Source organism: Actinosynnema sp. NPDC050436, from assembly GCF_040655415.1.
Taxonomy (GTDB): Bacteria; Actinomycetota; Actinomycetes; order Mycobacteriales; family Pseudonocardiaceae; genus Actinosynnema.
Genome location: NZ_JBFAJV010000026.1, coordinates 1 through 56,335, shown reverse-complemented (window position 1 = coordinate 56,335; position 56,335 = coordinate 1). Strand labels below are relative to the sequence as shown.

Below are 56,335 nucleotides of genomic sequence, written 5' to 3'. Positions count from 1 at the left end.
GGTGCGCCACAACGCCTGTGCGGCGTCGCGCAGGTCGTCGAACGTCCGGTTGCGCGCCTCCACCAGGTTCTTCGCCGCGCCGGCGGGGTCGACGTGGGAGATCGCGGTGGCGGCGGTGACCGGGCCGTCGGCGAAGGTGAGCCACTGGCCGCGCAGTCCGGCACCGCCCTCCGCGCCGCCCCAGTTGCCGGTCCTGGTGAACGGGCGGTCGAACGTGGTGGTGAAGTACGTCGTGTAGGGCTTGCCGCCGCAGAACGCCTGCGCGGTCACGGTGCCGGCCAGGGTGCGGTCGTCCACCACGCGGACGCTGCTGGCCGAGACCGGCTCCTTGTCGTTGGCCTGCCCCACGTTGACCAGGACGTGCGGCGTGGCGCCGGGCGGGAAGGTGAAGCGCTCGACGCCGGTCCGGGTGGTCGCGGTGGACTCGGCGGTGATCCCGGACGCCAGCCGCACCCGGTAGTAGCCCGCCTCGCCGACCTCGCCCTCGTGCGCGTAGCCGACGCCGTAGCGGCGGTGGTCGAAGGTCGCGGGGAGCGCGGTCGTCGGCAGGATCGACACCAGGCCGCCCTGTTCCCAGCAGCCCGCGCCGGAGAGGAAGAAGTGGCCGAAACCCCGGATCACCGGGTCGTCGTAGCGCCAGCCCGCGTAATGCGACCCGATGGGGCTCGAATGGGCCTTTCCGAACGGCGCGGAAGCGCCCGGGAACGTGTTTCCCTCGTCTTTTGTGCCGATGAACGTGTTCACCGACCGGACCGGGTCTGTCTGCGCGTTCGCGGTCACGGGTACCACCATAGCGGCCATGGCGAGGAATACCAGGGTTGCCCGTAGCACGGATTTACCGTACCCAATCCGACGGTTCATCTCACACATCTCCGACCATTCGGGTGAACGCACGGGCGGAAGTCGGCAATCGTTCACGAATGCCGTCCGGGAGTCAGCCGATGCCCGTGGCGAAGACGTGGAAGGAACCGCCGGTGACCGCCGACGGGAGGGTGACCGACCGGACCTGCTTGGGTTGCAAGCTGATCGGCTCGGTGGCGAAGACGAAAACCTTGAGCTGCTGGGGCGTCCCGCTGGAGTTGTTGCGGTACGGCGTGACCGCGACGACCCGGTTGCCGAACGACGGCGGCGTGGTCGCGTTGCCGCCCAGCGCCCAGTCGGAGAACCCGACGTCCTCCACCTGGGTCGTCCCGTCGGCGTAGGTGATGGTGAGCTTGCCGGACGCCTTGCCGCCGCCGGCGCTGCCGAGCAGGCCGAGCTTCGTGCCGGTGGCGTCGAGGGTGACGGTCTGGCCGGTGGTGTTGACGTTGTCCGGCTCGCCCACCGGCGAGGCCGGCCAGGTGTAGGTGATGCCGTCCTGGGTCACCTTCGCCCCGGGGGTCAAGCCCTTCTCCCCCAGCGCCTTGCGGGAGAAGCTCCAGCCGCCGCCGTCGAAGTTGCCGATGGCCTGGTTGTCGTCGGGGGACGTGCCGACGTTGTTGAACGCGGCCCGCAGGCTGCCCGGGTCGGCCACCAGCACGGAGATCGTGCTGCGCTGGCCGTTGGAGAACGTGACCGGGACGCGGTGGGTCTGCTCGGCCGCGTCCGGGGCGACGGCGACCGTCACGGTCTGGCCGGCCTTGTCGCCCGGTGGCGCGGTGATCTCGCCCTGGCTCGGCGTGACGGTGATGCCGCTGGGCGGCTGGGCGCTCCACGCGACCTTGCCGCCCTTGCCGGAGAAGTCCTGCGCGCCGACGGTGACCGTGCCGGTGCCGCCGGCGGGCAGCACGAGGCGGCCGGGTGAGACGTAGGACTGCTGACCGGTCTCCCCGTCGCGGAACGACGGGGGCGCGTCGGACGGCCCGGTGCCCCAGGTGGTCGGCTCCGCGGCGAGGTCGAACTCGACCGTGCCGCCCCGGGCCACCAGGGACTCCGGCAGCCAGGTCCGGGTCTGCGCGCGGCCGTCGACCTTGAGGTTCGCCACGTGCTCGCCGGTGCCGGACGCCTTCACGACGATCGGTGCGCCGTTCGGGCGGGTGATGGTGACCTCGGGGAACAGCGGGCTGTTGACGACGAGTTCGGCGCGGCCGGGGATGGCCGGGTACATGCCGAGGGCGGCCCACACGTACCAGGAGGACATCTGGCCGAGGTCGTCGTTGCCCATCAGCCCGTTGGGGCCGGGGCCGAACAGCTCGTCGACCGCGCGGCGCACCACGGACTGGGTCTTGGCCGGCGCTCCCGCCCAGTTGTAGAGCCACGGGCTGTGCATGATCGGCTCGTTGCCGAGGAACGCGTGCGGCTCGTCGGGCCCGGCGTTGAGCTTGGTGAAGAAGAAGTCCAGCCGGTCTCGGACCTTCGCGTCACCGCCCATCGCGGTGAACAGGCCGCGCGCGTTGTAGGGGACCATCCACGTGTACTGGGCGGCGTTGCCCTCGACCCAGTTGTCCGGGTTGCCGGGGTCGAACGGCTCCACGAACGACCCGTCGCGGTTGCGCGCCTGGGTGTAGGAGGTGGCCGGGTTGAAGATGTTCTGCCAGTGCTGGGCGCGCTTCATGAACGTCTGCCAGGTCGCGCCGTCGCCCAGCCGCCGGGCCAGTTGGGCGATGGAGAAGTCGGCGCTGGTGTACTCCAGGGTGGTGGCGGGCGCTCCCCAGACGCCTTGCGCGCCGATCGGGACGTACCCGAGTTCCTGGTACTCCTCGAGCCCCGGGCGTTCCTCGTAGCCCTGGGTGGGTTGGGTCGCGCCGCGCAGCATGAGCAGCAGGGCCTTGGAGGCGTCGAAGTCCTTGACGCCGAACGCGTACGCGCTCGACACCATCACGTGGTAGGGGTCGCCGACCATGACCCCGGTGTAGCCGTTGGCGACCGTCCAGCGGTCCCACGACCCGCCCTGCTCGGCGAAGGCGACCATGGAGCGGACCATGTCGGCGGTTTCCTCCGGTGCCAACAGGGAGAGCAACTGCATCTCCGAGCGGTAGACGTCCCAGCCGGAGAAGTTGGTGTAGATCGCACGGCCCTTGTCGGCGGTGTGGATGCGCCCGTCGAAGCCCGGGTAGCGCCCATCGACGTCGGAGAACACGTTGGGCTGCAACAGGGAGTGGTAGAGCGCGGTGTAGAACGTGGTGCGCTGGGCGTCCGTGCCGCCGGTGACCTCGACCTGGCCGAGCCGGTCGTTCCACGCCTCGCGGGCGGCGGCGTGGACGGCGTCGAACGACTTGGCGGCGTTCTCCGCCTGGAGGTTCTTCTTCGCGCCGTCGACCGAGACGAACGACAAGCCGATCCGCATGGTCACGTCCGGGTCGGCGAACGTGACGTAGCCGCCGCTGCCCGGTCCGGAGACGGTGGTGTCCAGTGCGCCGACCGAGCGCTCCTCGCCCTGCGCGGCGAGCGTCTTGCGGGCGTCACCGAGGTCCCCCTTGCGCGGTGAGCCGCCGCGCTCGGTGGGCTTGCCGGGCGTGACCGCGCCGTTCTTCCACGTGCCGACGGACTCGAACGGCTGGTCGAACCGGGCGTGGAAGTAGACCCGGTAGCGGTGGTCGGCACCGCAGAACCGGCCGCTGGTGGCCCACCCGCTGATCGAGTCCGCGCCGATGGTCACCTCGGCGTCGTCGGTGCCCGCGATCGAGCCGGAGGTGTCGACCAGCAGGGTGGACGTGCTGCCGCCGGGGTAGGCGAGCCGGCCGACGCCGGTCCGCTGGGTGACGGTCAGCTCGACCTCCGCGCCGTTGTCGAGGGTCACGCCGTAGTAGCCGGGGGTGGCGGTCTCCGCCGCGTGCGAGAAGGTCGAGACGTACCGGCCCGGGTCGGCGGCGGGCGACGTCGTCACCTCGCCGACGAACGGCATGATCGGGACGTCCTGGTAGGTCGAGCACCCGGCACCGGACAGGTGGGTCAGGCTGAAGCCCTTGATCCGGTTGTCGTCGTAGGAGTAGCCGCCGTGCTGGCGGGTCACCGTGTCGGGGCTCCACTGCACCATCCCGAACGGCACGTCCGCGCCGGGGAAGGTGTTGCCGGCGCCGCCGCCGGTCCCGTGGTCGGGGCCACCCGGCCGGGTGCCGACGAACGGGTTCACCCAGCGCGCGAGATCGTCCGGTTGGGCGTGCGCCACGACCGGTTGGACCACCGAGGTTGCCACCAATGCCGCTGCCGCCAGTGCCGTCCTCACGAGCCCTCCTCGGTTGACAACGCTGTCCACGAACTCGGGGTGATCGCATACTCGCGGAGGGTGTCGGGGGTGCGTCAAGGCCGTGGCCGAGTGTTGTCCGGTTCGAGACAGCGCGGATCATTGACATCGGGCAGGCTCGGGTGTGTGATTCGCGGACTATGACAACGTTGTCCGCGAACGGCACCGCCCGAAAGGTCCGGCGCGCGACCATGAACGACGTGGCGCGGTTGGCGGGCGTGAGCATCAAGACGGTCTCGCGCGTGGTGAACGACGAGGCGGGTGTGCACCCGGCGACGGCGGAGCGGGTGCTCGCGGCGATCGACCAGCTCGGCTTCCGGCGCAACCTCAGCGCGCGCAACCTGCGCCGGGGCTCGTCCACCGGCACGGTCGGCCTGGTGCTGGAGGACGTGGGCAACCCGTTCTACTCGGGCGTGACCCGGGCCGTGGAGGAGATCTCCCGGCTGCGCGGGCGGCAGGTCATCACCGGCTCGTCGGACGAGGACCCGGCGCGGGAGCGGGAGCTGGCGCTGGAGTTCTGCTCGCGGCGGGTCGACGGCCTGCTCATCGTGCCCGCCGGCGTCCAGCACGGGTACCTGGTGCCGGAGATGCGCGCGGGCACTCCCGTGGTGTTCCTGGACCGCCCGGCGGGTGACGTCGTCGCGGACACCGTGCTGGTGGACAACGTCGGCGGGACGGCGGAGGCGGTGCTGCACCTGGCGTCCTTCGGGCACCGCAGGATCGCGTTCCTCGGCGACGCGCCGGACATCTTCACCGCCAACGAGCGCCTGCGCGGCTTCCGCGAGGGGTGCGCGCGGGCGGGCGTCGGGTTCCGCGAGTCGCTGGTGGTGATGGGGCCGCACGACGAGGAGTCGGTGCGCCGGGCGCTGCACCGCCTGCGGGACGGGGCGGACCCGGCGACGGCCGTGGTCACCGGCAACAACCGGATCACCGTGCACGCGCTGCGCGCGCTGGCCGGGTCGGCGTCCAGGCCGGCGCTGCTCGGCTTCGACGACTTCGAGCTGGCGGACCTGCTCTCGCCGCCGGTGAGCGTGATCGCGCACGACGCGAGCGCGCTGGGCAAGGCGGCGGCCGACCTGCTCTACGCCCGCCTGGACGGCGACACGGCACCGCCGCGCCGCGTGGTGCTGCCGGTCCGGCTGGTGGCCCGGGGCTCCGGGGAGGTGCGCGCGTGAGCGGCCGGCCGATCGCGCTGCCGGCCAACCAGCCGGAGCAGTTCTACCGGGGTGGGGCGGCGATCGCCGCGCTGCGCGGCGACGCGGCGGCGGGCCTCGGCCCGGAGGACTGGGTGGCCTCGACCACCACGCTGTTCGGGCGGGACGAGGCGGGCCTGACCCGGCTGCCGGACGGGCGGTGGCTGCGCGACGCGGTGGTCTCGGACCCGGTGGGGTGGCTGGGCGCCGAGCACGTGGCGGCGTTCGGCGCGGACACCGCGCTGCTGGTCAAGCTGCTCGACGCGGGCCAGCGGCTGCCGGTGCACTGCCACCCGTCCGACGCCTTCGCGGCGGAGCACCTGGGGTGCCGGCACGGCAAGACCGAGGCGTGGATCGTCATCGGCACCACCGGCCCGGACCCGGTGGCGTACCTCGGGTTCCGCGCGGACGTCACGCCGGAGGCCGTCTCCGGGTGGGTGGCGGCGCAGGACTCGGCGGCCCTGCTCGACGCGCTGAACCCGGTGTCGGTCAAGGCGGGCGACGCGCTGTTCGTCCCCGCCGGCGTGCCGCACGCCATCGGCGAGGGGGTGTTCATCGCGGAGTTGCAGCAGCCCACGGACTTCTCCGTCACGTTGGAGTGGCGCGGTTTCCTCGACGCCCCCGACGCGTGGCACCTCGGCCTGGGCGGGGACACCGCGCTGGGCTGCGTGGACCGGCGGGCGCAGCACCTGGAGGACCTGCTCACGCACACCGCGTCCCGGGTCGCCCCCTCGGTGAACCTGTTGCGCGCCAAGGCCGACCCGTTCTTCCGCGCGGACCGCCTGCACGTGTCGGGCCGCGCGCGGCTGGACCCGTCCTTCGCGGTGCTGGTGGTGCTGGACGGCGAGGGCGTGCTGGGAGGGGTGCCGGTGCGCAGGGGGAGCACGGTCGTCGTACCGCACGGGGCGGGCGAGGTGGAGGTGACCGGCGACCTGGTCGCCGTCCGCTGCCGCCCGCCGCTGCCGTCGAGCCCGGGGAGGTGACGTGGTGGAACCCCTGTTGGACGCCCGCGACCTGGTGAAGCGCTACGGCGGCGTGGAAGCGCTGCGCGGGGCGTCGTTCACCGCGCACGCGGGCGAGGTGGTGTCCCTGATCGGGGACAACGGGGCGGGCAAGTCGACCCTGGTGAAGTGCCTGTCCGGCGCGGAGCAGCCCGACGGCGGCACCATCGTCTTCGACGGCCGCCCGGTCGCGCTGCCCGGCCCCGCCGCCGCGCGCGAGCTGGGCATCGAGACCGTCTACCAGGACCTGGCCGTCGCGCCGGACCTCGACCCGGCGGCGAACCTGTTCCTGGGCCGCGAGCTGCTCAAGCCCGGCCTGCTCGGCCGGTTGGGCGTGCTGGACAAGAAGGAGATGCGGCGCCGGGCGACCGGGTCGTTCGAGGAGCTCGGGGTGTCGCTGCAGGACGTGGACGTGCCGATCGGGGCGCTGTCGGGCGGGCAGCGGCAGAGCGTCGCGGTCGCCCGCAGCGTGGTCTGGGCGGGCAGGCTGGTGTTCATGGACGAGCCGACCGCCGCGCTCGGCGTGGTGCAGCGGCAGCGCGTGCTCGACGTCGTCAAGCGGGTCCGCGACCGGGGCCTGGCGGTCGTGCTGATCAGCCACAACATGCCCGAGGTGCTGGCCGTGTCGGACCGCGTCGAGGTGTTGCGCCTGGGCCGCCGGGTCGCCCGGTTCACCGCCGCCGACACGACCGTGGAGGAGCTGGTCGGCGCGATGACCGGTGCCCTCTCCCAGGAGGACGCATGAGCGGGCGGACCTTGCGGCAGCGGCTGCTCGGCGCGAACACGCTGTGGATCGCGCTGGTGCTCCTGGTGCTCATCGCGGTGTTCGGCGCGATCCGCCCGGACGCGGTGCTGACCACCTTCACCCTGCAGACGACGCTGGTCGAGACGTCGGTGCTGCTGGTGCTCTCGGTCGGCATGACGTTCGTGATCATCACCTCCGGCATCGACCTCTCGGTGGGCTCGGTGCTGGTGTTCTCCGGCGTCACCTCGGCGATGACCATGAACGCGCTCAACGGCGGCAACGCCACCGCCGCCGGCTGGGGCACCGTCCTGGTCGGCCTGGTCACGGCGCTGGTCAGCGGCGCGGCCTGGGGCCTGCTCAACGGCCTGCTGGTCGCCCGGACCGGCATCCCGCCGCTGATCGTGACGCTCGGGTCGTTCGGCGCGGCCCTGGGCGCGGGGCAGCTGCTGTCCAACGGCTCGAACGTCAGCGGCGTGCCGGACGTGCTGGGCAACGGCCTCGGCACCGGGACCTGGTTCGGCGTGCCCAACCTGGTGCTGCTCGCCGCCGTGGTGACCGCGATCGGCGCGCTCGTCCTGTCCACCACCAGGTTCGGCCGCCACACCTACGCCATCGGCTCCAACGAGGAGGCCGCCCGCCGGGTCGGCATCGGCGTCCGCCGCCACCTCGTCGCGGTCTACCTGCTGGCCGGCGCGCTGGCCGGGCTGGCGGGCTTCATGGCGCTGGCGTACTTCCGGGTCGCGTCCGTCACCGGGCACGACACGGACAACCTCAACGCGATCGCGGGCGTGGTGCTCGGCGGCACCAGCCTGTTCGGCGGCGCGGGGTCGGTCGTCGGCACGGTGCTCGGCGTGTTCATCCCCGCCGTGCTGCGCAAGGGGTTCGTGATCGTCGGCGTGAACGTGTACTGGCAGCCGATCGCGGTGGCCGTCGTGCTGGTGGCCGCCGTGTGGTTCGACCAGTCGCGACGGAGGGCGCGCAACCAACGCTAGGCGAAAGGTGCGGGAGACCATGTCAACGAGGACAGTTGCCCTGCTCGGCGCGGCCCTGCTGCTGACCGCGTGCGGCGGCGGGGGCCAGATCGGCGACACCGGGGGTTCCGGCGACGGCAAGAAGGTGGTGCTGATACCCGGCGTCGCCGCCGAACCGTTCTACATCTCCATGGAGTGCGGCTTCCGCGAGGCGGCGAAGGCGCGGGGCTACGAGGTCGACGTCCAGGCCCCCGCGAAGTTCGACTCCACCCTCCAGACGCCGATCGTGACCGGCGTGCTGGCCAACAAGCCCGGCGCGGTGCTCATCGCGCCGACCGACGACAAGGCCATGGCCGGCCCCCTCAAGCAGCTCAAGGACGCCGGGATCAAGGTGGTCGAGGTCGACACCAAGCTGGAGGACACCTCGATCGCGTCCTCCACGATCTCCTCCGACAACGAGCAGGGCGGCCAACTGGCCGCGCAGACCCTCGCCCGGCTCACCGGCGACAAGCCGGGTTCGGTCCTGGTGCTCAACACCAAGGCCGGCACGTCCACCACCGACGCCCGCGCCCGGGGTTTCGAGGAGGAGATCACGAAGTACCCGAACCTGAAGTACGTCGGCCAGCAGTACACGGACAACGAGCCCGACCAGGCCGCGTCGAAGGTGACCGCCACGCTGGCCGCGAACCCCGACCTGATCGGGGTGTTCGCCACCAACCTCAACACCGGCGAGGGCGCGGCCACCGGCCTGCGCAACGCGGGCAAGACCGGCGTCGTGAACCTGATCGGCTTCGACGCCAGCCCCAAGCAGGTGCAGGACCTGCGCGGCGGCGCGGTGCAGGCGCTGATCGCCCAGGACCCCGCCGCCATCGGCCGGATCGGGGTCGAGCAGGCGATCGCGGCCATCGAGGGCGGCGCGGTCAAGCGCGACATCGAGACCACGCTGCTCGCGCTCACCAAGGCCGACATGGACGCCAACGAGAAGTACTTCTACAAGCAGCAGTGCTGACGCCGGTCGCCTGGGCCGGGTCCCGGCTCAGGCGTCCAGGTACTTGTTGGCCAGCTCCGAGTACTCCTTCTCCAGGTCGTCGGCCAGGTACGCGACGTAGGCCCACGGCACGTCGTGCACGTGGTCGCGCATCCCGATCAGGTGGCGGCGGGCGCGGGGCGCGTCGTCGGCCAGCGCGAACGCCGCCGCGAACAGGTTGTGCGCCTGCAACGACCTCGGGTGCGCGCGGGCCGGCGCGGCCTCCCACCGGTCCGCCGCCTGCGCGATCTCGTCGCGCACCCGGCTGAAGTACCGCAGCTTCAGCGTGGCGACCTTCAGCGCGCTGCGCGCCTGCACCGCCTCCTCGAACTGCTCCAGGAAGACCTCGAAGTGCGCCAGGGGCAGCATCGCCACCACCGGGTCGCCCGGCGGCGAGGCGTCGACGCTGCCGTGCGCGAACGCCATCATCTCCTCGGCCGAGCCGCCCCACTTGGCGGCCAGGATCTGCAACCGGGTCCAGTGCGCGGGGTAGAGCGAGGGGCACCGGGCGACGACCTCCCGCCACACCTCGTCCTTCTGGTCGCGGTCCACCTGGAGGCCGAGCCCGGCGGTCTGGAGCTGGGACCACGGCACGGCGTCGCGCGGCAGCAGCTTGGCGGCCTCGTGCAGCGGCCCGACGGCCTTGCGCAGCGTGCCGAAGAAGACCTTGAACCGGTCCTTGCCGACGCTGTCCGCGCGCCCGGACCCCCGGATCGCCCAGGCCTCCCGGATGAACGCGGTGCCCGCGAGCAGCCACAGGTCCGGGTCGGTGTTGGCCTTGGCGAGTTCGAGCAGCTCGTCCGCGTGCCCGATGGCGTGCTCGCCCAGCACCTCGACCCGCAGCGCCCGCAGCTCGGGCTCGTCCCGGCACTCGGCCAGCACGGTGGTGGCCGCCCGGAGGTGCCCGGCGTCCATCTCCTCGGCCGCGATGTCCAGGATCGCGTCGTCGTAGGTGTGGTCCCGCACCACCTCGCGGGCGACTGCGGCAGGCCGCTTCCTCCGGAATATCCCCACCAGAACGACCTTACTTTCCCGCAGCGGCGACTGGCCTAGTTCTTTCGTAGACCCGAACGCCGCCTTTGTGAGGTTGCCGCCCACCCCGCCGCACCGATGAGGATGGGGGCACTACAGGAGGGGGAAACCTTGCGAACCGCAGCATTAGCCGTGTCCACCATCACGCTGGTGGCGACACTCCCGGCCGTGGCACAGGCCCAGGAGCAGGACCGGATCACACCCCTGCACGCCCAGACCATCACGTGGGGCGCGTGCACCGACATCCCCGCACCGGCCCTGGAGTGCGGCACCTACACCGCGCCGCAGGACTGGCGCACCCCGGGCGACGGCAAAACGATCACCATCGCGGTCAGCCGCCTCAAGCCGAAGTCCGGCACCAGCCGGGGCAGCGTGCTGACCAACCCGGGCGGGCCCGGTGCGCCGGGCCGGACGCTGCCGCTGCTCTACCAGAGCCGCGCGAAGCTCGTCGACAACTTCGAGATCATCGGCATCGACCCCCGGGGCACCGGGGCGAGCACCAACGTGACGTGCGCGAACTTCGACTTCCAGCTCCTGGCCGACCCGCGCGACCGCAGCCGGGCCAACGTCGGGCTCATCTACGACTCGGCGGAGTTGCAGGCCGACCTGTGCCAGCAGCGCTCCGGCGAGCTGGGCAAGGTCGTCAACACCGAGCAGACGGTCCGGGACCTCGACCTGCTGCGCCACCTGCTCGGCCGGGACAAGATCAACTGGATCGGCTACTCCGGCGGCACGTGGATGGGCGCGTACTACGCGACCTACTTCCCGAAGCGGGTGGACAAGTTCGTGCTCGACTCGAACGCCGAGTTCACCACCACGTTCCAGGACGTCTTCGACGAGTTCGGCCGGGGCTTCGAGCGCCGGTTCCGGGTCGACTTCCTGCCCTGGGTGGCGAAGTACGACAGCCTCTACCACCTGGGCACGACGGCGGAGCAGGTGCGCCTGGAGTACGAGGACACCCGCGCGAAGCTGGCCGCGAAGCCGATCCAGCTGCCCGACGGCACCGTCGTCAACGGCGTGCTGCTGGACCTGTTCCTGGTCAGCGCCCAGTACAGCAAGACCCGGTTCCCGGGCGCGGCGGAGACCTTCGCCGAGCTGAGCCGGATGGCGGACGGCGTGGCGGCGCTCACCTCGGACATCCGCTACCCGGACGCGGCCACCGCGACCCTGTACGGGGTCACCTGCAACGACACCCGGTTCCGCGGCGGTCGGGAGTTCCTGGCCCGCGACGCCGAGCGCCTGGGCCGGCAGTACCCGCTGGTCGGCTGGTACCAGATGCTCGCGCCGTGCGCGTTCTGGGACCGCCCGGACCTGCGCCTGAAGACCCCGACCGGCAAGGGCGTGCCGCCGGTCCTGATGGTGCAGTCGGTCCGCGACCCGGCCACCCCGGTCGAGGGGGCGAAGCGGGCGCACGAGAAGTTCGCCAACTCGCGCCTGCTCACCGTCACCGACGAGGGCGACCACGGCGTCTACGGGTTCGGCAACCCCTGCGTCGACGACCTGGTCGAGTCCTTCATCGTGGACGGCGTGGTCCCGGCGCGGGACGTGACCTGCCGGGGGATGCCGCTGCCCGACCCGACGCAGCCCACCCCGTCCGGCCGCTCGCTGACCGGCTGGCTGTGAGCCCGGCGCGGCCCGGGACGGTGGTCCCGGGCCGCGCCCTCAGGTCCCCGTGACCCCGGACTGCCGCCGCCGGGCCGCGTAGACGCCGGCCTCGGTGCGCCGGTCGAACCCCAGCTTGTGCAGCAGCGAGGACACGTAGTTCTTGACCGTCTTCTCCGCCAGGTACAGCCGCGCGGCGATCTGCCGGTTGGTCAGCCCCTCGGCGATCAGGTCCAGGATGCGCCGCTCCTGCGGGCTCAGCGAGGCGTAGCGCGGGTCCTCCACCGGACCGCCGCGCAGCCGCTGGAGCACCGTGGCGGTGACCCCGGAGTGCAGCAGCGACCCGCCCGAGGCCAGCGTCCGGATGGCCGACACGAGGTCGTTGCCGGACACCTGCTTGAGCATGTACCCGGCCGCGCCGGCCATGATCGCCCCGAACAACGCCTCGTCGTCGGAGTACGAGGTCAGCATCAGGCACGCCGGCGGCGGCTGGACGGTCGAGCGGATCTCCCGGCACACGGTGACGCCGTCGCCGTCGGGCAGCCGGACGTCGATCACCGCCACGTCGGGCCGGTGCAGGGCGGCGGCCTCGACCGCCGCCGCGGCGCTCTCCGCCTCCCCCACGACCTCGATGTCGGGCTCCACGGTGAGCAGTTGCTGCAAGCCGCGCCGCACGATCTCGTGATCGTCGACGAGCAGCACCGAGATGGACATGAGACCTCCCCTACCCCGATACCAACGGCACGGACCACGTGACCGTCACACCCCGGCCCGGTTGCGAGCGCACCTCGCAGCCGCCGTCCCACCGGGCCGCCCGCGCCGCCATGTTGGCCAGGCCGCCGGTGTGCCGGGCCTCCCCCTCGGGCAGCCCGTCCCCGTCGTCCACGACCACCAGCCGCAGCTCGGTGGCCTCGCGGTCGACCTGGACGCGCACCTCGACCTTCCGCGCCGACGCGTGCCGGGCGGCGTTGGCCAGCGCCTCGCGCAGCGTCGCCAGCAGGTCGGGCCGCACGTGGTCGGGCACCAGCGAGTCGATCGGGCCGTCCGCCGCCAGCACGGGTTCGAAGCCGAGCAGCCGGCTGGAGTCCTGCACCACCCGCAGCAACTGGGCGCGCAGCGACGCCGAACCCGCCATCGGCTCCTGGAGGGAGAAGATCGTGCGCCGGATCTCCCGGATCGTCTGGTCGACCTCGCTGACGAAGGCGGCCAGCCGCTGGGCCACGAGCGGCTGCTCGACCAGCCCGTCGAGCCCCTGGAGCCCCAGACCCAGCCCGAACAGCCGCTGCACCACCAGGTCGTGCAGGTCGCGGGCGATCCGGTCGCGGTCCTCCAGCACGGCCAGCCGCCGCCCCGCCCCGGTGGCGCGGGTGAACTCCAGGATCAGCGCCGCCTGCCGGGCGAACGACTCGACCAGCGCGACGTCGGATTCGTCGAACGCGCGGTGGTCCCGCGAGCGCGCCACCATCAGCACGCCGAGGACGCGCTCGCCGGCCGCCAGCGGCACGACCACCACCGGGCCGATCCGGTCGAAGTGGCCGGGCAGCCCGTCGAGCACCTTCGTCCGCCCGGTCGCGTAGACCTCGCGGCTCGCGCTGCCCTCGCGGGACACGGTGAACCCGCGCAGCTCGCCGTCCATCACCCGGACGGCCAGCTCGCCCTGCGCGTCGGGCAGCGCGAGGACCGCGTTGACGCCGTCCGCCGCGAGCCGCGCGCGGACCGCGACCAGCCGCAGCGCGTCCCGGTCGGGCGTGCCGGTGAGCAGCGCGTTCGTCACCTCGTTGGACGCGCGCAGCCACACCTCGCGCTGCCGGGACTGCTCGTAGAGCCGGGCGTTCTCGATGGCGATGCCCGCCGCCGCCGCGACCGCGACCACGACCTCCTGGTCGGCGCGGGTGAAGTCCGCGCCGCCCTCCTTGTCGGTCAGGTACAGGTTGCCGAAGACCTCGCCGCGCACGTGCACCGGGACGCCCAGGAACCCCGGTGCGGCCGGGTCGAACGCCAGGCCCTCGAACTGCGCGTGCCGGGTGTCGTCGCCGTAGGTGAACTCCAGGAGCTGCCGGTTCGGCCCGACCACGGCCAGCGCGCCGTACCGCGCGCCGACCAGGCTGCACGAGGACTCCACGATCCGGCGCAGCACGTCGGGCAGCGACAAGTCGCTGGCCAGCGACACGACCGCGCCGAGCAGGCGGTGCATCCGGTCCTGCGAGACGAGCACCTCGGCGGTCCGGTCGGTCAGCTCGCGCAGCAACCCGTCCAGGCGCGCGTTCACGTCCGGGGTACCTGGCAACCGACCCACCCCTCCAGCAGGGAGGTGCCGAGGTTATCCCCTCGGCGGGAGGGGGCGCGACGCGCGTCGCGCCGGCACCGCCGCGCCGGGCGTCACGGGATGCGGCGGCCGGACAGCAGCTCCAGCGCCACCACCAGGTAGCGGTCCTGCCTGCCGACGCCCCGCGAGGCCAGCGGCAGCGCGCGCAGCCGGACCAGCGCGGTCTCGTCATCCACCTCGGTCACGTGCCCGACCGCCATCACCGACCAGCCCCGGGACAGGTCGGCCGCCACCTCGTCGATCTGGAACGCCACGATGGTGTCCCGGGCGACCAGCGTGGAACTGCCCTCGGGCACCCGCAGCACCACCGACTCCCCGTCGACCACGTACACGACGGGGTGCACGACCGGCAGCGCCTGGTCGGTGTAGACGAGTCTCCCGACGGCCGTCGCGCGCAGCAGTCTCAGGCACTCCTCGCGGGAGAGCACCTGGAGCCCCACGGAGTCGTACATCGCACCTCTTCATCCCCAGTTGCCGGACTAGAACATTCTGCGTTTCGCCCGTGCTTGCCTAGAGTCGGAAGTCCCGGCTTCGACTTCCCACTCCGACGGGGGATTTTCGGTGCGCGCCGGTAACCGGCGCGGCGCTGCGCGGGAGTCGGCGGCCCGCCGTTGACCAGCGCGGACGCGGCAGCGCGAAAAGGCGGACCGGGTGCACCGGAGGGCGCGGAACGCACGCCATACGAGACGTGGGAGATCCGGCTGAAACGCGCCGGCGGAAGCGGGCCCCGGGCGATTCCCCGGCCCGTGCGCCGACCGGGATCGCTTTTCACCCCGACGGGGTGCAAATGATCCCCGATTCATCCGCCGGTCACCGGTACCGCGTCGTGCCGGCACCTCGCGGCGTCACGCGCCCACGCCCTCCACCAGCTCGTCGGCCGCCGCGTAGGGGTCCAGCTCGCCCGCCACGACCCGTTCGGCCAGGCTGTCCACGGCCGCGCCGCCGCGCAGGTCCCCGAACCGGGAGCGCAGCCGTTCCAGCGCGATGGCCTCGATCTCGCCCGCCGCCCGGCGCGCGCGGCGGCGGGCCAGCTCGCCGCGCTCGTGCAGCCACGCCCGGTGCGCGTCGATCGCGTCCAGCACGTCCGCCACCCCCTCCCCGCGCGCCGCGACGGTCTTCACAACGGGGGGCCGCCACCGCGCCTCGGCGCGCTCCCGCCGGCCCAGCGAGATGACGTGCTTGAGGTCGCGCGCGGTGGCGTCCGCGCCGTCCCGGTCGGCCTTGTTCACCACGAACACGTCGGCGATCTCCAGGATGCCCGCCTTGGCGGCCTGGATGCCGTCGCCCATGCCCGGCGCGAGCAGCACCACGGTGGTGTCGGCCAGCGACACGACCTCCACCTCGGACTGCCCGACGCCCACGGTCTCCACCAGCACCACGTCGCAACCGGCCGCGTCGAGCACCCGCAGGGCCTGCGGCGTGGCCCACGACAGCCCGCCCAGGTGGCCGCGCGTGGCCATGGACCGGATGAACACGCCGGGGTCCGTGGCGTGCTCGCCCATCCGCACCCGGTCGCCGAGCAGGGCACCGCCGGAGAACGGCGAGGACGGGTCGACCGCCAGCACCCCGACCCGCTCGCCGCGCGCGCGGTAGGCGCTGACCAGCGCCGACGTCGAGGTGGACTTGCCGACGCCAGGTGCCCCGGTCAGGCCGATCACCCGCGCGTTCCCGGTGAACGGCGCGAGCGCGCGGGCGACCTCGCGCAACTGCGGGCTGGCGTCCTCCACCAGGGAGATCAGCCTGGCGACCGCGCGCGGCTGACCTTCGCGCGCGCGGCCGACCAGCTCTACGACGTCGACGGTGCGGACCACACCGCTAGACCTTAGGGACGCGCACGATCAGGGCATCGCCCTGACCACCCCCGCCGCACAGGGCCGCCGCGCCCACGCCGCCGCCGCGGCGCTTGAGCTCCAGGGCCAGGTGCAGGGCGAGCCGGGCACCCGACATGCCGATCGGGTGGCCCAGCGCGATCGCGCCGCCGTTGACGTTGACCTTCTCCTCGGGCACGCCGAGCGCGCGGGCGGCGACCACGCCGACCGCCGCGAACGCCTCGTTGATCTCGACCAGGTCGAGGTCGGCGGGCTCGATGCCCTCCTTGGCGCACGCGGCCCTGATCGCGTTCGAGGGCTGCTCGTGCAGGCTCGCGTCGGGGCCGGCGACGACGCCGTGCGCGCCGATCTCGGCCAGCCAGGTCAGGCCCAGCTCCTCGGCCTTGGCCTTGCTCATCACGACCACGGCCGCCGCGCCGTCGGAGATCTGCGAGGCGGAGCCGGCGGTGATCGTGCCGTCCGGGGCGAACGCCGGGCGCAGCCGGGCCAGTGCCTCCACGGTCGTGTCGCCGCGCACGCCCTCGTCGGTGCTGAACAGCACCGGGTCGCCCTTGCGCTGCGGGATCGACACCGGGGCGATCTCCTCGGCGAACACGCCGTCCTCGATCGCCTTGGCGGCGCGCTGGTGGGAGCGGGCGGAGAACGCGTCCTGCTCCTCGCGGGTCACGCCGTGGCGGGCGTTGTGCTTCTCGGTCGACGCACCCATCGCCACCTGGTCGAACGCGCAGAACAGCCCGTCCAGGGACGTGTGGTCCTGGAGGGTGACGTCGCCGAACTTGTAGCCGCCGCGCGACTTGGGCAGCAGGTGCGGGGCCTGGGTCATCGACTCCTGGCCGCCCGCCACCACCACGTCGAACTCGCCGGCGCGGATGAGCTGGTCGGCCAGCGCGATGGCGTCGATGCCGGACAGGCACACCTTGTTGACGGTGAGCGCGGGCACGGTCATCGGGATGCCGGCGGCGACGGCGGCCTGGCGGGCCGGGATCTGGCCCGCGCCGGCGGTCAGCACCTGGCCCATGATCACGTACTGGACCTGCTCGGGCGCGACACCGGCCCGCTCCAGCGCCGCCTTGATGGCGACACCGCCGAGCTGGGCACCGGAGAAGTCCTTCAACGATCCGAGCAGTCGCCCCATCGGGGTACGGGCCCCGGCGACGATGACGGAACCGGACACATCGGCCTCCACGAGCAGGTGTAAGCGGTTGTTAACCAACCACGATACCCAGGGCTACTCGGGGGTAGACCTGTGAGGCGCCGCACAGCACCCCGGGCACCGGTCCCGTCGCTACTGTGCGTGCCATGCACCCAGAACTCGCCGGATCGGTGACCGCCATCGACCACGTCGGCATCGCCGTCCCGGACCTCGACGCGGCGATCGCGTTCCACCGCGAGAACTTCGGCCTGGAGGTCGCGCACGAGGAGGTCAACGAGGAGCAGGGCGTCCGCGAGGCGATGCTGCGCGCCCCCGGTGACGACGGCACGGGCACGGCCGTCCAGCTCCTGGCCCCGCTGACGCCCGAGTCGACCATCGCCAAGTTCATCGGCCGGTCCGGTCCGGGATTGCAGCAACTGGCCTACCGGGTGTCCGATGTGGACGCCGTCGCGGCGGCGCTGCGGGCCAGGGGCCTGCGCCTGCTGTACGAGGGGGCCAGGCGCGGCACGTCCGGCAGCCGGGTCAACTTCGTGCACCCCAAGGACGCGGGCGGCGTGCTGGTCGAACTGGTCGAACCGGCCGCCGAGCACTGACGGACGGCGGCGACGGATCCCGGCGGCCACGCACCTCGGCGGAGTGCCGCCGGGACCTGGTCCGGACATTCGGCGGGGTCGGCGGTCGGCGTCGGGGCGGTCCGCCACCTCGGCCCCACGGCCGGAACGACCGAACGGGCGAAACGCCAGTGCCCTGGCTCACAGCCCTGGTACTGAATCGGTTACCCGTGGGTAACCTCCGGCAACCCCGCGTGGACCTGCGTCCGACGCCGAAAATCCCGAACCCCCGAATGGGAGGGACCGCCGTGCAGGAGATCCTCGAAGCGATCCTCGCCGACCAGCCGGCCGCCATCGGATCGTTGGACGTGCCCGCGACCTACCGGGGCGTGACGGTGCACGCCGACGAGGTCGAGATGTTCCAGGGCCTGGAGACCAGGGACAAGGACCCGCGCAAGTCCCTGCACCTGGACGAGGTGCCCACGCCCGAGGTCGGCCCCGGCGAGGCGCTGGTCGCCGTGATGGCCTCCGCGATCAACTACAACACCGTGTGGACCTCGATCTTCGAGCCGATGTCCACGTTCGGGTTCCTCAAGCGGCTGGGCAAGAGCTCGCCCGAGGCCGCCAAGCACGACCTGCCCTACCAGGTGATCGGCTCCGACCTGGCCGGCGTCGTGCTGCGCACCGGGCCGGGCGTCAACGCGTGGAAGCCCGGTGACCGGGTCGTGGCGCACTGCCTCGACGTCCAGTTGGAGCACCCGGACGGGCACAGCGACACCATGCTCGACCCGCAGCAGCGGATCTGGGGCTTCGAGACCAACTTCGGCGGGCTCGCCGAGCTGGCGCTGGTGAAGGCCAACCAGCTGATGCCGATGCCCGCGCACCTCACGTGGGAGGAGGCGGCGTCACCCGGTCTGGTGAACTCCACCGCCTACCGCCAGCTCGTGTCGACCAACGGCGCGAACCTGAAGCAGGGCGACACGGTGCTGATCTGGGGCGCGTCCGGCGGCCTCGGCTCGTACGCCACGCAGTTCGCGCTCAACGGCGGCGCGACCCCGGTCTGCGTGGTGTCGTCGCCGGAGAAGGCCGAGATCTGCCGGCGGATGGGCGCGGAGCTGATCATCGACCGGTCTGCGGAGGGTTACCGGTTCTGGAAGGACGAGCACGAGCAGGACCCGAAGGAGTGGAAGCGGCTCGGTGCGCGCATCCGCGAGCTGACCGGCGGTGACGACCCGGACATCGTGTTCGAGCACCCCGGCCGGGAGACCTTCGGCGCGTCGGTGTTCGTGGCCAAGCGCGGCGGCACGATCGTCACCTGCGCCTCCACCAGCGGCTTCCTGCACCAGTACGACAACCGGTACCTCTGGATGAACCTCAAGCGGATCATCGGCTCGCACTTCGCCAACTACCGCGAGGCGTGGGAGGCCAACCGGTTGGTCGCCAAGGGGAAGGTTCACCCGACACTGTCCAAGGTGTACTCGTTGGGGGACACCGGTCAGGCCGCGCACGACGTGCACCGCAACGCGCACCAGGGCAAGGTCGGCGTGCTGTGCCTGGCCCCGGAGGAGGGCCTGGGTGTGCTCGATCACGAGCTGCGCTCGGCTCACCTGACCGAAATCAACCGTTTCCGGGACGTGTAAAGCGAAAACCTCTGGTGGTGCGGGTGGCGGGGTGCCCCCCGCGCCGCCGGAACGGGTAGCGTGACCCCCATGGGCCTCGCCGACGACCGTGACCTCGTCCCCCTGGGATCCGGCTTCGACATCGTCAAACGCGGCTACGACCGCGCGCAGGTCGAGGACCACCTGGAGCGCCTCGACTCGGACCTGCGGCTGCTCGCGGCCGACCGGGACGCGGCGGTGTCGCAGACCAACGACCTGAGCCGCCAGTTGGAGGCGGCCCGGTCGGAGATCGCCGAGCTGCGCGGCCAGGTGGAGCGGCTGTCGCTGCCGCCCACCACGTTGGAGGGCCTGAGCGAGCGGCTCCAGCGGATGCTGCGCCTGGCCCAGGACGAGGCCAACGAGATCAAGGCCCGCGCCGAGGCCGAGGGCGGCCACATCCGCGCGAAGGCCGAGTCCGACGCGGCCGTGCTGCGCACCCGGTACGAGAAGCTGATCGCCGAGCTCGACCAGCGGCGCACCGACATGGAGGCCGAGCACCGGGGCGTGCTGGAGAAGGCGCGCGCCGAGGCGGACCGGATCGTCGGCGAGTCGCGGGAGACCGCCGCCCGGCTGGACGAGGAGTCCCTCCAGCGCCGGACCACGGTCGAGGAGGACTTCGAGATCGCCATGGCGGCCCGCCGGGTCGAGTCGATGAAGATGCTCGCGGAGCAGGAGGCGTCCAGCAAGGGCGAGGCCGACCGCCGCGTCCGCGAGGCCGCCGAGGAGGCCGCGCGGGTGCGCGCCCAGGTCGCGCAGGAGCAGGCGGCGTCGAACGCCGAGGCGCAGCGCCTGGTCCGCGAGGCCACCGAGGAGGCCAACCGCCGCCGCCACGACTCGATCAGCGAGGCGACCGCGCGCGTCCAGGAGGCCACCGACGAGGCGAACCGCCGCGTCCGCGAGGCGACCGAGGAGTCCAACCGCCGGGTCACCCAGGCCGCGCAGAAGGTCGACGCGCTCAAGCAGTTGCGCAACCGCCTGTCCCAGCAGTTGCACGCCGTCCGCACCGCGCTGCACGAGGTCACCCCGCTGCTCGACCCGCTGGAGGAGGAGCGCCCCCAGCAGGCCACCCCGCCGGCCGCCCAGCAGCCGGCCCCGCAGACAGCTCCGCCGGCCGCCCAGCAGGCCGCCCCGCCGGCGGTCCCGGTCGCGGAGCAGGCCACCGCCGTCCACGCGGCGCCGCAGGTCCCGGTCCCGGCTGCGGTCCCGGCGGGGGCGACCCCGGCCGCGCCGCCGGCGGCGAGCCAGGCGACCGAGCCGGCCCAGCCCGCTCCGGCCCAACCCGCTCCGGCCCAGCCGGCTGCCGGTCAGCCGGCCGGCGGGCCGGGGAAGCCGGCCAAGCCGCAGGGCGGTCCCGACGGCCCGACCCAGAAGATCAGCCGCCCGAACCCGTCGAAGGCCCGCTCCGGCAAGCGCTGACCGCCGACAGCACCGCTCGGTACCGCCGGACCGGCGAGCGTGTGCGCTGCCCGCGCGCCGACGGGCCTGCCGCAAACGCTTTCCCCGGCGTTGACCGGCGATGTTCGGTCGGCACCGGAACCTCCCCGCGACGGTGACGCGCGACGGTGGTCGACCGGCGAGATCGACATCACCCGACGGACCCCCGGCTGTGTCGGTCGTTCGACCGACAGTGGGTGGACGCGCCTGCGGAAGGCTTGCGGCGACCCCCACGACACCTGGAGGAGCACCACCATGACGACCACCCGGCGCGTTCTCACCGGTCTGGCCACCGCAGGTCTGGTCATCTCGGTCCTCGGCACGGGTACCGCCGCCGCCGCGACCAAGGGCAAGATCTACATCTCCAACAACTGCGGCAAGGCGGTCGCCACCACGGTCCACCGCACCGACGGCACGATGATCGCCGGCACCGCAGCCGCCCCGGCGGGCAGCTACTTCGCCTACCCGGTCAACCCGGGCACCTACCAGGTGCGCGTGCCCGCCGGCACCCGGAACGTGCGCGTCCTCGACGCCAGCCCGAAGGCGTACTCGGTCATCGTCCGGGCCTGCTGACCCCACCGGCCGCGTCGGGCGGGTCGCGGTGCCGGACACCGCCGCGCCCGCTCGCTACCGTCGTGCCATGACTCCGAACCCGGCCGAGATCCGCACCGAACGGCTCCTGCTCAGGAGGGTCGGGCCGGGTGACCTCGGTGCCGCGACCGCCATCCTCACCGATCCGCACACCCACCACTTCAACCCCGCCGGGCCGCCGACGCCCGACGAGGTGGCCGGGCTGCTGGCGGACTGGCAGACCGACTGGGAGCGCGACGGCATCGGGTACTGGGCGGTGCTGCCGGCCGGGGCGGACGAGGTGATCGGCTTCGGCGGCCTGCGCCACCACCGGCTGGACGGCGAGCCGACGCTCAACCTGTTCTACCGGTTCGGCCCCGCGCACTGGGGTCGCGGCTACGCGCCGGAGATGGCGCGCGCGGCCGTCGACTGGGCCGACCGCGTGCGCCCGGTGGTGATCATCACCGACCTGGACAACACGCCCTCGCAGCGCGTCGCGGAGAAGCTGGGCTTCGCGCACGTGGGCGACAGCATCACCGTCGACGGCCCGGTGCTGGTCTACCGCCGGCGGGAGGCGGCCCTGGCCACCTGACCGCGCGGCTACCGCTGCCCGGCGGCGACGATGGTCACCCGGCGCTTCTCGCACGGGCCGGACCAGGTGCGCGGCAGCGGCGTCGGCACGTCCGGCCGGACCTCGGAGACGATCGCGTCGAGCACCGCCTCGGAGTGCCCGACCATGAGGTGGCGGGCACCGGGGAAGGTGACCACGTCGGCGGTCGGCAGGTGCGCGCCGAACCGCCGCCCCGCCTCGGCCGGCGGGAGGTGGTCGTCGAACTCGGGCACCAGGCAGACCACCCGCTTGTCCGCCCACCGCGCCACCTGCTCGGGTCGGCTCCACCGCAGCGGCGGCGAGATCAGGACCGCGCCCACGACGCCCGGGTCGTGCCCGTGCATGAGGGCGAGGTCCGTGCCGAAGGACCAGCCGACCAGCCACACGTCGGGCAGCCCGCGCCCGCCGGCGAACGCGAGGGCCGCCGCCACGTCGAACCGCTCGCCCACGGCGTGGTCGAAACCGCCCTCGCTGCGCCCGGCCTCGCTGACCGTGCCCCGGGTGTTGAACCGCAGCACGGCGAGGTCCGCCAGCGCCGGCAGCCGCCACGCCGCCTTGCGGTAGAGGTGGGAGTCCATCATGCCGCCGTGCGTCGGCAGCGGGTGCAGCAGCACCAGGGTGGCCCTCGGCGGCCGGTCGGCGGGCAGGGACAGTTCACCCACCAGCCGCAGGCCGTCGTCGGTGACCAGCGTGACGGCCTCGCGCCGCGCGGGCAGCACCGTGTTGGCCGTGATCCGGACCCCGTCACCCATGCCGCGATCCTGCCACGGGCCGGAGTGGACCCCGGAGGCCGCCGCCGCGCTCCCGTGGAGGGGGCCGGCAGGGGCACGCCGGCTACCGGCGGCGCGGGGTGGGGCCTCGGCGGGTCCGGGCGTTCCAGCAGCCCTGGTGCCAGTGGCGGCGGTCCTCGACCGAGCCGTGGTCGGCGGCGGGCCAGGCGACGACGTGCGGGGTGCCCGGTCTGATCTCGTGGTCGCACCCCGGGCACCGGTAGGTCTTGGTGGTCGCGGCACCGGAGACGGCGCGGACGAGCCAGTCGCCGTCCGGCCCGGACTCGGACCGCGCCCAGCCGTGCCCGCCGACCGGGGACGGGTCGTCGGGGCGCTGGGGGCGGTTGCGGCGCGGCACGGGGTAGCAGGGTAGCTCCGCCCTCCGAGCCCGATCCCCTACGGTCCACGGAGTGAACAGGTGGCAGCGGGCTGTGGTCGGGGTGCTGTTGTTACTGGAGATGGGGGTGGTGGCCCAACCCGCGTTGCGGGCGGGCCTGGCGGAGGTGCAGCCGCGCCCGGTGGGGCCGGCGCAGGGGATGCTGCTGGCGGCGACCACGATCCTGCTGGTGACGGCGGGGACGGCGCTGGTGACGATGCTGGTCCGCCCGTTCTCGCGGACGTGGGTGGCGACGTACGCGGGCGCGCACGCCGCAGCGGCGGGCCTGGGGTGGGCGCACGGGATGCCGCTGCTGACGCTGGTGGCGGCGGTGGCGGCGGTCGCGGTGCCCGCGCTGGTGCTGCTGCCGGGCAAGCCGCCACAATAGGCGCGTGCCCACCTACGAGTTCCGCTGCAAGGCTTGCGGGTCGACGTTCGACGTCAAGCGCCCGATGAGCGAGTCCTCCGCGCCCGCGCCGTGCCCGCACGGGCACGACGACACGGTGAAGCTGCTGTCGATGGTCGGCGTGTCCGGCCTGGCCGGCAACGCCCAGCCCGCCGGTGGCGGCGGGTGCTGCGGCGGCGGCTGCTGCGGCTGACGACCCCGGGCAGCGGTGCGGCTCAGCCGGTGGGTTCCTTGGACAGGAGCACCTCGGCGACCTTCTTGCCCTGGTCGCAGATCGCGCCGAACCGCGCCGAACCGTCGATCACGATGATGCCGACGCCGCCGCCCGCGTAGTCCATGACCAGCACGCACGACGGCTGCACCGACGTGTCCGTGGTGCGGTCGAAGTAGGTGACCTTGCGGTCCGCGAGCTGGAACTCGCCGTTGTTCTGCTCCAGCGTGATGGACCGCCCGGCGCGGAACCGCAGCGTCACGCCGACGTCGAGCGAGTCGACCGCCGTCTGCCACTTGCACGACTGGTCGAACTGCTGGTCGTACCCGGTGTCGGTCGGCGCGGCGGACTTGTCCCGGACGTCGTAGGGCAGGTCCTTCCAGGACAGCAGCTTGCACAGGTCGTCGACCGGCTCGTCGTCGGGTGACCCGGATTCCGCCGTGGGGTCCGGCGTGCCGGAGGTGAACGGCGGCTCGATGTCGAGCACCCCGGCCGAGACCGGCGTGCCGTTCACCGAGTACGCGCAGCCCGACGTGAGGCCGAGCGCTGCTGCCAGGAGCGAGAGGACGACGCGCCGCATGGGGTCCACCATGCCAAACGCCCACCGCCCGGCGGAACCCAGGTGCGCCGAAGCCGGGCGCCGGACGGCCCGGGGAACGCGGCCGTCCGGGCCGGGTCGCGTGCGGGTTCAGGTGTAGTCGCGGAAGCCCTTGCCGGTCTTGCGTCCCAGCCGGCCGGCCGTCACGAGGTGCTCCAGCAGCGGCGCGGGGGCGAAGCCCGCTTCCCGGAACTCCAGGTACAGCGTGCGCTCGATGGCCAGGGACACGTCCAGCCCCACCACGTCCAGCAGTTCGAACGGCCCCATGGGCAGCGAGCAGCCGACCTTCATGGCGTTGTCGATGTCGTCGGCGGACGCGTAGTGCGCCTCCAGCATCTTGACCGCGTCGTTCAGGTACGGGAACAGCAGCGCGTTGACGATGAACCCGGCGCGGTCGCCGCAGTGCACCGGCTGCTTGCCCAGGTCGAGGCAGACCGCGCGGGCGGTGGCGACGACGTCGGCGGAGGTGGCGATGGTCCCCACCACCTCCACGAGCTTCATCACCTGCGCCGGGTTGAAGAAGTGCAGGCCCACCACGTCACCGGGGCGCGAGGTGGCCGCCGCGCACTCGATCACCGGCAGCGACGACGTCGTGGTGGCGAGCACCGCGCCCGGCTTGCACACCTCGTCCAGCGCCTGGAACACGGACCTCTTGACCGCCAGGTCCTCGGCCACCGCCTCCACCACCAGGTCGCAATCGGCGAGGTGCTCGAACTCGACGGCGGGCGTGACGCGGGCCAGCGCGGCGTCGCGGTCGGCTTCGGCGAGCCTGCCCCGGGACACGGCGCGGTCGAGCGAGGTCCGCACCGCGCCGAGCGCCGCCTCGGCCTTGTCCAGCGAGCGCGCCCGCAGCACGACGTCGTAGCCGCGCTTGGCGAACACCTCGGCGATGCCGGTCGCCATGGTGCCGGTGCCGACCACGCCGACCCGCCGCACCTCGCGGGTCCCCGCGCCGGGGCCGGCCGTCCCGGGCGTGTGCGCGTCGGGCACGACGACCGGCGAGTCGGGACCGTCGTAGGTGTAGAAGCCGCGCCCGCTCTTGCGGCCCAGCAGCCCGGCGGTGACCATCTGCTTGAGCAGCGGCGCCGGGGCGTGCAGGCGGTTGCGGGACTGGTGGTACATCGTGTCGAGGATCTCGTAGGCGGTGTCCAGGCCGATCAGGTCGAGCAGCGCGAGCGGGCCCATCGGGTAGCCGCAGCCGTGGCGCATCGCCGCGTCGAGGTCTTCCCTGGTGGCGTAGCGGGACTCGTACATGCGCACGGCGTGGTTGAGGTAGCCGAACAGCAGGGCGTTGGCGATGAACCCGGCGCGGTCGCCGATGACGACGGGCGTCTTGCCCAGCGACTGCGCGAAGGCCACCACGTCGGTCACGACGTCGGGTTCGGTGACGACGGTCCGGACCACCTCGACCAGCTTGAGCACGGGGGTGGGGTTGAAGAAGTGCATCCCGACGACCTTGCCGGGCCGCCCGGTGTGCACGCCGATCTCGGTGATGGACAGCGACGACGTGTTGGACGCGAACACGGTGTCCGGTCCGCAGATCCGGTCCAGCTCGGCGAACAGCCGGGCCTTGAGCCCGATGCGCTCGGGCACGGCCTCGATCACCAGGTCGACGTCGGCGAGCGCGTCCAGGGAGGTGGTGCAGCGGATTCGGCCGAGCAGCGCGGCGCGGTCGGCCTCGGCGAGCTTGCCGCCGGCGACCGCGCGGTCCGTGGAGTGGTCGAGGTGGCCGCGCCCCCGGGCCAGTCCCTCGTCGTCCACGTCCACCGCGATGACGGTGCGGCCGGCCCGGGCGAGCACCTCGGCGATGCCCGCGCCCATGGTGCCGAGCCCGAGGACCCCGACCGTGCTGAACTGGCGCGTCACTGGACTACCTCCCACGTCGCGGAGGGCTACCGGGCGGTAACTTGCGCCCGACTATCCCACGCGCGCCGCGTGCCGCCCGCGTGAGCTTCACCATCGGGATCGAGCAAGACACCGCCTCGCGGCGCGCGCGCCGGTCACTCGTCGAAGTCGCGCGCCGCCAGGTCCCGCACCCGCCGGACGGCCTCGGCGGCGTCCGGACCGGTGGCCGACACCTCGACCGTCGCGCCGCCCGGGGCACCCAGCCCCATCAGCGCCAGCACGCTCGCGGCGTCCGCGCGCTCCTCGCCGAACCGCACCACGACGTGCGCGTCCAGCCCGGCCAGCGACCGCGCGACCAGCGCCGCCGGCCGTGCGTGCAGACCGACCTCGTTGGTCAGCACGACCTCCGCCCGCTCACCGTCCACAGAGGACTCAGGAGCGTCGGGCGGTGCTGCGGAGCCGCCGGCCGCACCGCGCGCGGCGTCGGCGACCCCGCCCAGGTCCGCGCCGCCCTGCGCGGCGACCGCCGCCGCGACGGCACCCTCGACCAGGGGCGCGTCCACCACGAGCACGTCGCCGGCCGCCTCCTCGGCGGCCATGTCCGCCACCATCTTCGCGCTGCCCAGGTCGTAGAGCACGACCACGCCGCCGCTCGCGCCGGCCGCCGTGATCGCCTCCGCGACGGCCGCGTAGTCCGTGCCCAGCCCGCCGGACCCGTCACCGCCCGCCGGCGCGATCCGCACGTCCGGGGCCATCTGCCCGGCCAGTTCCGCCACGCCGCCGGCGAGCGCCCGGCTGTGCGACACCACCACCAGCCCGATCACCGCGCACCCCCGACGAGCGCGCGCAGCAGCAACGCCGTGGAGCGGGCGCCCGGGTCGAGGTGGCCGGCGCTGCGCTCGCCCAGGTAGGACGCACGGCCCTTGCGCGCCACGAGCGGCACGGTCGACTCCGCGCCCTGCCCGGCGGCCTCGGCGGCGGCGGTCAGCACCCCGGCCGCGTCACCGCCCGCCGACGCCACGGACTGCGCGGCGGCCACGGCGGGCGTCAGCGCGTCCACCATGGTCTTGTCGCCCACCGCCGCCTTGCCGCGCGCCACCACGCCCTCCAGCGCCGCCTGCAACGCCGTGGCCACCAACTGGCCGTCCAGCTCCGCCGCGTCGCCCACCGAGGTCGCGGCCCGCAGGAACGCCGTCCCGTACAGCGGTCCGGCCGCGCCGCCGACCTTGGAGATCAGGGTGGTGGCCACGAGCTTGAGCACCGCGCCGGGCGTCGCGGGCACCTGCTCGTCCAGCGCGGACACCAGCGCGCCGAACCCCCTGGTCAGGTTCTCACCGTGGTCGCCGTCGCCGATCTCCCGGTCCAGCCGCACCAGCTCGTCGCGGTGCTGCGCGACCACCCCGGCCGCCGCCCGCAGCGCGTCCGCGACGTCCGCCGCCGCGCAGCCCATCAGGCACCCCACCGCAGCGCGGCGGTGCGCACGGGGGCGTCCCACAGCTCGACCAGCTCGTCGTCCAGCTTCAGCACCGTCAGGCTCATCCCCTGCATCTCCAGACTGGTGGTGTACGAGCCGACCAGCCGGCGCTCCACGGTGATCCCGCGTTCGGCGAGCAGCCGCTCGGCGATGCCGTGCGCCAGGTACAGCTCGATCTGCGGCGTGCCTCCCATGCCGTTGGTGAACAGCAGCACCCGGTCGCCCTCGGCGAACGGCAGGTCCTGGAGGACCGGGTCGAGCAGCGCGCGCACCAGCTCGCCGGCCGGGCCGACCGGCACCCGCCGCCGGCCCGGCTCGCCGTGGATGCCGACGCCCAGCTCCATCTCGTCGTCGGCCAGCACGAAGCTCGGCTCGCCGGCGTGCGGCACGGTGCACGGCGTGAGCGCCAGGCCCATCGAGCGGACCCGGCCGACGACTTCGCGCGCCAACGCCTCGCAGCCGTCGAGGTCCACCCCGCGCTCCGCCGCCGCGCCGACCAGCTTCTCCAGCAGCACGGTCCCGGCGACGCCGCGCCTGCCCGCCGTGTGCAGCGAGTCCTCCACGGCCACGTCGTCGTCGATCACCACCGTCCGCACGTCGGTGCCCTCGGCGGTGGCCAGCTCGGCGGCGGTCTCGAAGTTCAGCACGTCACCGGTGTAGTTCTTGACGATCAGCAGCGCCCCCGCGCCGCCGTCGGTGCGCGCCACGGCCGCCTGGACCTGGTCGGGGGTCGGGGAGGTGAACACCGGGCCCGGACAGGCCGCGTCGAGCATCCCGGGGCCGACGAACCCGCCGTGCAGCGGCTCGTGCCCGGACCCTCCGCCGGAGACGACCGCGACCTTGCCGCGCACGGGCGCGTCCGCGCGCACGACGACGGCGGGGTCGTACTGGACGTCCAGCAGGTCGGGGTGCGCCGCCGCCATGCCCCGCAACGCGTCCGCCACCACGGTCGCCGGATCGTTGATGATCTTCTTCACGGTGACCTCCATCGCCGATGGTCACCACCTTCCTACCCCAACCGGGGAGGACACGCTCAGCGCCCGTAGAGCACCTTCACCAGGCGCACGACGTGCCTGATGGTGCGCGAACCGCGCTCGTAGGTCATCGGGTCCAGCGCCGCCGCGAAGCGCTTGCGGGTGACCGCGTGCGCGTAGGCGAACTCGCGCAGCCCGTCCTCGCCGTGGATGCGCCCGAAGCCCGAGTCGCCCACGCCGCCGAACGGCAGGCCGGGCACCGAGGCGTAGGCGAGCACCGAGTTGACCGACACCATGCCGCAGCGCAGCCGGTCGGCCAGCTCCTCGCCCCGGTTGCGGGAGAACACCGTCGCGCCCAGCCCGTAGGGCAGCGAGTTGGCCCGCCGCACGGCCTCGTCCGCGTCGGCCACCCGGGTCACCACCAGGGTCGGGCCGAACGTCTCGTCGGTGACCGCCGTCGAGTCGTCCGGCACGTCCACCAGGACCACCGGCTCGACGTAGGGCGGCCGGATCGACTCCAGCCCGCCGACCACCGCCCGCCCGCCGCGCTCCAGCGCGTCGGCCACGTGCGACTGGATGACCTCCACCTGCTTGGGCATGGTGATCGGGCCGAAGTCCGCGTCCGGCTCGCCGCCGGGCCGCAGCTTGCCCGCCTTGGCCACCACGAGGTCGACGAACTCGTCGTACACCGCGTCGGCGACGTACACCCGCTCCACGCCCGCGCACGTCTGGCCCGCGTTGAAGATGCCGCCCCACACGGCCCCCTCGGCGGCGGCGCGCACGTCCGCGTCCTCGGCGACGATCAGCGGGTCCTTGCCGCCGCACTCGACCAGCACCGGGGTCAGCGTCGCGGCGCAGGCCGCCATCACCTTCCGGCCGGTCGGCGTCGACCCGGTGAAGGCGAGCTTGTCCACCCCGGCCGCGCACAGCGCCGCGCCGGTCTCGCCGAACCCCGTCACCACCTGGAGCACCGGGTGCTCGGGCACGACCTCGGCGAACGCGTCACCGAGGAAGACCCCGACGCCGGGGGTGAACTCGCTGGGCTTGAACACCACGGCGTTGCCGGCGGCCAGCGCGTACGCGATCGACCCCATCGGCGTGAACGCCGGGTAGTTCCACGGCCCGATGACGCCCACCACGCCCAGCGGCCGGTACTCCAGCGTCGCCGCGTGGTTGTACATCAGCAGGCCGGGCTTGACCTTCCGCTTGCCCAGCGTCTTGGGCGCCTGCCGGGCGGCCCAGTGCAGGTGGTCGATCACCAGGGCCAGTTCGGTGCGCGCGTCGTCGGCGGACTTGCCGGTCTCGGCGCTGATCAGCGCCTGGAACTCGTCGAGCCGTCTGACCAGCAGCTTGCGCCAGGCGTCCAGCCGGGCCCGGCGGCCGTCGAACCCGAGGCCGGCCCAGAACGCCGCAGCGGCCCGCGCGGACTCGACCGCCGCGCGCACGTCGGCCTCGCCGTGCACCGGGTGGTGGGCGACGACCTCGCCGGTGCGCGGGTCGAGCGAGGCGAAGCGCTTCTGCTCGTCGCCGGCCCGCGCGGGCTTGGCGGAGGCGGTCTGCGTCATGGGGCCCTCCAGAGGTGCACGAAGGTGTTACCGGACAGTAACGGCCGGCTGAACGAGATGTCAGCCCCCGTTCAGCCCTTGGGGATCTTGGGCACGACGCCCTTGGCGAAGGCCACGGCCACCGCGCACCGGTCGAACTCGGACTTCTTCGGACCGGCCGCCTTGACCTCGACGATCTCGCCCTCCTCACCGGTGTTGAGCCGCTGGACCCACTTCACCGAGCACGACGGGTACGCTCCCGTGCTCTCCAACTGGTAGCCCGGCACGCCGCCCAGGTCGGCGTCGACCTGCTTGGCGTCGAACTTGCGGTCCGCCGGGACGAACGTGGACCGCATGTCGAGGGTGACCTCCTTGCCGTCGGCCACCCACGAGCAGTTGTGCAGCCCGTACGGGTAGGTGCGGCTGGTCGCGCCGACCGCCGCCTCCACCACGCCCTTGTCGACCAGCGCGCACGGGTCCAGCGTGACCAGGGAGTCCTTCGGCGGGGACTTCAGCGCGACCCGCTCCTTGAGCAGCTTGACCACCGACTCGGCCACCTTGCGGCCGGGCGCGCACGCGTCGCCCTCCTTGTAGCCGATCTGGACGGTGAGCCCGAGCGCCGGCTTCTCCTGGGTGATCACCGAGACGAAGCACGCGCTGGTGTCGAGCGTCTGCTCGTAGCTCTTGAGCCCGGCGAGCTGCTTGTCGGCGTTCTTCAGCTCGGTGGTCATGGTCTGGCCGATCTCGACGGTGACCGCCAGGTCCTTGCCGTTCTTGTCCTTCATGAAGTCCGAGCACCGGCTGAACCCGGTCGGGGTCACCTCGGCGGGCGTGCCCAGCGTCTTGAGGACCTCGCGGTCGAGCAACTTGCACGGGTCGGTCAGCCGCAGCTTGTCGGCGGCGAACGCCGGGTCGGCCGGCTGGCCGTCGGGCACGTTGGTCGGCTGCGCCCCGGTCGTCTCGGTGGTGTTCTCCGCGTTCGCCTGGACGGTGTGGCGCGGGTAGGGCTTGTGCTTGGCGAGGTCCGTGCCGGCACAGGCGGACACGAGCAGGAGCGAGCACAGGGCGGCGACGAGGCGGGGCACGGTTGCACGGTAGCGACCGACTCGCCCATTCGGGTCGGGAACCCTGTGTTCGGGCTCACCAAGCCCATCGGGAACGATTCAGAAGATCGACGCGCTGTACCGGGTGACCCCCTACGAGAGGAGCACCGAGTTGCGCGTCCGCATCCGCCGCGCCATCCGCCGTTTCGACAGCTGGACCGTCGAGGCGTTCAACCCCGTCTACCCGCGCCGCTAGGCGTTCCCGGCGGCCTTCTCCGCCTCGTCCGGCACCACGATCGGCCGCAGGAGCCCCCAGGCGGCGAACAGCGCCGCCAGCACCACCATGCCGACGCCGGACCACAGGTTGATGTTGAGCCCGTCGGACTTGGCGAGGTCGGCCTCGTCGGTGAAGCCGAGCCCGACCACCGCCAGCACCACGCCGTAGATCCCGAACAGCACCGCGATCACCAGTCGCAGGTCGAACAGACCGGCCTTGTGCGCCACGACGACCTCCCTCAGCCGAAGATGATGTTGAGCACGGCGGTGATCGCCAGGATGCCGATGCCGAGCAGCAGCGGCGAGCGGTACCAGCCCGCGTCGTCGCCGGTCGCCGAGTGCCGGCGGGACTCCTTCGGCGTGAGGCTGTAGACCAGGCCGACCAGCCGCTCCTCCGGCACCGGCCGGGTGACCAGGGTGACCGCGACGCTGACCACGATGTCGACCGCGAACGCCGCGCCCGCGCCCACGAAGCTCGCGCCCTGGCCGGGCAGGTCGAGCACGCCGGTCTCGGCGAGCACGAACACCAGCACGGCCGCGAGCGTGCCCGCGACCAGGCCGATCCAGCCCGCCGCCGCCGACATCCGCTTCCAGAACATCGCCAGGATGAACGTGGCGAACAGCGGCGCGTTGAAGAACGAGAACAACGCCTGGATGTAGTCCATGATGTTGCCGTAGCCGGCCGCGAGGAACGCCGTGCCGATGGCGACCAGCGTGCCGCCGATCGTGGCCAGCCGGCCGATCCGCAGGTAGTACTCGTCCGGGCGGTCCTTGCGGATGTAGTCCTGCCACAGGTCGTAGGTGAAGACGGTGTTGAACGACGACACGTTCGCCGCGACGCCCGCCATGAACGACGCCAGCAGGCCGGTGATGGCGATGCCGAGCATCCCGTTGGGCAGCAGCTCGCCGATCAGCGCGGGCAGCGCGTTGTTGTAGACGATGCCGGAGCTGTCGTCACCCGCCTTGAGCGCCTGCATCTCGGGCACGACCAGCGCGGCGATGATGCCCGGGATGATCACCACGAACGGGATGAACGCCTTCGGGTACGCGCCGATGATCGGCGTGCGCCGGGCGGCGGACATGCTCTTGGCCGACAGCGCGCGCTGCACCTCGGCGAAGTTCGTCGTCCAGTAGCCGAACGAGAGCACGAACCCGAGCCCGAACACGATGCCGATCACGCTGAGCACCGGGTTCTGGATGCCGGTCAGCTCGGTCGCGGGCCACGCGGAGAGCTGCTCGGCCCCGCCCGGCCCGGCGGTGACCTTGTCCACCAGGCCCTGCCAGCCGCCGACCTTGTGCAGGCCGACCAAGGTCAGCGGGAGCAGCGCGGCGACGATCACGAAGAACTGGAGCACCTCGTTGTAGATCGCCGCCGACAGGCCGCCGAGGGTGGTGTAGGTGAGCACGATCAGGGCGGCGATGACCACCGACAGCGGGATCGGCCAGCCCAGCATCAGGTTGAGCAGGAACGCCAGCGCGTACAGGTTCACGCCCGCGATCAGCACCTGGGCGACGGCGAAGCTGATCGCGTTCACCAGGTGCGCGCCCTTGCCGAACCGGCGGCGCAGGAACTCGGGGACGCTGCGCACCTTGGAGCCGTAGTAGAACGGCATCATCACCAGGCCGAGGAACACCATGGCCGGGATCGCGCCGATCCAGTAGTAGTGCACGGTCGCCATGCCGTACTGCGCGCCGTTCGCGGCCATGCCCAGCAGCTCGATCGCGCCGAGGTTCGCGGAGATGAACGCCAGGCCGGTCACCCAGGCGGGCAGGGAGCGCCCGGAGAGCAGGAAGTCCAGGCTCGACGACACCGAGCGCCGCGCCAGGAAGCCGATACCGAGGACGAACGCGAAGTAGAGGGCCAGCAGCGCGTAGTCGAGCGGACCGGCGTCCAGCCGGAGATCCGCCTCGGCGAGCACGGGCACCGTCGCCCACCTCCCTGTTCAAACAAGGTCGAACAACACCGGACACCAACCCACAGGCGATCATGCTGACCGTAGTGCAACCGGGGCGTCTTCGCCGATCTGAACTACCCGGGCTCAAACCACCCGGTGCGGCCGGTGCCCCGGGGCCTCGGAGCAGGTCCGCGCGCCACCGGGAGGCGATCACGTCGGCGGCGCGGGAGGCGGGCAACTCCACGCGATCGTGGCACCGGCCGACGTGCGCGGGGACCGGTCCGGGAGGGCCGGGAGGAGAGGTGCGCGGATCAGCGGGTGAGCACGAACGGGGTCTCGGCGTAGAACGGTCCCGAAGTCGCGCCGATCACGAATTGGGTGCCGGGTGCGGAAGTGCGGAACGAATCGGGCACCTTCACCAACACCCCGGCGAACCGACCTGCTCCGTCGGTGGTGGCGTCACCGACCCGCTGCCCGTGGAAGGTGAACACGACTCGACTGTTGGCGGGATATCCCTCACCGCTGAGCCGCACCTCGTCACCCGCCTTGGCGGATTTCGGCTGGGCCACGAGTTGGGCGGCGGCGGGTGCGGAGGTGGAACTGCCGGCGGCCACCGGCACCGGGCTCGTCGGCGGCTCGGACTCGCAGGCCGCACCCACCACGAGCAGCACCGCGAGCGGCGCGAGGAGGAACCGGGGTCTTCGGCCAGGCACGTTGCCTCCCCACGTCGATTCACCGGGCAGCCAGCGTATATCGCCGATTCCGCGCCGCGACGCGGCCGAACGGCGTACTCGGTCCGGTCACCCGCCGGGGTGCCGCGCGCCGACTGCGGGAAAGAGTTGTGAGACCATCTCGAATAACCTCGGGCGTGCCGTGCGGACCCGCCCGGCGGGCCGTTTCGACAGGTCGACCCGGAGGCTTCGTGGACAGTCGGCGACCGGTGCGCCTCTCCCGCTCCCCGCACGGCGATTCCGTTTCGTGGGCGGTGCTGGAACCGCCGAAACAGTCGGTCGGGTTGCGAATCGCCCGAATGGACCCGCTATTGCTGGTCCCGGCGGGACTGGTGTGCCTGGTCGTCTTCTGGCCGTTGGCCGTGCTGTTCGGGGCGCCGGGTGCCGTGGCGATGGTGCTGCTGGCGGCGGCCACGCCGGTGGCAGGCCACCGCAGCGCGAAGCGGCGGGCGCGCAAGGCCCTCGGCCCGAACTGGCGGCTCGGCGAGATCACCGCCGCGCACTTCCGCACCCTGCCCGCCGAGAGCCGCGAGGTGGTGCGCGAGCTGGCCGAGCACCTGGACGCGCTGTGGTCCAGCCAGGCCGCCCGCACCGGCTGGCTGACCGCCGACAAGCTGCACGACGCCCACTCGGCGGTGTGGCAGGCGGCGCTCCTGCTGCTGGGCACCGCCGACCAGCACCTGCTGCTCCGCGAGTCCGCGCCCTACGCCGAGCTGGACCACCTGGTCACCGCGAGGGCCGACGAGCTGGCCGGGGTGCGGGCCGTGGTCCGGGACGTCGCCGGGCAGCTCCGCGAGGCGCACGCGAAGGTGGGGCAGCTCGACGCCCTGATCACCGCCGAGCAGGAGCGCCACCTCCGGGAGCAGCACATCGCCCACCTGGAGACCCGGCTCACGACCGCCACAGCGTCCACCCACGTCCAGGCGGTGCCCCCGGTGTGGCAGGACGCGCTGGACACCGTGAACGCGCACGTGGAGGGCGCACTGGCCGTGCTGGATCGGGACAACTGACTCCAGCCTTCCGGGACCTGTCCACAGTGGACCGTTCCGTTCGACGGTCCAGCCACGTGACCTGCGACAACCGCGCCTGACTCGGTCGCCGGCTAGGATGTCACGCGCAAGTCCTCTACCCGAGGTGGACACCGTGAACAAGCAGCCCCGCAAGCGCCCTGACGGCCAGGCGACGACCGACGTCATCCTCAGCTCTTACGTCGGCCTGAACGCCCCCGTGTTCCGCCAGGTCCTGCGCATGTTCGTGCCGGTCGGCTCGACCGTCGCGGACGTGACCTGGGGCAAGGGCGCCTTCTGGAGCCAGGTGCCGGACGGCCTGTACGACGTGCGGGCCACCGACATCCAGATGGGCGTGGACTGCCGCGACCTGCCCTACGAGGACGGCTCGATCGACGCCCTCGTGCTCGACCCGCCGTACATGGAGGGCCTGTTCCGCAAGGACACCGGGCACATGGCCGGCTCGGGCACGCACACCGCGTTCCGGGAGCGCTACAGCGACAGCCAGGCCACCGAGCAGGTCGAGGGTGCGCCGAAGTGGCACGACGCCGTGCTCGACCTGTACTTCAAAGCCGCCTGGGAAGCGAAGCGCGTGCTGCGCAACTACGGCGTGTTCATCGTGAAGTGCCAGGACGAGGTGTCCGCGAACCGCCAGCGCCTCACGCACGTCGAGATCATCAACGAACTGGCCGAGGACTTCTACTGCAAGGACCTGTTCGTCGTGACCCGGCCGAACAAGCCGGGGGTCGTGCGGATGCTGAAGCAGGAGCACGCGCGGAAGAACCACTCGTACTTCCTGGTGTTCGTCAAGCGGAACCCCCAGCACCCGAAGCGGATCAGGCCCACCGGGACCGAGGTCAGGGAGATGGGGCTCAAGCCCATCGAGCCGTGGCCGGACGAGGTCACCACCTCGGCGTCCCCGCCCGAAGCGCACGGGACGTCGGGCGGGCTCTTCTAGGCCGCCGCCCTCACCGCAGGTCCAGCACGGTCTGGGCGTCCTCCTTCTCCAGGATCACGGCTTCCTGCACGGGGGCCACACCGCGCGCCCGCTCCTCGATGATCTGGTCGAACAGCACGAAGGGGTCGCGGACGTACGGCTCGCCCGGGTCGAGGTCGATGGCGATGCTCGTCCTGATCAGGTTCTGCTGCTGGTAGGGCGTGTAGTTCCGGGCTGCGCCCCGGGTCGCGCCCTCCATGGTGGGCAGGTCCTCGTTCTTGGCGAACACGAAGTCCCACTTACCCGTGAAGGCGTGGATGTTGACGGCCACGACGTCGAACTCACCGACCAGGAGCGCCGTCGTCTCGACCGAGGTGTCGTCCGCGAAGATCACCTCGCGCCGGTCGCTGGCGTCGCACTGGTAGAAGGGCTCGACCCTCCCGCTGCGCTTGCGCGCCCTCATGCTCACCGTCTGGATGCTCTTCACCTCGACCGCGAACCGCTGCCCCCGGTAGGTGATGATCAGATCACCCTTCTCGGTGCGATCGTGGTCGTCCGGCTTGTAGATGCCCGTGACGTCCGGGTGGCCGTGGAAGTACATGGTGCGGCACTTGACCTCGGCCGCGTACCCCATGACGAACGAGCGAAGGCTCGGGTTGTCGGTGAGCAGCTCGTTGATCTCGTCGTAGCTGAGATCCCAGTCCTCTAAGAACCCCACGTCCTGACGCCCCGTTCGCAGCCGCCGACCCACCCTCGCGAGCCACTAAGAGTAGCGGCCCCGGTACGACGGCGGCAGCCGTGCCGGACACCCTGGCGCAGCCGGCAGGCCAGGCCCTCACCGGGCCTGCGGTGCCCCGTCCCACCACACCACGTGCACGCGCCGGACCCCCGCAGACCGGGAACTGGTCTCGAAAACGGTTCGTGCGCGATCCGGGCTCGGGGACCTCAGCGGGAAGTCGCCTTCCACCGAGTTCACCTCGGCGTGGTCGTCGTATGCCAACCCGTAGCCCGCGACACGGGCATCCTCGCCGTGGCCGTACTCCTCCACGAGGGCGAACAGGCGCGGAGCGCCTTCCCAGGCCACTTCACGCACCAGGGCGGCGAAGGCGTCCGCGATCCCCGGTGGTTGCTCGATTCCGACCAGCTCGGTCACGCGCTCTTCCTCTCCCTGTGTGGCCCCGTGCCCGGGGTGCCAAGACGGATCACCCCGCCGCCTGCAAGGATGCCCTTGCAACCCGTAGAACGCAATCGTTGCGTTCTACGGCGTGGCGTTCGCCATCAGCTTGAACACCACGTGGACGACGGCCACACTTGCGTGGCCCCTGCCGAAGGGGATGAGGAAGGATCGACGCCGTGCCGCAGAAGAAGCAGCCGCCCACCGTCCGGCTTCGCCGGTTGGCGGCCGAGCTGCGCCGCCTCCGCAGCGGCGCAGACCTCAGCAGGGAAGACGTCGCCGAGCAGACCGGCATCAACACCACCACGCTCTACCGGATCGAGACGGCGAGGGCGCGACCGCAGAAGCGCACCCTGATGAGCCTGGTCGCCCTGTACGAAGCGCCTGCGGAACAGCGCGACTACCTCGTGGCGCTCCTGCGCGACGCCGGGCAACAGGGCTGGCTGCGGCCGTACCACTCCGACCTGCCGGAGGAGTACACGGCCTACATCAGCTTCGAGGACGAGGCGCTGGGCGTCCGCAACTACGAGACGTCGTTCATCCCGGGCCTGCTCCAGGACGAGGACTACGCCCGCGCGGTGATCAGGGGCGTCCTGCCGACCGCGACCGAGGGCGAGGTCGAAGACCGCGTTCGTGCGCGCATCCAGCGCCAAGGCGTTCTCACCAAGAGCAAGCCGCTCAGGTTCTGGGCGGTCGTGGACGAAGCCGCGCTACGCCGGGTGGTCGGCGGCTCCCGGGTGATGCAGCAGCAACTCCGGCACTTGGTCGAGGTGACGAAGGCTCCCAACATCACCGTTCAGGTGATTCCCTTCGGAGCGGGCGCGCACCCCGGGATGCCCGGGCAGTTCATCCTGGTGGAATTCGAAGACCCGATGGACATGGACCTCGTCTACATCGACAGCATGGCCGGCGACCTCTTCCTGGAGTCCGACGCAGAGATCCGCCGCTACCGCTCGATCTTCGACAACCTGGTGGCCGTGGCCCTGAGTCCCAACGATTCGGCGGCGTTGATCGCCGAGATCGCCCAAGAGCGAGCACGGAAGGGAGGGTAGATACGGATGAGTGAAGTTGATCTGTCGGGCGTGACGTGGCGGAAGAGTTCGCGCAGCAGCGGTAACGGCGCGTGCGTCGAGGTGGCGTTCGTCGCGGGCTCGACTGCCGCCCGCGACTCGAAGAACCCGGCCGGTGGAGCGCTGGTCTTCACGCCTCGCGCGTGGAGCGCGTTCGTCGGCACCGTGGACGCCGCGCGTCGCTGACCGGCGTACCCGCAGGTCTCCGACGGAAGAGCCCGCCACCGAACGCACCGGGGCGGGCTCTTCCCCACTACCCGCGCAACCGCTCGGAAACCCACAGGCCGGCGATCCGCCCGACGGACGCACACCGAATCCGTGACAGCAGAAGCGATCACTTCACCGCACCGGCCGCGACACCAACCGCACGTCGCTCCCGGACCGGGCCACGTGGACCAGTTCCAGGCGCAGGATGTCGGACATGCTGCGGATGCCCGCGTCCTCCAAGCCGCTCTTGCCCGAGCCCAGCAGCGCGGGAGCCACGTAGTTCACCACCCGGTCCACCAGGCCCTGCGCGATGAAGCTGCCCGCCAAGGTCGGCCCACCTTCGAGGAAGACCGCCCGCACACCCCGCTCCAGGAGACCGGCCAGGACAGCTCGGAGGTCGAGCCCGCGACCGGCTCGCTCGACCCGCAGCACGTCGACCACTCCGTCGAGGTGTGCGGAGTCGGCGTCCTCGGCCACCACGATGAGCGTGGGTGCGGCGTCGTTGCAGACGTTGGCGTCGCGCGGCGTCTTGGCGTTGCTGTCGATCACCACCCGCAACGGCTGCCGCTCCGGGTCGTCCACGATCGACAGGTCGAGCCGGGGATCGTCGTTGCCGCGCACGGCGAGGTTGGGGTTGTCCGCCTGCTGGGTGCCGGAACCGACGACCGTCGCGTCACAACCGGCGCGCAGCAGGTGGACTTCGGCACGGCTCTCGGCGCTGGTGATCCACTGGCTGGTGCCGTCCTGTGCGGCGATCCGACCGTCCAGGGTGGCGGCGAACTTGTAGACCACGAAGGGACGCCGCTGCGTCACGATGACGTGATCCCACTCGTCCCGGCCGACCAGCTCGTCAACGCTGAGCGCTGCCACCCGAGCCCCCTTCGCTCGTCACCGCACGGATGAACTCGTCGACGCTGGGAAGCGCCCGCCATCGGAGCATAAGCCCGACGCTGGTCTTCAACTCCCGAACCGTCCGGCGCGACTGGGTGTCACGAGCGATCTTCAACGCTTCGGTGCCACTCTCCAAGGCGGCCTCCGGAAGGCCGGCTCGCGCCGCGACCACGGTGCGACGCGCCAGGTGCAAGCCGCGCTCGCGGTGGAACGACCGGGGCCACTGCTGCATGACGTGGTCGTACTCGTCCAAGGCTCGCCGGTGGTCGCCCAGCGTGCTGAACACCGCCGCTCGCTGCACGGCCACGTAGCTGGATGTGCAGTAGCTACCCAGCACGTACGGGTCATCGGTCGGTTGAGCGGCATCCGCCAAGGCTTGGGCGCGGTCCATGCAGTCGAGAGCCGCACGCTCCTGACCATCGAGCGCGGCGGCGTGGGCGGCCTGTTGGTGGACAGCTGCTCGAACGTGTGAGCCGGCTACCTGCCCTTCGTAGCGGACCGCCGCCTGCGCGAGCGCGACGGCTGGTGCCCGCTCACCGAGGAACTGGGCTTGCTGGCTCATGCGCATCAGGACGAAAGCTGCTATGTCCGGGTTGCCCGACGAGTGCGCCCACTCCAGCGCCTTGCTCGACCACGCCCTACCGGTCCCGAAATCCCCGAGGTCATCAGCAAGCCACCCGCTGAACTCCGCGAACAGAGCGCCGACCTCGAACAGTCGTCCCCGAGAACGAAGTTCGATCCGCTCGTACAGCTCTGCGATGGCACCGACCTGCTCACTCGCGGAGCGCACCAGATCTCCCGGCCCGAGCAGGCTGTCGGCAGACACCAGCGCATCTCGCAGCCTGATGAAGTGATCGATGACCTGCGGGTCTACAGCGCCACGACCAGTTGGCGCCGGCAGATCGAGGCCGGTACCGGGCAGGGAGACCGCCAGGCCCGCTATTGCGCCGATGAACCTACGCCGCTGCACGTCATCTCCTCCGTGGCGCTCTCGCTGTTCAAGCCGACGTTCGGCCTTGGCAGCCGCAACCGCTCGCTACACAATGCCCACGGGAATGCCGAAGCTGTCGGCGCAATGCTGCTGCCAGTACGGCGTCGGCATCCGCTTCTCGGTCTCCCAGCGGGACACCTCATTGCGAGTGACCGCACGACCGGCGCGTTCGGACAGCACGTCGGCTTGCTCGCTCTGCGAACGCCCAGCTCCGGCGCGGAGACGGCGCAGCAGGTCCCCGATGCTCGTCGGCTCGCGCATACGACCATCCTGACGCGTGAGTAGGTGGGACGTCACCATTGTGGCCCCTACTTCTGGCCGCTCCTCGCCCTATGGCCCCCTTTTCAGGCGACTCCGCCCGAACGGTCTGACGCCCACCCTTGTCACGGGCACCAGCGCCAGGTGTCAGCAACCTTGCACATTCCAGCCACAGCGCTCCCGATTCTGAAGGAATCACACCGCCGATGCCGTACACCGTGAAGCTGCGCATAACCATGTTCGAGCGCGCAGCCACATTGGCGGGCTTCGCGTCGGACTACGCGTTGGCTCATGCGATGGGAGTCAACCGCTCCACGATCGGCAGGGTGCGCAGCGGCAACCTCCAACCTGGAGCCGCGTTCATCGCCGGCGCACTGGTCGCCCTCGCACCGATGACATTCGGAGATCTGTTCGAGGTTGGGACTGGCCGGCGTCTCGCTGCTCAACCTGCTGTTCCAGCAAAACGAGAAGGACACTCTCATGTCGACCACGACAAAACCGACCGAACTACTGACCGCAGCACCGGGCTGTGCGGAGGAGGAGTCGCCGGCCGCACCTGCTGCCGCCTGGTGTGACGAGAGGTCCGTTGATCTCCTGCGCGTGATCGCCAAAGAGCAGGCTCCACGGCTGTTCGCCATCGTGGAGGAGTACGGCGAGCAGGGGACGGCCGCGTCGCGGCCTACGGGTTGGCCTACCCCGACCACGCCGACGTCACCTCGGTCTCAGGTGACTTCCACCTGGTCTCGCAGAGCCCGGAGCGTGCACGGCAGCTCTTCGAGATCCCGACCGGCTCACGTGACGTGCGGACGCACCTGGTGTGGGTGACCGGCGCACCGGAGAGCACCGGAGAGCAGGGCTGAACGGCCCGCAGAGCGACTCGGCAGCAGAAGGTCACCGGCAGCACACCGGTCACCCCGACGGCTCAGAACAGCCGGAACTCGTCCGGCTCGATGCCGCGCAGGGCGTCGTAGTCCAGCACCACGCACCGGATGCCCCGGTCCTCGGCCAGCGTCCGGGCCTGGGGCTTGATCTGCTGGGCCGCGAACACGCCCTGCACCGGGGCGAGCAGCGGGTCCCGGTTGAGCAGGTCCAGGTAGCGGGTGAGTTGTTCCACGCCGTCGATCTCGCCCCGGCGCTTGATCTCCACCGCCACCGAGCCGCCGGACGCGTCGCGGCACATCAGGTCGACCGGGCCGATCGGGGTGGGGAACTCGCGGCGGACCAGGGTCCAGCCGTCGCCGAGGGTCGTCACGTGCTCCGCCAGCAGCTTCTGCAGGTCGGCTTCGACGCCGTCCTTCACCAGGCCCGGTTCCGGGCCCAGTTCGTGCTTCGAGTCGTGCAGCACCTCGGCCATGGTGATGACCAGCTTCTCGCCGGCCTTGTTCTGCACGACCCACAGGTCCGGGTCCTCGATCAGCCAGCACGGCGGGCTCATCCAGTTCAGCGGCTTGAACGCCCGGTCGTCGGAGTGGATGGACACCGAGCCGTCCGCCTTGATCAGCAGCAGGCGCTGGGCCATCGGGAGATGGGCCGTGAGGCGTCCGACGTAGTCGACCTGACAGCGAGCGATGACGAGGCGCACGGCCGACAGGCTACGGGGTGCGAGCGGGGTACCACCGGCAGGTACCGTCGAGCGCCGTGTCACTCCTGCGCACGAAACCCGTCGACCAGCTCACCGGCGACGGCGAGCACACCTCCCTGCGCCGCACGCTCGGGCTGGTGCCGCTGGTCGCCCTGTCGGTCGGCGCGACGCTCGGCACCGGCATCTTCGTGGTCCTCGGCCAGGCGGCCCCGGTGGCCGGGCCGGCGGTCGCCGTCTCGTTCGCCGTCGCCGCGCTGGCCGCGCTGTTCTCCGCGCTGTCCTACGCCGAGCTGGCGGGCGCGGTGCCGGTCGCCGGGTCGGCCTACTCCTACACCTACGCGACGCTGGGCGAGCTGGTCGCGTGGGTGTGCGGGTGGTGCCTGCTGCTGGAGTACGGCGTGTCCGTCGCCGCCGTGGCGGTGGGGTGGAGCGGCTACCTCAACGCGTTCCTCGACGCCACGCTGGGCGTCCAGCTGCCCGCCGCGCTGTCCGGCGAGGTGGTGAACCTGCCGGCGGCGGTCGTGGTGCTGCTGGCCACGGGCGTGCTGCTGGGCGGGGTGCGGGAGAGCGCGGCGGTCACCACCGTGACGACCGCGCTCAAGGTCCTGGTGCTGCTGTTCTTCGTGGTGGTCGCGGTGTTCGGGTTCCAGGCCGGGAACCTCGCGCCGTTCGCGCCGGCCGGGGTCGCGGGCATCACCGGGGCCGCGTCGCTGGTGTTCTTCTCGTTCATCGGGTTCGACGCGGCGTCCACGGCCGGCGAGGAGGCCAAGAACCCGCAGCGGGACCTGCCGCGCGCCATCGTGATCTCCCTGGCGATCGTGACCGTGGTGTACGTGCTGGTCGCGCTGACCGCCGTGGGCGCGGCCGGGGTGGGCGTGCTGGAGGGCTCGGACGCGTCGCTGGCCGCCGTGCTGCGGCAGCTCACCGACCAGACCTGGCCCGCGACGGTCCTGTCGGCCGGCGCGGTGGTCGCGATCGCGTCCGTGGTGCTGACCGTCCTGTACGGACAGACGCGGGTGCTCGTGGCGATGTCCCGCGACGGCCTGGTGCCCCGGGTGTTCTCGCGGGTCGGCGCGCGCCGGGTGCCGACCTCGAACACGGTGATCGTCGGCGTGGTGGTGGCGGTGCTGGCCGCGCTGGTGCCGCTGGGGCAGCTCGCGGAGGCCACGAGCATCGGCACGCTGGTGGCGTTCGGCCTGGTCAACATCGGTGTGATCGTGCTGCGGCGCACCCGGCCGGACCTGCCGCGCGGGTTCCGCACGCCGTGGGTGCCGGTGGTGCCGCTGCTCGGGCTGGGCATGTGCGTGCTGCTGGTCGCCGGGCTCGCCCCCGCCACGTGGTTGGCGTTCGGGATCTGGTCCGTGGTGGGCTTGGTGGTGTACTTCGCCTACGGACGACGCCACTCGAAGCTGGCCCCAGCGCCGGCGCAGGGAGAATGAACGTGGAAACCCTCGGATCGCGTGAGGTGTACGCGAACCCCTGGATGACGGTCCGCGAGGACCCGATCCGGCGTGCCGACGGCACGACCGGCATCTACGGCGTGGTCGACAAGCCCGACTACGCGCTGGTCATCCCGCTGGACGGCGAGCGCCTGCGGCTGGTCGAGCAGTTCCGGTACCCGCTGGGCCTGAGGCGCTGGGAGTTCCCGCAGGGCACCGCGCCGGAGCGCGCCGCCGAGGAGCCGCTCGCGCTGGCCGCGCGGGAGTTGCGCGAGGAGACCGGCCTGCGCGCCGGGCGGCTGGTCGAGCTGGGCCTGCTGGACGTCGCGCCGGGCATGTCCAGCCAGCGCGGCCGGGTCTTCCTGGCGACCGGGCTGACCGAGGGGTTCCACGAGCGGGAGCACGAGGAGCAGGACATGCGCTCGGCGTGGTTCCCGCGCGCGGAGTTCGAGGCGATGGTGGCGCGCGGCGAGATCACCGACGCGCAGTCGATCGCCGCGTACACGCTGCTCCTGCTGCACGAGAACGCGCAGCCGTGAGGGACGTGGTGGAGCTGCTGTCCGCCGACGTCCTGGCGGACGCGGAGGAGCTGGCGGACGTCCTGGTCGACGCGGTGGCGGACGGCGCGTCGGTCGGTTTCCTGGCGCCGCTGCCCCGGCCGCACGCGGTGTCGTGGTGGCGGGCGCGGGCGGCGGCCGTGGCCAACGGCGTGCTGGCGGTGTGGGTGGCCCGGGTCGACGGGCGCGTCGAGGGCACCGTGCAGGTCGGGTTCAGCTCGACCCAGAACGGCGCGCACCGCGCGGAGGTGGCGAAGCTGATGGTGCTGCGCCGGTCGCGGGGCGCCGGGCTGGGGCGGGACCTGCTGGCCGCCGCCGAGAAGGGCGCGGCGGACCGGGGCGCGAGCCTGCTGACCCTGGACACCGAGACCGGCTCGCCCGCCGAGGCCCTGTACCGCGCGGCGGGCTGGACCGAGGTGGGCGTGATCCCGGACTACTCGTCCGCCCCGACCGGCGGCCTGCGGCCGACCACGCTGTTCTACAAGAAGGTCTGACACCCGGCGACGGGAGCGTCACGCCGACCGGGCGGTCGGCGTGACGGCAGTCCCGTCGCGCCGATGACCTCGTGCTTCGCCGGCTGCCGGCACCGAGGGAGACGGCCTTCAGCGAGCCGCCGCGAGAAATGACGAAGGCAAGGAGAAACCACTCTCCCTGCCATGGTGAACATATAGCACACCGGGGGTCTTGTGGCAAGACCCCCGGTGTGCCGCAGAATCTCCCGCCGAAGCCGAAACCGCAGATGGAGAAGGTGAACGGTTGGGTAGCTACGTGCTCGATCTCCAGGAGATCGACCGGACGCAGGTCGACGTCGTGGGCGGCAAGGGGGCGCACCTGGGGGAGCTCCTCCGGATCGGCGGGGACGTCCGGGTGCCGGCCGGGTTCTGCGTCACGGTGGACGCCTTCCGCCGGGCCGTGCGGGACGTGCCGTCGATCGAAGAACAGCTGGACCGGCTGTCGCGGCTGGACCCGGACGACCGGGAGGCGATCCGGGCGGGCAGCGCCGAGGTCCGGCGGACGGTCGAGGGCATCGCCGTCCCCGACGACGTGGCGGCGGCGGTCACCGGCGCGCTGGCCCGGCTCGGTGACCGGACCGCCTGCGCGGTCCGGTCGAGCGCCACGGCGGAGGACCTGCCGACGGCCTCCTTCGCGGGCCAGCAGGACTCCTACCTCAACGTCGTGGGGCCCGAGGCGGTCCTCCACCACGTCAGCCGGTGCTGGGCCTCGCTGTTCACCGAGCGGGCCGTGTCCTACCGGCTGCGCAACGGGTTCGACCACCGCGCGGTCCACATGGCCGTGGTCGTGCAGCGGATGGTCTTCCCGCGCGCGGCGGGCGTGCTGTTCACGGCCGACCCCGTCACGTCCAACCGCAAGGTCGCTTCCGTGGAGGCCACCCTCGGCCTCGGCGAGGCGTTCGTCTCCGGGCTGGTGAACGCCGACGGCTACCAGGTGCGGGACGACCGGGTCGTCGCCCGGTCGATCGCCACCAAGGAGGTCGCCGTCGTGGCCGCGCCGACCGGCGGGACGCGCGACCAGGCGGTCGAGCCGGCGCTGCGGGAACAGCCGGCGCTCACCGACGACCAGGTCGTGCGGCTGGTGCGGCTCGGCCGGCGGGTCGAGGCGCACTTCGGCCGGCCCCAGGACGTCGAGTGGTGCCTCGTGGGCGACGACTTCCAGGTGGTCCAGAGCCGGCCGATCACCACGCTGTTCCCCGTCCCGGAGACCGACGACCACGACAACCACGTCTACGTCTCCGTGGGCCACCAGCAGATGATGACCGACGCCATGAAGCCGCTGGGGCTGTCCGTGTGGCAGTTGACGACCCCGCGCCCCATGGCGGAGGCCGGCAGCAGGCTGTTCGTGGACGTGACGCGGATGCTGGCGTCGCCCGCGAGCCGCGCGGGTCTGATGGGCATGGTCGGCAAGTCCGATCCGCTGATCGGGGACGCGCTGCGCACGGTCGTGGAGCGCGAGGGCTTCCTCCCGCCGCCGGAGGAGGACGCCCCCGCCTACCAGGTCCCCGGCGTCGAGCCGGCAACGGTGGAGACCGACCCGGCCATCGTCACCGAGCTGGTCGAGCAGGGTCAGGCGTCCGTGGCAGCGCTGGCGCGGGACATCCGCGCGCAGTCGGGCCCGGAGCTGTTCGACTTCATCGTGGCCGACATCCAGGAGCTGCGGCGGGTCCTGTTCGCCCCCCGGAGCCACGAGGTGATCATGGCCGGGATGCAGGCGGCGTGGTGGCTCAACGACCGGCTGCTGGACTGGCTGGGCGAGAAGAACGCGGCCGACACGCTCACCCTGTCCGTGCCCCACAACGTCACGTCGGAGATGGGCTTGGCGCTGCTCGACGTCGCGGACGCGATCCGCCCGCACCCCGAAGTGGTCGCGTTCCTGCACGACGCGGAGGGCGACGACTTCCTGGCCGGGATGAACGGGCTGGAGGGCGGGCCCGAGGCCCGCGACGCCATCCGCGCCTACCTGGACGAGTACGGGATGCGCTGCGTCGGCGAGATCGACATCACCCGGACGCGGTGGAGCGAGCGCCCGGCCACCCTGCTGCCGATGATCCTCACCAACGTGAAGAACTTCGGGCCGGGAGCCGGCGAACGCCGCTTCGAGCAGGGGCGGCAGGAGGCGTGGCAGAAGGAGCAGGAGGTCCTGGAGCGGTTGCGCGCGCTGCCGGACGGGGACCGCAAGGCCGACGAGACCAAGCGGATGATCGACCGCGTGCGAACCTTCGCGGGGTACCGGGAGTACCCGAAGTACAACATGGTCTGCCGCTACGCCCTGTACAAGCGGGCGTTGCTGGGCGAGGCCGCGCGGCTGGTGCGGGCCGGCGTGCTCGACCACGCCGAGGACGTCTTCTTCCTGCGGTTCCAGGAGTTCCAGGAGGCCGTGCGCACGAACCGGGTCGACGCGGAGCTGGTCCGGCGGCGCAGGGAGGCGTTCACGACCCACGAAGCGCTCACGCCGCCGCGGGTGCTCACGTCGGACGGCGAGGCCGTCGCCGGGTCGTACCGGCGGGACGACCTGCCGGCCGGCGCGCTGGTCGGCCTGCCGGTGTCCGCCGGCACCGTCGAGGGGCGGGCCCGGGTCATCCCGGACGTGGCGCAGGCCGACCTGGAACCCGGTGACATCCTGGTCACCGCGCACACCGACCCGAGCTGGTCACCGCTGTTCGTGGCGATCGCGGGCCTGGTCACGGAGGTCGGCGGCCTGATGACCCACGGCGCGGTGATCGCGCGCGAGTACGGCCTGCCGGCCGTCGTCGGCGTCGAGGGCGCCACCCGCCTGATCCAGGACGGGCAGCGCATCCGCGTGCACGGGACCGACGGGTACGTCGAGGTGCTGCCCACGACGTGACGCCCGGCGCCCGGACGGGCTGGTCCGTGGTTCACAGCTGGTGCGAGTGTGGACGTGTCGTGCACGGAGACGAGGCGAGGTCTCCGGTGGGTGGGTTGGCGACCGAGCAGAACCGCTGTACCGGAGACTTCGTGGCCGGCGTAAACGGCGGCGGAGCGGGCCGACCTGACCGATGCGCAGTGGGTGGTGCTGCAACCGCTGCTGCCCGTCGGTGCCAGGCCGGGCCGCCCACCGCACTCCGCCGGGGCGCGGAAACAGGGGTTCGGCAGGTCGAACCGCCCGACACCGGTACAGGCGGGACCGTGCCCGACCACCACGGGCTGAGGCGGTCGCGTGGCGGCTGGACCGGCAAGCTGCACCTGACCTGCGACCAGGGACGCCGGCCGTTGTCGCTGCTGCCCTCCGCCGGGCAGCGGGGCGACAGCCCGCAGTTCGTGCCGGTGGCCGAGCAGATCTCGGCGCCGCGCATCGGTCCCGGCCCTTGCCGTCCGCTACCAGGCCACCATCGACCTCGCCGCATCACCACCTGGCTGCGCCACACCTGGAACACGCGCTAGTCGGTCCAGTCGGCCGGGCGCTTCTCCAGGAACGACGCCATGCCCTCCTTGGCGGAGGGCGTCTGGGACGCGGCGGCCATCACCTCCACGGCGATGGCGTACGCGTCCGCCTCGGGCCGGTCCAGCTGGGCGTAGAGGGTCTGCTTGCCCAACGCCTTGCTGGCCCGGCTGCCCCGGGTGGCCCGGCCCATCAGGTCGGCCACCGCCGCGTCCAGCTCGTCGGCCGGCACGACCCGGTTCACCAGCCCCCACCGCTCGGCGGTGCGCGCGTCGATGACGTCACCGGTCAGCGCCAGTTCCATGAGGCGCTTGCGCCCGACGGCCCGCGCCACGGGCACCGCCGGCGTGTGGCAGAACCAGCCGGCCTTGCCGCCCGGCAGCGCGAACCCGGCGTCCTCCGACGCGACCGCCAGGTCGCAGGAGGCGACGAGCTGGCAGCCGGCGGCGGTGGCCAGGCCGTGCACCCGCGCGATGACGACCTGGGGCACTGACTCGATGGTGCGCATCAGGTCCGTGCACAGCGTCAGCAGGTCCCGCACGCCCTCCAGGTCGCGGGCGGCGACGTCGGCGAAGTCGTGGCCGGCCGAGAACACCGGGCCCTCGCCGGCCAGGACGACCCCGACCGCGTCGGTCGCCGCGACGGCGCGGAACGCCGCCAGCAGCTCCGCCAGGTGCTCGGCGGACAACGAGTTCCGCTTCCCGGCGCGGTCCATCGTGACGCGCACGACCCCGTCCGCCGGTTCGACGCGGATGTGCTGGTATTCGGCCATGTCGACGACCGTAGTCGGCCGTGCAACCGGGCACGCGCCGCGCTCCGTCCTCGGGGCATGAGACTGCGCGTGCTCGCCCTGGTGGGTCTGCTGGCCGGTTGCGCGTCCGGCGGCGACGCCGGGGTGCAGCACGCGCCGGACGTCGGCACCACCTTCCCGGTGGCCCGGTCGCCCCGGCCGGTCGTGGTGATCGGCGACCTCGTCCAGGTCGTCGGCGGGCTGCGGGGTGAGGACAAGGTCGACGTGCTCGCCGGCCGGCTCGACTTCACCGGGCAGCACGCCGACGCACCGCCGGCCGCCCCCGTCACGCTCCCCGACGGCGCGCAGGCCACCCTGCCGCTGATCGGGTCGGCGGACGCGTTGAGCGCGCTGACGCGGCCCAGGACCACCACCACGCCGAGCACACCGCCGTCGAAGCTGGTCGCCGTCGAGTTCGGCACGGCCGAGTTCCCGACCGATCGCGGCCCGTGGACGGCACCGGCCTGGCTGTTCACCACGGAGGCGGGCAGCGTGCTCGCGTGGCCCGCGCCGGAGCCCGGCGCGTTCTGGCGGCCCGGCGAGGTCCGGCCCGCCGTCACGACCGGCGAGGCGAGCACGAATGACCGCGAGCTGGTGGTGTCGATGCCGAGCGCCCCTTCACCGTGCCCCGGCGACGAGCCCGCCCGCAACGAGGCCGTGGTGCGGGAGTCGGCCGACACCGTCACGGTCGGCGTGCGGACGGTCGGGCACGTCGGGGAGTGCGCGCGCACGCTGGCCGTGACGACCCAGCCCTACCGGGTGCGGCTGGCCGACCCGCTGGGCGGGCGGCTGCTGGTCGACCAGGACGGCGGCGTCGTCGCCGTCACGACGCGGTAGGGACCCGGAACGTGCGGCGGTAGGCGTCGGGCGCGACCCCGAGTTCGGCGCGCAGCCGCCGGCGCAGGTTCGCGGCGGTGCCCAGCCCGGACCTCTCGGCGACCCGGTGCACGGTCAGGTCCGTGGTCTCCAGGAGGCGCTGCGCCAGCAGCACGCGCTGGGCCTGCAACCACCGGCCCGGCGTGCTGCCGGTCGCGGCCAGGAAGGCCCGGTGGAACGTCCGCTCGCTCAGCCCGGCGTGCCCGGCGAGGTCGGCGACCCCGATCGGCTCCGCGAGCCGGGCCACCGCCCAGTCCACAGTGGACGACAGCCCGCCGCGCCCGGCGCGGTGCGGCAGCGGCGGGTCGACGTACTGCCGCTGCCCGCCCTCGCGCGTCGGCGGCATCACCAGCCGGCGGGCCAGGGCGGCGGCCACGTCCGCGCCGTGCGCCCGGCGCACCAGGTGCAGGCACAGGTCCAGCCCGCCGACCACGCCGGCTGAGGTCAGCACGTCGCCCTCGTCGGCGAACAGCACGTCGCGCAGCACGGTCGCCTTCGGTGCCCGGCGCTCCAGGTCGTCGAGCAGCCGCCAGTGCGTGGTGGCCGCGCGCCCGTCCAGCATCCCGGCCTCGGCCAGGGTGAACGCCCCGGAGCACAGCGCCGCGACCATGCCGTCGACCGCGCGCAGCGCGCGGACGGCCGACCCCGGCACCTCCGCGAACGGGTCCACCCGCCCCGGCACGACGACCAGGTCGCACCCGCGCAGCCCGGACAGCCCGTGCGTGGCGGGCACGGCACCGAGCGGCTGGAGGGGCGTGGCGACCCGCCCGGGCGCGCACACCCGGACCTCGAACGGCGGCACGCCCGAGTCGGTCCGGGGCACCGCCCAGACCTCGCCGACCACCGAGAGGTCGAACGCCCGGCTGCCCGGCAGGACCAGCACGCCAACGGTGAGCATGGCAGGAAAGTACCGGATCGCGCCGGTTCTGCCACTCCCCCGCGCCACCCCCGCCCCGCCACGATCGACGCATGACGAACCGGGTCCTGATCCTCATCGACGTGCAGCGCGGCTTCGACTCCCCCACCTGGGGCACCCGCAACAACCCCGACGCCGAGGCCAACATCGCCGCCCTCCTCGGCGCGTGGACCGGCCCGCTGGTGCTGGTCCGCCACGACTCCGCGCCGGGCTACTCGCTCAGCCCCGGCCAGGAGGGCAACCGGTTCAAGCCCGAGCTGGACGGCGCCGTGCCGGACCTCGTGTTCGCCAAGGAGGTGAACTCCGCCTTCCACGGCGAGGTCGACCTGCACGCGTGGCTGACCAACCGGGGCATCACCGACATCGTGCTGGCGGGCATCCAGACCAACATGTGCGTGGAGACCACCGCGCGGGTCGCCGGGAACCTCGGCTACCGGGTGCAGGTGGTCCTGGACGCGACCTTCACCTTCGGCGTGGAGGACTTCACCGCCGACGAGCTGTACCGGGCCACCGCGACGAACCTGCGCGCGGGCGGCTTCGCCGAGATCGCGTCCACGAAGGACTTCCTCTAGCCCCTACAGCCCGTTGGCCTCGCGGACCACGGACACGATCTCGTCCATGATCTGGGTCAGCTCGTAGTCCTTGGGCGTGAACACCCGGGCGACGCCGCGCTGCCGGAGCTGGTCGGCGTCGTCGGGCGGCACGATGCCCCCGACGACGACCGGCACGTCGCCCGCGCCGGCCGCGCGCAGCCCGTCCACCACGGCGGGCACGACCTCCAGGTGCGAGCCGGACAGGACGGACAGCCCGACGACGTGCACGTCCTCCTGCACGGCCGCCGCGACGATCTGCGCGGGCGTGAGCCGGATGCCCTGGTACACCACCTCGAACCCGACGTCGCGGGCGCGCACCGCGACCTGCTCCGCGCCGTTGGAGTGCCCGTCCAGGCCGGGCTTGCCGACCAGGACGCGCAGCCGCTCGCCCAGCTCCTCGCCGGTGACCCGCACCCGCTCGCGCACCCGCGCGATCTCCGCGCCGGCCTCACCGGACGCGGACGCCGAGGACACCCCGGTGGGCGCGCGGTACTCGCCGAAGGTGGCGCGCAGCGCGGACGCCCACTCCCCCGTCGTGACACCGGCCTTGGCGCACGCGATGGTCACCTCGACCAGGTTCCGGTCGGTCTTGGCCGCCGCCCGCAGCTCCTCCAGCGCAGCGGACGCGGCGGAGCCGTCCCGCCCGGCCCGCCACTCCCGGATCGCCGCCACGGCGTGCTGCTCCACGACCGGGTCGACGGTCTCGATCGCCTTGGCCCCCTCCGCCTGCAACGGCGAGGGCTCGGTGGTGGCGAACCGGTTGACGCCGACGACCACGTCCTCGCCGGACTCGACCCGCCGCCGCCGCTCGGCCAGCGACGACACCAGCGCCGACTTCATGTACCCGGACTCGACGGCCGCGACCGCGCCGCCCATCGCCTGCACCCGGTCGATCTCGGCCCGCGCGCCCGACAGGATCTCCTCGACCTTGGCCTCCACCACCGCGGAGCCCTCGAACAGGTCGTCGTACTCCAGCAGGTCCGTCTCGTAGGCCAGCACCTGCTGCATCCGCAACGCCCACTGCTGGTCCCACGGCCGGGGCAGACCGAGGGCCTCGTTCCACGCGGGGAGCTGGATCGCCCGCGCCCGCGCGTCGCGCGACAGGGAGACCGCGAGCATCTCCAGCACGATCCGCTGCACGTTGTTCTCCGGCTGCGCCTCGGTCAGCCCCAGCGAGTTGACCTGCACGCCGTACCGGAAGCGCCGGTGCCGGGGGTTCTCGATGCCGTACCGGTCGCGGGTGATCTCGTCCCAGAGCCGGACGAACGCCCGCATCTTGCACATCTCCTCCACGAACCGCACACCCGCGTTCACGAAGAAGGACATCCGCGCGACCACCTCGCCGCGCCGCTCCTCCGGCACCTGGCCGGAGTCGAACACCGAGTCGAGCACGGCGATCGCGGTCGACATCGAGTAGGCGATCTCCTGCGCGGGCGTCGCGCCGACCTCCTGGAGGTGGTACGAGCAGATGTTGATCGGGTTCCACCTCGGCACGTTCGTCACGGTCCACGCGACCATGTCGGTGATCAGCCGCAGGCTGGGCCCCGGCGGGAACACGTACGTGCCCCGGGACAGGTACTCCTTGATGATGTCGTTCTGGGTGGTGCCGGACAGCGCGGCCCGGTCCGCCCCCTGCTCCTCGGCGACGCTGACGTAGAGCGCGAGCAGCCACATGGCCGTCGCGTTGATCGTCATCGACGTGTTCGCCTCGCCGAGCGGGATCCGGTCGAACAGCCGCCGCATGTCGCCGAGGTGGCTGACCGGCACGCCGACCTTGCCGACCTCGCCCCGCGACAGCTCGTCGTCGGGGTCGTAGCCGGTCTGCGTGGGCAGGTCGAACGCCACCGAGAGGCCGGTCTGCCCCTTGGCGAGGTTGCGGCGGTACAGCTCGTTGGAGGCGGCGGCGCTGGAGTGCCCCGCGTAGGTGCGCATCACCCAGGGGCGGTCGCGCTCACGGTCGGCCGGGTACGGCACGGCAACCTCCTCCGACGTCGTTCCCCGTAGCGTACTGACGAGTAACACGGCCGCCGGCGTGCCGTTGCTCACTGAATCGGTGCTGGAGGAGCATGGTCGCCGTGACCGCGCTCACCCAGACCCTGCTCCTGGTCGTGGTCCTGGGCGTCCTGGCGCTCCTGCTGCGCTGGGCGTTCGGCAACGACCGGCGTGCCGTACCCGATTACACCGGAGACGACTTCGGCCTGCTCAGCGAAGTGGCCGTGGTGCCCACCCCCGAGGCCGCCCGGGTGCTGGCGCAGCGCCTGCGCGACGCGGGCATCAAGACCACCGTCGCCACCCGGGGCGACCTGCACCGCCTGCTGGTCTTCCCGGCCGACGCGGCGAACGCGAAGCTCCTGCTGAGGTAGCCGGGCCGGGAGTGTCGTACCCCGCTGCCATCATCACCGGATGACCAAGGCGCACCTGCACCACTACCTCAAGCAGGCCCGGGAAGCCGTCCTGTGGAAGCTCGACGGCCTGTCCGAGTACGACGTCCGCCGCCCCCTCACCCCGACCGGGACGAACCTGCTGGGCCTGGTCAAGCACCTGGCGTCGGTGGAGAGCGGCTACCTGGGCGACGTCTTCGGCCGCCCGTACCCCGAGCACGTCCCCACCCCGGAGGACGGCGCGGAGCCGAACGCGGACATGTGGGCGACCGAGACCGAGTCGAGGGAGGACATCACCGCCTTCTACCGGCGGGTGTGGGCCCACTCGGACGCCACGGTCGAGTCGCTCGCCGCCGACGCCCCCGGCGAGGTCCCGTGGTGGCCGGAGGACCGCCGCGCCGTGACCCTGGACCAGATCATGATCCACATGATCGCGGAGACCAACCGCCACGCGGGCCACGCCGACATCGTCCGCGAACTGGTGGACGGCGAGGTCGGCCACCGGGCCGCCGTGGCCAACATGCCCGAAGGCGACCCCCGGTGGTGGGAGAACTACCACGCCACCCTGGAAGCCACCGCCCGAAAGTTCACCACTCCCTGAACCACCGCGCCGACACTCTCACCCCCGGTGCCCACCGCACCAGGGGCAAGACCCGTCCCGGTGCCTACGGCACCACGCGATCGACCGTGGCCCCGAGCTTCCGCAGGTTCTCCACGAACCCCGGGTACCCCCGCTCGATGTGGAAGATCTCGTAGACCTCGGTGACGCCGTCCGCGCACAACCCGGCCAGGACGAGCCCGGCCCCGGCGCGGATGTCCGACGCCCACACCGGCGCACTGGACAGCCTCTCCACCCCGCGCACCACCGCGTGGTGGCCGTCGGTGCGGGCGTCCGCGCTCATCCGGACCATCTCCTCGATGAACCGGAACCGCGCCTCGAACAGGTTCTCGGTGATCATCGAGGTGCCCTCGGACACGCTCGACAACGCGATGGCGAACGGCTGGAGGTCGGTGGCGAACCCCGGGTAGGGCAAGGTCACGAAGTCGACCGACTGGGGCCGCCCACCCTGCACCACCCGAAACCCCTGAGCACCACCACCATCACCGTCGAACGTGGTGACCTCGGCCCCCGCCATCCGCAACTTCTCCAGCACCAGGTCCAGGTGGTGCGGGTCCACCCCGCGCACGGTGATGTCCCCCCGCGTCATGGCGGCGGCGAACGCCCACGTGGCACCGACGATCCGGTCACCGATCACGCGGTGTTCGGTGGGGCGCAACGACTCCACGCCGTGCACCGTCAACGTCGACGTGCCCGCGCCCTCGATCTTCGCGCCCATCTCCTGGAGCATCACGCAGATGTCCACGATCTCGGGCTCGCGCGCGGCGTTGTCGATCACCGTGGTGCCCTTGGCGAGGACGGCGGCCATCAGGATGTTCTCGGTGGCACCCACGCTCGGGAAGTCCAGCCAGATCTGCGCGCCGTGCAGCCCCTCGGCCTCGGCGACCACGCAGCCGTGCTCGATCTCGCTGTGCGCGCCCAGCTTGCGCAGCCCGCTCTGGTGCATGTCCAACGGCCGGGAGCCGATCGCGTCACCACCCGGCAACGCCACCACGGCCCGCTTGCACCGCCCCACGAGGGGACCGAGCACGCACACGGACGCGCGCAGCTTGCCCATCGCCTCGGAGTCGGCGCGGTGGTTGAGCTCGGCGGGCGTGGTGATAGTGGCCACGTCGCCCGACAGCGTCACCTCGCAGCCCAGGCTCCGCAGCACGTCCGCCATCAGCGGGACGTCCAGGATCTCCGGGCAGTTGGTGATGGTGGTCGTGCCCTCCGCCAGCAGCGCAGCGGCCATCAGCTTCAACACGCTGTTCTTAGCGCCGACGACCTCGACCTCGCCGACCAGCCGCGCACCACCATGGACCCGGAAGTGCTCGCTCACCAAGGAAACTCCTCAAGTCGGTTCCGCACGCATCGTACGGACGCACTGAATCAAGCCAGAGCCCGGAGCCCCCTACAGTGCTCGGTATGGCGGTTCACCTCACCAGGATCTACACCCGGGTTGGCGACGACGGCACCACGGGCCTCGGCGACTTCACCCGCGTCCCGAAGACGTCCCCCAGGATCACCGCGTACGCGGATGTGGACGAGACCAACGCGGCACTGGGCGTGGCCCTGGCCCTGGGAGCCCTGGCGGAAGACGTGCACGACGTCGTCCGCAAGGTCCAGAACGACCTCTTCGACGTGGGCGCGGACCTCTGCACCCCGGTGACCCCGGACCCGAAGCACCCACCGCTGCGCATCACCCAGCCCTACGTGGACCGCCTGGAGGGCTGGTGTGACGAGTACAACAGCAGGGTCGGCAAGCTGGAGTCCTTCATCCTGAACGGCGGCACCCCCGGCGCCGCCCTGCTCCACCAGGCCCGCACGATCGCCCGGCGAGCGGAGCGCAGCACGTGGGCCCTGCTGGAAGCAGAGCCGGAGGCGACGAACACCCTCCCGGCCAAGTACCTGAACCGCCTGTCAGACCTGCTGTTCATCCTCGCCAGGGTCGCCAACCCCGACGGCGACGTCCTGTGGCAACCAGGCGGCAACGCCTAGCAACCAGCAACCCACCCAACGCGCCCACTCACCGGACCGCGCCCCGCGCACACTCCACCCAAGCGAGTCGTGTCATCCCCGTGTGGCCCGCGCGCCAGCGAACCACCCTTGGCCAGGTCGTGCAAGCGAAGGGCGTGCTTGCACG

The 56,335-nt window shown here is 72.3% G+C and carries 58 protein-coding genes (1 of these 58 cut by a window edge); 28 read left to right on the top strand and 30 right to left on the bottom strand.

Going from position 1 to position 56,335, the window contains the following annotated elements:
* Both AB0I60_RS36130 and AB0I60_RS36125 read right to left on the bottom strand, forming a co-directional pair.
* Positions 1–801, bottom strand: the 5' portion of a protein-coding gene (locus AB0I60_RS36130; protein ID WP_360738408.1) for a GH92 family glycosyl hydrolase. It extends 1,473 nt beyond the left edge of the window; 801 of the gene's 2,274 nt are visible here — the first part of the coding sequence; it begins with the start codon at positions 799–801; the stop codon falls past the left edge of the window.
* A gap of 133 nt (positions 802–934) precedes the next feature.
* Complete coding sequence (locus AB0I60_RS36125; protein WP_360738406.1) at positions 935–4,144, bottom strand: GH92 family glycosyl hydrolase; 3,210 nt, start codon at positions 4,142–4,144, stop codon at positions 935–937.
* Positions 4,145–4,353: 209 nt separating this feature from the next.
* Here AB0I60_RS36125 and AB0I60_RS36120 point away from each other — a divergent pair, with 209 nt between their 5' ends.
* Genes AB0I60_RS36120 through AB0I60_RS36100 form a run of 5 tightly spaced genes read left to right on the top strand, consistent with a single transcriptional unit; the run spans position 4,354 to position 9,081 of the window.
* Positions 4,354–5,337, top strand: a complete 984-nt coding sequence (locus AB0I60_RS36120; RefSeq protein ID WP_360738419.1) for a LacI family DNA-binding transcriptional regulator — start codon at positions 4,354–4,356, stop codon at positions 5,335–5,337.
* The gene (locus AB0I60_RS36115; protein WP_360738403.1) at positions 5,334–6,338 is read left to right on the top strand and encodes a class I mannose-6-phosphate isomerase; all 1,005 of its coding nucleotides are present in this window, start codon (positions 5,334–5,336) and stop codon (positions 6,336–6,338) included. The genes AB0I60_RS36120 and AB0I60_RS36115 overlap by 4 nt, the downstream gene beginning before the upstream one ends.
* 1 nt (position 6,339) lies before the next feature.
* The gene (locus AB0I60_RS36110) at positions 6,340–7,101 is read left to right on the top strand and encodes an ATP-binding cassette domain-containing protein (protein WP_360738400.1); all 762 of its coding nucleotides are present in this window, start codon (positions 6,340–6,342) and stop codon (positions 7,099–7,101) included.
* Entirely contained in the window at positions 7,098–8,093 is a 996-nt protein-coding gene (locus AB0I60_RS36105) for an ABC transporter permease (RefSeq protein ID WP_360738397.1), read from the top strand. The genes AB0I60_RS36110 and AB0I60_RS36105 overlap by 4 nt, the downstream gene beginning before the upstream one ends.
* A 19-nt stretch (positions 8,094–8,112) precedes the next feature.
* Positions 8,113–9,081: an ABC transporter substrate-binding protein gene (locus tag AB0I60_RS36100; RefSeq protein ID WP_360738394.1), complete on the top strand. Its 969-nt coding sequence runs from the start codon at positions 8,113–8,115 to the stop codon at positions 9,079–9,081.
* A gap of 27 nt (positions 9,082–9,108) precedes the next feature.
* Here AB0I60_RS36100 and AB0I60_RS36095 read toward each other — a convergent pair whose 3' ends face one another.
* The gene (locus tag AB0I60_RS36095; RefSeq protein ID WP_360738391.1) at positions 9,109–10,113 is read right to left on the bottom strand and encodes a hypothetical protein; all 1,005 of its coding nucleotides are present in this window, start codon (positions 10,111–10,113) and stop codon (positions 9,109–9,111) included.
* A 168-nt stretch (positions 10,114–10,281) separates the two neighbouring features.
* On the opposite strand from AB0I60_RS36095, the gene AB0I60_RS36090 reads away from it, so the two are divergent.
* On the top strand, positions 10,282–11,754 hold the full coding sequence (locus AB0I60_RS36090; protein WP_360738389.1) for an alpha/beta fold hydrolase: 1,473 nt from the start codon (positions 10,282–10,284) through the stop codon (positions 11,752–11,754).
* Between the two features lie 39 nt (positions 11,755–11,793).
* On the opposite strand, the gene AB0I60_RS36085 is transcribed toward AB0I60_RS36090, so the two are convergent.
* The 5 genes from AB0I60_RS36085 to AB0I60_RS36065 form a co-directional block, all read right to left on the bottom strand.
* Positions 11,794–12,447, bottom strand: coding sequence for a response regulator transcription factor (locus AB0I60_RS36085; protein WP_360738387.1), 654 nt, complete (start codon positions 12,445–12,447; stop codon positions 11,794–11,796).
* A gap of 10 nt (positions 12,448–12,457) precedes the next feature.
* Positions 12,458–14,029, bottom strand: coding sequence for a GAF domain-containing protein (locus AB0I60_RS36080; RefSeq protein ID WP_360738385.1), 1,572 nt, complete (start codon positions 14,027–14,029; stop codon positions 12,458–12,460).
* Positions 14,030–14,112: 83 nt separating this feature from the next.
* Positions 14,113–14,511: a pyridoxamine 5'-phosphate oxidase family protein gene (locus tag AB0I60_RS36075; RefSeq protein ID WP_360738383.1), complete on the bottom strand. Its 399-nt coding sequence runs from the start codon at positions 14,509–14,511 to the stop codon at positions 14,113–14,115.
* A gap of 393 nt (positions 14,512–14,904) precedes the next feature.
* Entirely contained in the window at positions 14,905–15,870 is a 966-nt protein-coding gene (gene meaB / locus AB0I60_RS36070) for a methylmalonyl Co-A mutase-associated GTPase MeaB (protein ID WP_360738380.1), read from the bottom strand.
* Between the two features lie 4 nt (positions 15,871–15,874).
* Complete coding sequence (locus AB0I60_RS36065) at positions 15,875–17,062, bottom strand: acetyl-CoA C-acetyltransferase (protein WP_360738378.1); 1,188 nt, start codon at positions 17,060–17,062, stop codon at positions 15,875–15,877.
* Positions 17,063–17,187: 125 nt separating this feature from the next.
* Between AB0I60_RS36065 and mce the strand changes: the two genes are divergently transcribed.
* The 5 genes from mce to AB0I60_RS36040 all read left to right on the top strand — a co-directional run bounded on the left by mce (position 17,188) and on the right by AB0I60_RS36040 (position 21,846).
* The gene (mce, locus tag AB0I60_RS36060) at positions 17,188–17,634 is read left to right on the top strand and encodes a methylmalonyl-CoA epimerase (protein ID WP_360738376.1); all 447 of its coding nucleotides are present in this window, start codon (positions 17,188–17,190) and stop codon (positions 17,632–17,634) included.
* A gap of 251 nt (positions 17,635–17,885) precedes the next feature.
* Positions 17,886–19,232 (top strand): crotonyl-CoA carboxylase/reductase, encoded by a 1,347-nt coding sequence (gene ccrA / locus AB0I60_RS36055; protein WP_360738373.1) that lies wholly within the window; start codon positions 17,886–17,888, stop codon positions 19,230–19,232.
* 69 nt (positions 19,233–19,301) lie between these two features.
* Positions 19,302–20,666, top strand: a complete 1,365-nt coding sequence (locus AB0I60_RS36050) for a chromosome segregation protein (RefSeq protein ID WP_360738371.1) — start codon at positions 19,302–19,304, stop codon at positions 20,664–20,666.
* Between the two features lie 273 nt (positions 20,667–20,939).
* Positions 20,940–21,257, top strand: coding sequence for a hypothetical protein (locus AB0I60_RS36045; protein WP_360738368.1), 318 nt, complete (start codon positions 20,940–20,942; stop codon positions 21,255–21,257).
* Between the two features lie 67 nt (positions 21,258–21,324).
* The gene (locus tag AB0I60_RS36040) at positions 21,325–21,846 is read left to right on the top strand and encodes a GNAT family N-acetyltransferase (protein ID WP_360738365.1); all 522 of its coding nucleotides are present in this window, start codon (positions 21,325–21,327) and stop codon (positions 21,844–21,846) included.
* A gap of 8 nt (positions 21,847–21,854) precedes the next feature.
* On the opposite strand, the gene AB0I60_RS36035 is transcribed toward AB0I60_RS36040, so the two are convergent.
* Both AB0I60_RS36035 and AB0I60_RS36030 read right to left on the bottom strand, forming a co-directional pair.
* Positions 21,855–22,616 (bottom strand): alpha/beta hydrolase, encoded by a 762-nt coding sequence (locus AB0I60_RS36035; protein WP_360738363.1) that lies wholly within the window; start codon positions 22,614–22,616, stop codon positions 21,855–21,857.
* Between the two features lie 82 nt (positions 22,617–22,698).
* Positions 22,699–22,992, bottom strand: coding sequence for a hypothetical protein (locus AB0I60_RS36030; RefSeq protein WP_360738361.1), 294 nt, complete (start codon positions 22,990–22,992; stop codon positions 22,699–22,701).
* Positions 22,993–23,044: 52 nt separating this feature from the next.
* Between AB0I60_RS36030 and AB0I60_RS36025 the strand changes: the two genes are divergently transcribed.
* Together AB0I60_RS36025 and AB0I60_RS36020 are read left to right on the top strand one after the other, a co-directional pair.
* Positions 23,045–23,398: a hypothetical protein gene (locus tag AB0I60_RS36025; RefSeq protein ID WP_360738359.1), complete on the top strand. Its 354-nt coding sequence runs from the start codon at positions 23,045–23,047 to the stop codon at positions 23,396–23,398.
* Positions 23,399–23,402: 4 nt separating this feature from the next.
* Positions 23,403–23,609 carry a zinc ribbon domain-containing protein gene (locus AB0I60_RS36020; protein WP_360738356.1) on the top strand — a complete coding sequence of 69 codons (207 nt, stop codon included), beginning with the start codon at positions 23,403–23,405 and terminating at the stop codon, positions 23,607–23,609.
* Between the two features lie 22 nt (positions 23,610–23,631).
* On the opposite strand, the gene AB0I60_RS36015 is transcribed toward AB0I60_RS36020, so the two are convergent.
* The 10 genes from AB0I60_RS36015 to AB0I60_RS35970 all read right to left on the bottom strand — a co-directional run bounded on the left by AB0I60_RS36015 (position 23,632) and on the right by AB0I60_RS35970 (position 33,989).
* Positions 23,632–24,207, bottom strand: coding sequence for a DUF3558 family protein (locus tag AB0I60_RS36015; protein WP_360738353.1), 576 nt, complete (start codon positions 24,205–24,207; stop codon positions 23,632–23,634).
* A gap of 108 nt (positions 24,208–24,315) precedes the next feature.
* Positions 24,316–26,091 carry a 3-hydroxybutyryl-CoA dehydrogenase gene (locus AB0I60_RS36010; RefSeq protein ID WP_360738351.1) on the bottom strand — a complete coding sequence of 592 codons (1,776 nt, stop codon included), beginning with the start codon at positions 26,089–26,091 and terminating at the stop codon, positions 24,316–24,318.
* Between the two features lie 134 nt (positions 26,092–26,225).
* Positions 26,226–26,894 carry a dihydroxyacetone kinase phosphoryl donor subunit DhaM gene (gene dhaM, locus AB0I60_RS36005; RefSeq protein ID WP_360738349.1) on the bottom strand — a complete coding sequence of 223 codons (669 nt, stop codon included), beginning with the start codon at positions 26,892–26,894 and terminating at the stop codon, positions 26,226–26,228.
* Positions 26,891–27,520 (bottom strand): dihydroxyacetone kinase subunit DhaL, encoded by a 630-nt coding sequence (gene dhaL / locus AB0I60_RS36000; RefSeq protein WP_360738347.1) that lies wholly within the window; start codon positions 27,518–27,520, stop codon positions 26,891–26,893. The genes dhaM and dhaL overlap by 4 nt, the downstream gene beginning before the upstream one ends.
* On the bottom strand, positions 27,520–28,521 hold the full coding sequence (gene dhaK / locus AB0I60_RS35995) for a dihydroxyacetone kinase subunit DhaK (RefSeq protein ID WP_360738416.1): 1,002 nt from the start codon (positions 28,519–28,521) through the stop codon (positions 27,520–27,522). Before dhaK ends, dhaL begins: the two co-directional genes overlap by 1 nt.
* Positions 28,522–28,577: 56 nt before the next feature.
* Positions 28,578–30,083, bottom strand: coding sequence for an aldehyde dehydrogenase family protein (locus AB0I60_RS35990; RefSeq protein WP_360738345.1), 1,506 nt, complete (start codon positions 30,081–30,083; stop codon positions 28,578–28,580).
* A 71-nt stretch (positions 30,084–30,154) separates the two neighbouring features.
* A complete protein-coding gene (locus tag AB0I60_RS35985) occupies positions 30,155–31,147 on the bottom strand; it encodes a DUF3558 family protein (protein WP_360738343.1) in 993 nt (330 codons plus the stop codon).
* 210 nt (positions 31,148–31,357) lie between these two features.
* Positions 31,358–31,609 (bottom strand): hypothetical protein, encoded by a 252-nt coding sequence (locus AB0I60_RS35980; protein WP_360738340.1) that lies wholly within the window; start codon positions 31,607–31,609, stop codon positions 31,358–31,360.
* A gap of 11 nt (positions 31,610–31,620) precedes the next feature.
* Positions 31,621–33,306, bottom strand: coding sequence for a sodium:solute symporter family protein (locus AB0I60_RS35975; RefSeq protein ID WP_360738338.1), 1,686 nt, complete (start codon positions 33,304–33,306; stop codon positions 31,621–31,623).
* Between the two features lie 281 nt (positions 33,307–33,587).
* Complete coding sequence (locus tag AB0I60_RS35970; protein ID WP_360738335.1) at positions 33,588–33,989, bottom strand: hypothetical protein; 402 nt, start codon at positions 33,987–33,989, stop codon at positions 33,588–33,590.
* A 317-nt stretch (positions 33,990–34,306) separates the two neighbouring features.
* On the opposite strand from AB0I60_RS35970, the gene AB0I60_RS35965 reads away from it, so the two are divergent.
* Positions 34,307–35,017, top strand: coding sequence for a hypothetical protein (locus AB0I60_RS35965; RefSeq protein WP_360738333.1), 711 nt, complete (start codon positions 34,307–34,309; stop codon positions 35,015–35,017).
* A gap of 133 nt (positions 35,018–35,150) precedes the next feature.
* On the top strand, positions 35,151–35,972 hold the full coding sequence (locus tag AB0I60_RS35960) for a DNA methyltransferase (RefSeq protein WP_360738331.1): 822 nt from the start codon (positions 35,151–35,153) through the stop codon (positions 35,970–35,972).
* A gap of 10 nt (positions 35,973–35,982) precedes the next feature.
* Here the strand turns inward: AB0I60_RS35960 and AB0I60_RS35955 are convergent, their stop codons facing one another.
* Together AB0I60_RS35955 and AB0I60_RS35950 are read right to left on the bottom strand one after the other, a co-directional pair.
* On the bottom strand, positions 35,983–36,669 hold the full coding sequence (locus AB0I60_RS35955) for a hypothetical protein (RefSeq protein WP_360738328.1): 687 nt from the start codon (positions 36,667–36,669) through the stop codon (positions 35,983–35,985).
* Positions 36,670–36,786: 117 nt separating this feature from the next.
* Positions 36,787–37,104, bottom strand: a complete 318-nt coding sequence (locus AB0I60_RS35950) for a hypothetical protein (RefSeq protein ID WP_360738326.1) — start codon at positions 37,102–37,104, stop codon at positions 36,787–36,789.
* A 200-nt stretch (positions 37,105–37,304) separates the two neighbouring features.
* Between AB0I60_RS35950 and AB0I60_RS35945 the strand changes: the two genes are divergently transcribed.
* Together AB0I60_RS35945 and AB0I60_RS35940 are read left to right on the top strand one after the other, a co-directional pair.
* Positions 37,305–38,177, top strand: a complete 873-nt coding sequence (locus AB0I60_RS35945; RefSeq protein WP_360738322.1) for a helix-turn-helix transcriptional regulator — start codon at positions 37,305–37,307, stop codon at positions 38,175–38,177.
* 6 nt (positions 38,178–38,183) lie between these two features.
* The gene (locus tag AB0I60_RS35940; protein WP_360738319.1) at positions 38,184–38,381 is read left to right on the top strand and encodes a DUF397 domain-containing protein; all 198 of its coding nucleotides are present in this window, start codon (positions 38,184–38,186) and stop codon (positions 38,379–38,381) included.
* A gap of 153 nt (positions 38,382–38,534) precedes the next feature.
* Here the strand turns inward: AB0I60_RS35940 and ribD are convergent, their stop codons facing one another.
* The 3 genes from ribD to AB0I60_RS35925 form a co-directional block, all read right to left on the bottom strand.
* Positions 38,535–39,272 (bottom strand): bifunctional diaminohydroxyphosphoribosylaminopyrimidine deaminase/5-amino-6-(5-phosphoribosylamino)uracil reductase RibD, encoded by a 738-nt coding sequence (ribD, locus tag AB0I60_RS35935; RefSeq protein ID WP_360738317.1) that lies wholly within the window; start codon positions 39,270–39,272, stop codon positions 38,535–38,537.
* Complete coding sequence (locus AB0I60_RS35930) at positions 39,253–40,263, bottom strand: hypothetical protein (RefSeq protein ID WP_360738315.1); 1,011 nt, start codon at positions 40,261–40,263, stop codon at positions 39,253–39,255. Before AB0I60_RS35930 ends, ribD begins: the two co-directional genes overlap by 20 nt.
* A gap of 66 nt (positions 40,264–40,329) precedes the next feature.
* A complete protein-coding gene (locus AB0I60_RS35925) occupies positions 40,330–40,545 on the bottom strand; it encodes a helix-turn-helix transcriptional regulator (RefSeq protein WP_360738312.1) in 216 nt (71 codons plus the stop codon).
* 203 nt (positions 40,546–40,748) lie between these two features.
* Between AB0I60_RS35925 and AB0I60_RS35920 the strand changes: the two genes are divergently transcribed.
* Positions 40,749–41,117, top strand: coding sequence for a hypothetical protein (locus AB0I60_RS35920; protein ID WP_360738309.1), 369 nt, complete (start codon positions 40,749–40,751; stop codon positions 41,115–41,117).
* 111 nt (positions 41,118–41,228) lie between these two features.
* Entirely contained in the window at positions 41,229–41,402 is a 174-nt protein-coding gene (locus AB0I60_RS35915) for a hypothetical protein (RefSeq protein WP_360738307.1), read from the top strand.
* Between the two features lie 62 nt (positions 41,403–41,464).
* Here AB0I60_RS35915 and nucS read toward each other — a convergent pair whose 3' ends face one another.
* Entirely contained in the window at positions 41,465–42,124 is a 660-nt protein-coding gene (gene nucS, locus AB0I60_RS35910) for an endonuclease NucS (RefSeq protein ID WP_360738304.1), read from the bottom strand.
* A gap of 56 nt (positions 42,125–42,180) precedes the next feature.
* On the opposite strand from nucS, the gene AB0I60_RS35905 reads away from it, so the two are divergent.
* The 4 genes from AB0I60_RS35905 (at position 42,181) to rph (ending at position 47,480) form a co-directional block, all read left to right on the top strand.
* Positions 42,181–43,563 (top strand): amino acid permease, encoded by a 1,383-nt coding sequence (locus AB0I60_RS35905; RefSeq protein ID WP_360738301.1) that lies wholly within the window; start codon positions 42,181–42,183, stop codon positions 43,561–43,563.
* 2 nt (positions 43,564–43,565) lie between these two features.
* Complete coding sequence (locus AB0I60_RS35900; protein ID WP_360738299.1) at positions 43,566–44,102, top strand: NUDIX hydrolase; 537 nt, start codon at positions 43,566–43,568, stop codon at positions 44,100–44,102.
* On the top strand, positions 44,099–44,614 hold the full coding sequence (locus AB0I60_RS35895) for a GNAT family N-acetyltransferase (protein WP_360738296.1): 516 nt from the start codon (positions 44,099–44,101) through the stop codon (positions 44,612–44,614). The genes AB0I60_RS35900 and AB0I60_RS35895 overlap by 4 nt, the downstream gene beginning before the upstream one ends.
* Before the next feature lie 262 nt (positions 44,615–44,876).
* A complete protein-coding gene (gene rph / locus AB0I60_RS35890) occupies positions 44,877–47,480 on the top strand; it encodes a rifamycin-inactivating phosphotransferase (RefSeq protein WP_360738294.1) in 2,604 nt (867 codons plus the stop codon).
* Positions 47,481–48,033: 553 nt separating this feature from the next.
* Here the strand turns inward: rph and AB0I60_RS35885 are convergent.
* On the bottom strand, positions 48,034–48,807 hold the full coding sequence (locus AB0I60_RS35885) for an enoyl-CoA hydratase-related protein (RefSeq protein ID WP_360738292.1): 774 nt from the start codon (positions 48,805–48,807) through the stop codon (positions 48,034–48,036).
* A gap of 57 nt (positions 48,808–48,864) precedes the next feature.
* On the opposite strand from AB0I60_RS35885, the gene AB0I60_RS35880 reads away from it, so the two are divergent.
* Positions 48,865–49,662 carry a hypothetical protein gene (locus AB0I60_RS35880; RefSeq protein ID WP_360738290.1) on the top strand — a complete coding sequence of 266 codons (798 nt, stop codon included), beginning with the start codon at positions 48,865–48,867 and terminating at the stop codon, positions 49,660–49,662.
* Here the strand turns inward: AB0I60_RS35880 and AB0I60_RS35875 are convergent.
* Complete coding sequence (locus tag AB0I60_RS35875; RefSeq protein ID WP_360738287.1) at positions 49,649–50,599, bottom strand: helix-turn-helix domain-containing protein; 951 nt, start codon at positions 50,597–50,599, stop codon at positions 49,649–49,651. The genes AB0I60_RS35880 and AB0I60_RS35875 overlap by 14 nt on opposite strands.
* A gap of 71 nt (positions 50,600–50,670) precedes the next feature.
* On the opposite strand from AB0I60_RS35875, the gene AB0I60_RS35870 reads away from it, so the two are divergent.
* Positions 50,671–51,189 (top strand): cysteine hydrolase family protein, encoded by a 519-nt coding sequence (locus AB0I60_RS35870; RefSeq protein ID WP_360738284.1) that lies wholly within the window; start codon positions 50,671–50,673, stop codon positions 51,187–51,189.
* 3 nt (positions 51,190–51,192) lie between these two features.
* Here AB0I60_RS35870 and AB0I60_RS35865 read toward each other — a convergent pair whose 3' ends face one another.
* Positions 51,193–53,184 carry a methylmalonyl-CoA mutase family protein gene (locus tag AB0I60_RS35865; RefSeq protein WP_360738282.1) on the bottom strand — a complete coding sequence of 664 codons (1,992 nt, stop codon included), beginning with the start codon at positions 53,182–53,184 and terminating at the stop codon, positions 51,193–51,195.
* 92 nt (positions 53,185–53,276) lie between these two features.
* Here AB0I60_RS35865 and AB0I60_RS35860 point away from each other — a divergent pair, with 92 nt between their 5' ends.
* Together AB0I60_RS35860 and AB0I60_RS35855 are read left to right on the top strand one after the other, a co-directional pair.
* Positions 53,277–53,573, top strand: a complete 297-nt coding sequence (locus AB0I60_RS35860; protein WP_360738279.1) for a hypothetical protein — start codon at positions 53,277–53,279, stop codon at positions 53,571–53,573.
* A gap of 40 nt (positions 53,574–53,613) precedes the next feature.
* Positions 53,614–54,192, top strand: a complete 579-nt coding sequence (locus tag AB0I60_RS35855; RefSeq protein ID WP_360738276.1) for a DinB family protein — start codon at positions 53,614–53,616, stop codon at positions 54,190–54,192.
* A gap of 64 nt (positions 54,193–54,256) precedes the next feature.
* Here the strand turns inward: AB0I60_RS35855 and murA are convergent, their stop codons facing one another.
* Positions 54,257–55,531, bottom strand: coding sequence for a UDP-N-acetylglucosamine 1-carboxyvinyltransferase (gene murA, locus AB0I60_RS35850; RefSeq protein ID WP_360738273.1), 1,275 nt, complete (start codon positions 55,529–55,531; stop codon positions 54,257–54,259).
* 86 nt (positions 55,532–55,617) lie between these two features.
* On the opposite strand from murA, the gene AB0I60_RS35845 reads away from it, so the two are divergent.
* Positions 55,618–56,190, top strand: a complete 573-nt coding sequence (locus AB0I60_RS35845) for a cob(I)yrinic acid a,c-diamide adenosyltransferase (protein WP_360738271.1) — start codon at positions 55,618–55,620, stop codon at positions 56,188–56,190.
* Positions 56,191–56,335: the final 145 nt, after the last annotated feature.

What these genes read in the sequence shown, in the direction of transcription:
- AB0I60_RS36120 (WP_360738419.1), top strand. Translation starts at nt 4,354, where the DNA reads ATGAACGACGTGGCGCGGTTGGCGGGCGTGAGCATCAAGACGGTCTCG.
- AB0I60_RS36105 (WP_360738397.1), top strand. Translation starts at nt 7,098, where the DNA reads ATGAGCGGGCGGACCTTGCGGCAGCGGCTGCTCGGCGCGAACACGCTG.
- AB0I60_RS36100 (WP_360738394.1), top strand. Translation starts at nt 8,113, where the DNA reads ATGTCAACGAGGACAGTTGCCCTGCTCGGCGCGGCCCTGCTGCTGACC.
- AB0I60_RS36085 (WP_360738387.1), bottom strand. Translation starts at nt 12,447, where the DNA reads ATGTCCATCTCGGTGCTGCTCGTCGACGATCACGAGATCGTGCGGCGC.
- AB0I60_RS36075 (WP_360738383.1), bottom strand. Translation starts at nt 14,511, where the DNA reads ATGTACGACTCCGTGGGGCTCCAGGTGCTCTCCCGCGAGGAGTGCCTG.
- mce (WP_360738376.1), top strand. Translation starts at nt 17,188, where the DNA reads ATGCACCCAGAACTCGCCGGATCGGTGACCGCCATCGACCACGTCGGC.
- ccrA (WP_360738373.1), top strand. Translation starts at nt 17,886, where the DNA reads ATGGGAGGGACCGCCGTGCAGGAGATCCTCGAAGCGATCCTCGCCGAC.
- AB0I60_RS36050 (WP_360738371.1), top strand. Translation starts at nt 19,302, where the DNA reads ATGGGCCTCGCCGACGACCGTGACCTCGTCCCCCTGGGATCCGGCTTC.
- AB0I60_RS36045 (WP_360738368.1), top strand. Translation starts at nt 20,940, where the DNA reads ATGACGACCACCCGGCGCGTTCTCACCGGTCTGGCCACCGCAGGTCTG.
- AB0I60_RS36040 (WP_360738365.1), top strand. Translation starts at nt 21,325, where the DNA reads ATGACTCCGAACCCGGCCGAGATCCGCACCGAACGGCTCCTGCTCAGG.
- AB0I60_RS36035 (WP_360738363.1), bottom strand. Translation starts at nt 22,616, where the DNA reads ATGGGTGACGGGGTCCGGATCACGGCCAACACGGTGCTGCCCGCGCGG.
- AB0I60_RS36015 (WP_360738353.1), bottom strand. Translation starts at nt 24,207, where the DNA reads ATGCGGCGCGTCGTCCTCTCGCTCCTGGCAGCAGCGCTCGGCCTCACG.
- dhaL (WP_360738347.1), bottom strand. Translation starts at nt 27,520, where the DNA reads ATGGGCTGCGCGGCGGCGGACGTCGCGGACGCGCTGCGGGCGGCGGCC.
- AB0I60_RS35990 (WP_360738345.1), bottom strand. Translation starts at nt 30,083, where the DNA reads ATGACGCAGACCGCCTCCGCCAAGCCCGCGCGGGCCGGCGACGAGCAG.
- AB0I60_RS35965 (WP_360738333.1), top strand. Translation starts at nt 34,307, where the DNA reads ATGGACCCGCTATTGCTGGTCCCGGCGGGACTGGTGTGCCTGGTCGTC.
- AB0I60_RS35940 (WP_360738319.1), top strand. Translation starts at nt 38,184, where the DNA reads ATGAGTGAAGTTGATCTGTCGGGCGTGACGTGGCGGAAGAGTTCGCGC.
- AB0I60_RS35925 (WP_360738312.1), bottom strand. Translation starts at nt 40,545, where the DNA reads ATGCGCGAGCCGACGAGCATCGGGGACCTGCTGCGCCGTCTCCGCGCC.
- AB0I60_RS35920 (WP_360738309.1), top strand. Translation starts at nt 40,749, where the DNA reads ATGCCGTACACCGTGAAGCTGCGCATAACCATGTTCGAGCGCGCAGCC.
- AB0I60_RS35885 (WP_360738292.1), bottom strand. Translation starts at nt 48,807, where the DNA reads ATGGCCGAATACCAGCACATCCGCGTCGAACCGGCGGACGGGGTCGTG.
- AB0I60_RS35880 (WP_360738290.1), top strand. Translation starts at nt 48,865, where the DNA reads ATGAGACTGCGCGTGCTCGCCCTGGTGGGTCTGCTGGCCGGTTGCGCG.
- AB0I60_RS35875 (WP_360738287.1), bottom strand. Translation starts at nt 50,599, where the DNA reads ATGCTCACCGTTGGCGTGCTGGTCCTGCCGGGCAGCCGGGCGTTCGAC.
- AB0I60_RS35870 (WP_360738284.1), top strand. Translation starts at nt 50,671, where the DNA reads ATGACGAACCGGGTCCTGATCCTCATCGACGTGCAGCGCGGCTTCGAC.
- AB0I60_RS35860 (WP_360738279.1), top strand. Translation starts at nt 53,277, where the DNA reads ATGGTCGCCGTGACCGCGCTCACCCAGACCCTGCTCCTGGTCGTGGTC.
- AB0I60_RS35855 (WP_360738276.1), top strand. Translation starts at nt 53,614, where the DNA reads ATGACCAAGGCGCACCTGCACCACTACCTCAAGCAGGCCCGGGAAGCC.
- AB0I60_RS35845 (WP_360738271.1), top strand. Translation starts at nt 55,618, where the DNA reads ATGGCGGTTCACCTCACCAGGATCTACACCCGGGTTGGCGACGACGGC.